Source organism: Rhodococcus sp. 06-235-1A, from assembly GCF_002258785.1.
Taxonomy (GTDB): domain Bacteria; phylum Actinomycetota; class Actinomycetes; order Mycobacteriales; family Mycobacteriaceae; genus Rhodococcoides.
This window is the reverse complement of record NZ_NOYI01000009.1, coordinates 1-56,892: the sequence shown is the minus strand read 5'-3', so window position 1 is coordinate 56,892 and position 56,892 is coordinate 1. Positions and strand designations below refer to the sequence as shown.

Genomic DNA, 56,892 nt, shown 5'->3' with positions numbered 1-56,892 from the left:
TGCTGCCTCCCGTGGCGTGAGGGTCAAGCTGCGAGCCTCGAGGGTCGTTCCGCAGGCTCCACTCCTGGCCTCCATGGTCGTTCCGCAGGCTCCACTCCTGGCCTCCAGGGTCGTTCCGCAGGCTCCACTCCTAGTTGATGACGCGTTCGCAGCCGGAGGTCGGCACGCCTGCGAGGCGCTGCGCGAGCCAATCATATGCGCCGGGACGGCCGTTGGACTGGGCAAGTGTGTGGTCTCCCGGGACCTCTTCGAGATGGACCGAAGCGCCGGCAGCGCACCACTGGTCCTGCACGGCCTCGGCACCTTCCTTGGGAATGAGGAAGTCCTGTAGGCCCTGGTAGATGTACACGGGCGCGTCCGGCTTCTTCTGGCCCATCCGGTTTTCCTCGATGACTGCCTTGGTGATCGGATGCTCGAAGACATCGGGGACGGAGAGGTTTCGCTGGTCCAACAGAAGTAGTCCCGTGTAGGACAACACATCTACGCATTGGTCCTTCTGCGCCAGAGCCAACCGCTTGCCGTTGTCGTTGGCGAGCTGCCGCATCTCGGGGTACTCCCGGGACAGTCCGATCGTCGCCGCAGTGAACAGGCCCGATCCGATCTGACCGTTCAACGAGGTCTGCAGAATCTTGTAGTCGGTCGGCGGGCCACCGAACGCGACGCCTGCGATGTTCAACTCCGGTGCGTATTCGGGAGCCAACTGCGCGGCCCAACCCGAGGCGATGGCGCCACCGGAGTAGCCGGTGATGCCGATCGGAGCGTCCGCACTCACCCCTGTGCTCCGGGAGGCGCGGAGGCCGTCGAGCACGGTGTGTCCGGAGACGAGACCAGCCGAGTAGGCCTGCCGAGGGCCTTGATAGTCGGTGACGACCACGGTGTAGCCGCGATCGAGCAGAATCCGAACCTGATCGATCTCCTTGTTGTTGCCCCGCGGGAGGGTGTACGACGGCGCGCACTTGTTTCCGAGCGAGTCCGTCGCCTCGTTGTACGCGATGACGGGCCGTTCACCGCCTCCGGTCCACGGCGCGTCGGGAGTCAGAACCGTCGTCGACGCCGCGATGGGCTGGTTCTTGGAGTCGGTCGAGCGGAAGAGCAACTGCACCGACGACGCCCCGGGCGTCACTGCGACGTCTCGTCGGTCGAGGACCGCGCCGGGCTGGAGATTCTCGTAGCCGGCAGGCGGATCGAACCATGGATCACCGAGTGAGGTGGGGAGATACGCAGCGGGATCGCTGGGCGGCGAGATGAAGTCCTGGAGTGGATCTGCCTGGGCCGACCCTGCGAACGACAGCATCAGTGCTGCGGCTCCGGCCAGAACGATTGCCTTGCGCATGTATTTCCCACCCTGTAGCTCCGTACGCCCCGACGTCCGGCAGACCACTGACCATCGTGCCACAGGGTTCGGCACTTTCGGCCCTGTGAACTGAGCCGAAGACCAGGTAGGTTGTCTGTTACTCCGAACACTACTCACCAGTAGGGACCCGTCCATGCCAGCACCGTCAGCTGCGACCTTCACCCGGCTCGCCGATCTCATCGCCATTCCCGACGCCGAATCGCGGCCGACCAAGACCATCACCGAGGTGTTCACCGGCAAGGATCTGGCGACCATCCCGGTCGGTACCGCTGCCGATGCGACTGATGCCATCGCCCGCGTACGCGCCGCTCAGGTGGCCTGGGCCAAGCGCCCGGTGTCCGAGCGCGCCGAGATCTTCCACCGCTACCGCGACCTGGTGCTCGCGCACCGCGACGAGCTGATGGACATGGCGCAGGCCGAGACCGGCAAGTCTCGCGCCGCTGCCCTCGAAGAGGTTCTCGACATCTCGATGACCTCACGGCACTACGCGCGGACCGCCGCCAAGCTGCTGGCTCCGAAGAAGGTCACCGGCATGCTGCCCGTGCTGACCAAGACCCGGATCCGGTACCAGCCCAAGGGCGTCGTCGGGATCATCTCCCCGTGGAACTACCCGATGACCCTCGCAGTGTCCGACGCCATCCCTGCGCTGCTGGCGGGCAACGGTGTGGTGCTCAAGCCCGACAGTCAGACTCCGTACTGCGCGCTCGCCTGCGTCGAGCTGCTCTACAAGGCCGGCCTGCCCCGTGACCTGTTCGCCGTGGTGCCCGGCCCGGGGTCGGTGGTGGGAACCGCGATCGTCGAGAACACCGAGTACGTCATGTTCACCGGCTCCACCGCCACCGGTCAGCTGTTGGCCGAGCAGGCCGGGCGTCGACTCATCGGATTCTCCGCAGAGCTCGGCGGCAAGAACGCGATGATCGTGGCCAAGGGTGCCAACCTGCGGGAAGTGTCCGACGCGGCCGTGCGGGCCTGCTTCTCCAACTCCGGTCAGCTCTGCATCTCCATCGAACGGATCTACGTCGAGAAGTCGATCGCCGCGGAGTTCACCGAGAAGTTCGGTCAGCGGGTACGCAACATGACTCTCGGTGCCGATTACGAATTCGGCATCGAGATGGGCAGCCTCATTTCCGAGGACCAGATCAAGACCGTGTCGGCCCACGTCGACGACGCCAAGGTCAAGGGTGCAACCGTGATCGCAGGCGGCAAGGCTCGTCCCGACATCGGCCCCCTGTTCTACGAGCCGACGCTGCTCGCGAACGTCACCGAGGACATGGAGTGTGCCGCAACCGAGACCTTCGGGCCGCTGGTCTCGATCTACCCGGTCACCGACGTCGACGAGGCGATCGAGAAGGCCAACGACACCGAGTACGGACTCAACGCCAGCGTGTGGGCCAAGACCAAGGCGCAGGGCGAAGCCATTGCAGCGCGGCTGCATTCGGGCACCGTCAACGTCGACGAGGGCTACGCGCCGACCTGGGGCACCACCGGCGCACCGATGGGCGGCATGGGTGTCTCCGGCGTCGGACGCAGGCACGGCACAGAGGGGCTGCTCAAGTTCACCGAGCCGCAGACGATCGCGACGACACGCCTGCTCAATCTCGGTGGTCCGCGCGGACTTCCGCCGAAACTGTGGGCAAAGATCATGCCGCCCTTCGTCAAGGCGCTGAAGTACATCCCGGGTCGGTAGAGCGGACCCGCAGCATCGACGACGGGGGATGTTCTACGTAGCTCGTAGGGCCGAGATGCTCAGTGCCCTGGTGTAGATCGAGTCGGTTCCGACTCGATCTACCATCGGCCACGACTGCAGATCGATTCCCTCGTCGTCGAGTGCGGTCGTGGGGATGTCCCACACGACGTTTCCGGTCCTGACGTCGATGCCTCGCAGTACCTCGGGTCCGAAGAGTGTGGCGATGTCACCGTCCAGTGCGCCGACCTCCGCGAAGCTCCCCGCCTCTCGACTCCACAGAATGTTCCCGGTGTCGAGATCGAGGCCGGATTCGGTGGCCGTGTCGTTGTTGCGGAGCAGGGCCACCGAACCCGTGACCGTGCTGGGGTCGGTGCAGTCGGTGCGCGAGACTCGGACCGTGCCGTCGAGCGAAGCGTTGCCGAGCCACTGGAACCGCGGTAGCAGACAACCTGCCCGGCGACGAATTCCTCGCCACGGCCGACGACGCCGTCCGCGGGAACACGCCAGCGCACCACCCCGTCGGCGATGTCGAGACCGACCAGGGTGGCGTCGACGTACTCTCGTCCGTCGAGACGTCCGAGGAGGGTGACGACCGGGGTCTCCGCAGGTGGCGGCGATTTCTCGGCTGCGCACGACACTCATGCAAGGGTTGTTGCCTGTACCACCGCGGCGGCGGACACCTGGAAACGACGTGTCAGGGAAGGTGCTCCCGGGAAAAAGGTGGGCAGTCTGTTCTGCCAGCATAGAGAACGAAAATTCCCCGCACTCCCGATGGGGTGCGGGGAATTGTTCGTCGTGCTGGGCCTAGTTGACGCTGTGGCCGTTCAGTCCGGCGTGCGCGTAGTGATTGCGACTGTCGGGAATGTGACTGTCTCCCAACACCCGAGCGATCTGGTCCTCGCTGAGCCCGAGGCGACGAAGTCGCTCGCACACTGCGTCGAAGTCGATCATCTTCGCGTCGAGTTCCTGTTGCAGTGCAACAACTTCGGCGCGAATGGTCTCGGCCTCGTCGAGTGCAGCCAAGGTGTCCTTGGGCTCGGGTAGCAGCAGCGCGAGCAGTCGATCACGCGCATCGGTGCTCAGGCCCTCGAAGGGACGTTGGCCCGGCTGAGCCTCGTGGCGACCCTCGACACGGCTGCTCTCGAAGCGGCGATCGGCTTCGTACTCGGTCTCGTAGTCGGTCGAGACGTACTCCTGGGTCGCACCGAAGGACGGGATCTCGGCGAGCTGATCCTTCGACTCGTCCACCGGTCCTGTTGCGGGAGTCGACGCGATGTCGATGGTCTGGCGCAGTGGACGATTCGGGATGAAGATCACTGCGATCAACGTGACGATCGCAACGAAGCCGGCGATCATGAAGATGCGTCCGGTCGCATCACCGTAGGCGGTCCGAATGACGCTGACGATCGGTGCGGGCAGTGACGTGAGATCGAGTGATCCACCGCCGCTGGCCGAGCCGTCCACTCCGAGCTGAGCCAGGCCGGCTGCCGACTTCTCGGCGACCCGGGTTGCCAAGAGGGAACCGAGAACCGAGACTCCGATCGCGCCGCCGAAGGTACGGAAGAAAGCAACCGTCGACGATGCTGCACCGACGTTCTGCACACTGACCGTGTTCTGCACTGCGAGAACGAGATTCTGCATCAGCATGCCGGTACCGAGGCCGACGATGGTGATGAAGATTCCGACGGTGACCAGGCTGGTCGCGTGGTCGATGGTGCCCAGGAGCAGGAATCCGACCACCAGCAGGACGGAACCGGTGACGATGAACGGCTTCCACTTACCGAACTTGGTGATGAGCTGACCCGAGCCGACGGAGGCGACGAGCATGCCGAACACCAGTGGGATGGAAAGCAATCCGGCTTCGGTGGGGGTGTAGCCGCGAGCGGTCTGGAAGTACTGGCCGAGGAAGGTGGTGGCTCCGAAGAGGCCGACACCGACGGCGATCGAGGCGATGATGGCCAGGCCGGTGGTGCGCTCGGTGACGATCTTGAGCGGGATGATCGGCGACTTGTGCCGAGCCTCGACGATGACCGTCAGGATGAGCAGCAGAACTCCGCCGCCGACCAGGTAGGCGGTCTCACGGGAGATCCAGTCGTAGTAGTCCGCCTTGCCTGCGAACGAAACCCACACGAGGAGAACGGAAACGCCTGCGGTCAGCAGAAGTGCGCCGAGCCAGTCGATGGAGACGTTGTCCTTGCGGACGGTCTTGATGTGCAGGGTCTTCTGCAGCAGTCCGAGGGCAATAACGGCCAGCGGCACGCAGACGAAGAAGCACCAGCGCCAGCCGAGGGGGCTGTCGACGATGACGCCGCCCAGGATGGGGCCACCGGACATCGACACGGCCATGACGGCACCGGTGTAACCCGAGTATCGGCCACGATCACGCGGGGAGACGATGGTTCCGATGATGGCGATGACCAGTGCCGTCAGACCACCCATGCCGATGCCCTGCACCACGCGTGCGGCGAGCAGTAGCGGAACGTTGTGCGCGAAGCCTGCGATCAGCGAGCCTGCGACGAAGATGAGAATCGCGCTCTGAACCAGAACCTTCTTGTTGAACAGGTCGGCGAGCTTGCCCCAGATGGGCGTCGATGCGGCGTTGGCCAGCAGTGCGGTGGTGATGACCCAGGCGTACGCGGTCTGCGAGCCCTTCAGATCACCGATGATGGTCGGCAGTGCCGTCGAAACGATGGTGGTGCTGAGCAACGCCGTGAACAGCGCGGCCAGCAGTCCGGTGAGGGCTTCGAGGATCTGGCGATGCGACATCGCGTCGGGATCGACGACTGCCTGATTGGGCGGATTTTCCGCTGCTGTTGTCATGTCTTATCTCGCAATCAATTCAATGCGGGCCACGTCCTGGTGCTGGGCGTGGGCGTCTTCGGTGAATGTGTCGTTGAGCTTGCGGATCGAATCGAGCGCATCGAGTGCCTCCGTCTCGCTCCATTCGCTCAACATCTCTGCCAGGCGTCGTGCTCGCCTGTCCCAAATCTGTTTCAGTCGAGCCTGACCTTGGTCCGACACGCAGACCCGGGACGCCCTTCGGTCGTCCGGATCGGGATGCCGATCGATGTAGCCGAGGTCGACGAGGTCCGCGATCTGCCGGCTGAGGGCGGACTGGCTGACGCAGAGCCTGCTGGCGAGGTCGGTCTGTCTGCATTCACCTTCGGTCGCGAGGATGGCCAGAACTCCGGTCAGCGCTTGCGGCAACGGTGAATCCTCGACTCCGGTGGTCACGGCCCGCTTCAGCGTGCGCCCGAAGAGGAAAACCTCTTCGACCAGCGACTCCGCTGTCGTGGATTGAACTGCCATGAGTACTCCAACGATGAGTTCGATTTACTTGCTGTCTGCAACCATATATATACATACATGCGCTAAGCAAATAATATTCCTGTCTGGTGGATCACAGAGTGGGGGACAGGCTGCCGATCTGCGGTCGAGAGCGGCTAGTGCGCGTAGAAGAACGACCGCCGGACGGTCAGGGCGACGGCCTCACCCACCTGGGGACGCGGCCCGCGTACCGAACAGCGGAAGTCCACATCGCCGGAACGCACCAGGACATCGCTGGCGTCGCGGCCGAACAACGAGGACGTCACTGTGCCGCTGATGTCGCCGTCGGACACGATCTCGATATCGGCCGGCAGGATCGCGAGCGTCCCAGGTCCGGTGCCGTCCGAGGCCAGTGTGAGCGCCCCCGACGTGAAGGCACCGTGCGAGGCGGTGCCGTCGACGAGGGTGGCGTCGGACAGGAAACGCGCGACGAACGCCGATTTCGGAGCGCGCACCACGTCCTCGGGTGTACCGATCTGTGCGACGGTGCCCTGATCGAGGACGACCACCCGGTCTGCGAGGGCGAGGGCCTCGGTGCGATCGTGTGTCACATGTACGACAGTCAATCCCGCTGCGCGCGTGAGAGATCGGAGTTCGAGGCGCAGGCGGTCTCGTAGTGGCTCGTCCAACGCCGACAGTGCCTCGTCCAGGAGCAGTGCCCGCGGCGACGAGACCAGAGCGCGAGCGAGCGCAACGCGTTGCCGCTGGCCACCGGAGAGAGTGGCCGGGTCTCTCTTCTCCAGCCCCGGAAGTCCGACGAGTTCGAGAATGTCGGCGACCTTCCTCGTGCGCTCCGCCTTGGATACCTTGGCCAATTCGAGCGGGTAGGAGACGTTTCGACCGACGGTGCGGTGCGGCCACAGTGCATGCTGCTGGAACACCATCCCGAGCCTGCGAGACTCCGGAGGCGTCGAAACGTGTTCGCTTGCCACCACATCCGGGCCGATGGAGATGGAACCGGCGGTCGGCGTCAGGAAGCCGGCGACAGTACGCAGCAGCGTGGTCTTTCCCGAACCCGACGGTCCGACGAGTGCGACGAACTCTCCGTCGGCGATGTCGAGATCGATACCGTCCACACCGACCGTGCCGTCGTGGTACCGGAGGCCGAGATGTTCGATCGTGATGGCAGACATCGGGTTCCTTCTTATCGGCGTCGGACTTGCGGGCGTCCGGCTCGGGTGGAGGCGACCAGGCCCAAGCCGGCGAATCCGACGAGCGCGACGAGTAGGGACAGGGCGGAGGCGGCGTTGTAGTCGCCGGCCTGCTGCAGGTTGAATATGGACACGCCGAGGGTCTGTGTGCCCGGCGCGACGAGCAGCACCGACATGGTCAACTCCCGCACTGCAGTGAGGGCAACGAGCACCGCTCCGGTGACTGCGGCGGGGATCGCCATCTTCCACGGCACGTCCCACAACGACCGAAGATGTGATGCGCCGGAGGATCTTGCGACTTCTTCTAGGGCCGTAGGCGTGGAACTCAGTGGCGCTCGAACGGCTTGGACGACGATCGCAAGGAACGCCATGACGTAGGCGCACAGGATGACCCACTTGGAGTCGAACAGTCCGGTGTAGCGTCCGATGATCAACCAACCGACGGCGATGACCAGGCCGGGAATTGCCTGCGGCAGCATGGCAGCCAGGTCGAGGCCGACGTTGTCGCGGGATCGGGTGCGGGTGGTGAGGACGCCGATGGCCAAGCCGAGAAATCCGCAGACAACTGCGGCCCCGAGCGCCAATGTCACCGAATTCTGAATGCCCACGAGGGTTCCCGGTGCGGTGACGGCACTTTCGATACTCTGCAGCGTGAGGTTTCCCCAGGTGAGCGGTACGCCGGGGGCAGGCAACAATGCCTGAGTTGCCAGCGCCAGGATCGGCAGTACCGTCAGGGCCAGGCCGAGGATCCATGCAGCGACTCCTGCCGGAATTCGACTGCCACCCAGCGGAAGTAACTGTGGGGCCGTGACTGCGCCGTCCAACTGAATCGATCGGCGGCCGAGAATTCGATCGATCGCGACTGCGACCACGGCGAGTGCGAGGAGTCCGATGCCGATGGTCGAGACCACTTCGAGCGGTCGATCGACGGTGCCCGACTGGATGTATCGGTACACCATGGTCGAGAGCGTGACGTAGCGCTCGGGCAAGCCGATCAGGGCAGGAATGCCGAAATCCGCAAGATTGGATACGGCCGTCAACGTCAGCGACGCCAGCAGGGCCGGTCGCAGCAGTGGCAGCGTGACGTCGCGCATGGCTCGGAACGGAGATGCTCCGGCAATACGAGCCGCCTGTTCCAGATCGCCCGGCACTCGTCGCAGCGCTGCCGAGATGATCAGGTACGCAAGCGGATACGAGTGCACGGTCAGCAGGAAGATCACGCCGTCACCGCCGTAGATGTTCCACAGCGGACCGCCGCCGAACGTCTCGTTCCAGAACGAGTTGATTATTCCGCTCGGGCCCAGCAGGCCCGTCCACGCGATCGCGCCGACGAACGGCGGAATCAGCAACGGGCTGAGCAGAATCAGACGTAGCACCGAACGACCGGGCAGATCGGTGCGATCGAGAACGAGCGCCATGACGGTCGCGATCGCCACCGCCGCGGCCGCCGACAGACCTGCAGATACGACGCTGTTGACCGCCGCCGAGGCGATTCCGCCGTCGACCAGCTCCTGAATATGGTTGCCGCCCAAACCGATCGAGACAACGGCGGCCACCGGTGCGCCGATCAGAGCCAGGACGGCCAGCCACAGGCAGGCGCGTACCCAGGTGACGCGGTCAGCCAAGAAGATCGTTGAACGTGGCGACGGCATCGGGCTGCGAGGCGGTGATCGTGTCGAGATCCGGGTTCAGCAGTGCGATGTCGTCGAGAGAGGGCGCGCCCTCGGGCGTACCGACGTCGGACCGGACCGGCAGGTACTGCTGCTCGACGGCGATCTCCTGACCGCGCTTGCTGACCAGGAAGTCCACGTACTTCTGTGCAGCCTCCTGGTTGGCCGAGTCCTTGAAGATGCCGGCCGGCTCGGAGATGTACGGGACACCGTCGGTGGGATACGACGCCGCGATGGGCGAGCCCTTCTCGGCCAGCTCGCGCACCAGGTAGTCGACGACTATCCCGACCGGCTGGGTGCCTGCCGCGACGGCCTGAGCGACGGGGCCGTTGCTCTCGGCGACCACGGGCTCGTTGGCGACGAGGTCGGTGAGCCACGGAAGCCCGAGGTCTTCCTGTCCTAGCCACACCGCGGTGTTGAACGCTGCCGCGCCGGACACGTCGGGATTGGGCAGCGTGATCCGGCCCTTGTACTGCGGATCGGCCAGGTCTTTCCACGACGTCGGAGGCTGCGAGACGGCCCCGGTGTTGTACGCGATGACCGTCGGGATGATGCGGGTGCCCACGTAGTAGCCGTCGGGATCGACGACGTTGGGATCGAGCGCATCGACATCGGCCGGGGTGTACTGCAGCAGGAGGTCGTCGGCCTTGTACTTCTCGAACGTCGGTGCGTCCGCTGCGAGTAGTACGTCGGCACCGATGGAACCTGTCTGCCGTTCGGAGGCGATGCGGGCATTGAGATCGCCGGTTCCCGCGCGGAACACCTGTACGTCGATGCCCGGATTCTCGGCGGTGAACTCGGCGTTGAGGGCATCGATCTTGGCCTGTGGCTCCGAGGTGTACACCGTGAGGGTGCCGCTGGCACCGTCTCCACCGGCCTCGGGGGCCGCAGGCTCGGAGCAGGACGCAAGGGTGAGAGCAGCTGCGAGACCGAGGATTCCACTGGCGGCGACGCGAGAAACGATGTTCACTTCAGACTTCTCCTGAGAAATACCGAGCACGGAAGCTGCTCATGCTTCCGACCGTAACCGACGCGCGGACGTGTGTTGCCCGAACTGCACATGTCGCCGGGGTGAACGAGCAGTCGGGCCGGTGTGGCGGTTGTGGAGAAGGGACGTCCACGCGGGGACGTTTTCGGCTATACAGTCCGAACATGGACGTTGTGCGTGCGATGCCCCTGCTCACGGTCACCGATCTCGAGGCGACGCTGGAGAAGTACGTCCAGGTCACCGGCATGGAGGTCGTCATGGACCACGGTTGGATCGCGACGCTCGCACCGTCCGGGGACAGCTCGGCGCAGCTGAGCCTGATCACCACCGACCCCACCGGACCGGTGAACCCGTCCGCATCGATCGAGGTGGACGACGTGGATGCGGCCTACCGAGCTGCCGTCGATGCGGACCTCGAGATCGTCTACGAGATCACCGACGAGGAATGGGGCGTACGCCGATTCTTCTTCCGAGATGCGGGCGGCAATGTGGTGAACGTTCTCTCGCACATGTGAGATCAGGCGGGGTGCAGGAGGTTTCCGCGCCGAAGGCCGCGAAGGGTGCGGGTGGCGACGGTGACCCAGGCCGTGAGGAGTAGGACGTACAGGGCGACGGTCAGAGCCTGCACCGCGCCGAAGTCCAGCGCATGTCCCAGAGCGGTGGCTCCGGTGACGCAGGTACCGACGGGGAACGTGAACGACCACCACGTCAGGGAGAATCCCAGGTTCCTGCGCGCCGCGTGCACGGTGAGAGCGACGGCGAGCGCGAACAGCAGCACTCCGAAGCCGCCCATGATCAGCCCGTAGCCGATGCCGAAGACATGCAGTCCGACCGCAATCGACGATTGTGCGCCGGTGAACACCAACGATGCATCGGTGCCGAGTAAGTTCGCCGCGGTGATCGACTGGCCGATCAGCCCCAGCGTGATCCACACGGTCGGAGCCGCGTCGACGGGCGGCAGACCGCCGTGCACCAGACGTCCGTAGATCAGAGTCAGCGTGATCATCCCGACGATCAGCGACAGCCCGAACATCGCGTAGCAGGCGCAGAGCAGAGCGAGTCGCCACTGGCCGTCGGGCACGTGGGGGAGAAGCAATGCCCCGGTCGATGCCGAGACCATCGGCGGAACGACGGGCATCAGCCACGCCGGCAGGGCCGCGACGTCGCGGTGATGGGCCGCGGTGATCATCCGATACGGCACGACGACGCTGGTGAGCAGACCGGCGATCGTCCCGGCGATCCACAGCGCAGCGAACAGTGCGGTCGCTGCGGTGGATCCGAGCAGATCCGATCCGAGGAGACCTGCTCCCGCGCCGACGGTGAGCATCGCCATGGGCGGAGCGCCGTAGAACTGCACCATCACCGGATGCCGGGCGTAGGCGACGGCCTGGTCGCGGTGCCCGATCCAATGCATTGCGAATGCTCCACCGATCGCGACCAGCGCTGTAGCTGCGATCACCCACACCGCAACGGCGAAGACGTGGAGAGCAGGAAACTGCACGGGCAACGTGGCCGCTGCGGTAGCCACGATGCCGGTCCCCATCACCACGGCGAACCAGTTGGGGGTGATGTGCTCGAAGGTCCGGCGGTGCGTCTCGGTCCCGGTCGAGATCGGGGCGGGGGCGGTCACGGTCATGTGTTCAGCCTGCGCGGTGGCGTGCCCGCTCGGTAGGTACCGGTTTGTTCACCGGTCATAACGTGGGGTTATGGCTGTCGGTGGGTCTTCGCGGCCACGGTGAGCAGTTCTGCGGCCGGACCGCTCGGCGCGCGGCCGGACGGCCAGATCGCCCTCAATTCGCGGCGCAAGGTCAGTCCTGGGATCGGCACTCGGACCAGGGTCCCGGCGGCCAACTCGGGGGCGACGGCCAGTGAGCTCAGAACAGCGCCGCCGATGCCCGCTCCGACAGCCGATTTGATCGCCGTCGTCGACGAGACCTCGAGGAGCGGCGACATCGGTTGCCCGAGACCCGCTGCAGTCAAGGCACTTTCGTAGGCCGAGCGCGTTCCCGAACCCGCCTCCCGCGTCACCAATGCGGTGGCGACGATCTCGGGCGCGGTGGGTGGGGAACTGACCCACGCGTGCCCCGGCGGCACCACGAGCATCAACTCGTCGGTGGCCACGGTCCGCTGATCCAGACCGGCAGGCACACTGGGGCTTTCGATGAAACCGATGTCTGCGCCACCGGCCAGCACCTTCTCGGCGACTACCGCCGAATTGCCCGAACTCAGCGTCGGGACGATGTGCGGGAGAAGTGTGTGCAGCGTGACCAGCCAGCGTGGCAGAAGATACTCTGCAACAGTCTGACTCGCCGCGATCTGCACATGGCCGATGCGTTCGGCGTGCAACGTCGCGATGGCGGTCGCCAGGTCTTCGGCCGACCTGACGACAGGCGCTGCCCAACTTGCGACGAGCTCGCCGAACTCGGTCAGCACCGTTCCGCGAGCGCCTCGTTTCAGTAATGGCGCGCCGACGCGACGCTCCAGCGCACGGATGCGGGAACTTGCCGCAGGCTGAGACATGCCGTGAGCCCGCCCCGCTCGGCCGATGCTGCCGAGCTCGGCCACCGACAGCAACAGATCGATGCTGGTGAGATCGGCGACGTGAGGGGGAAGCGGCACAGAGCGAGCCTACGTTCGTCAGTATTCGCTGAACAGATCCAGCTCGCCCTCGGGCTCGGCGGTGTCCTCGGCTTCGTCCGGGTCGCTCCGCTCGTGCAGCACCGAGCCCACCAACGCGGTGACGTCGATCGCGGCGGGATCGGGGATGGGGTGCCCCTCGACGAAGGCGAGCCGCTCGGCCGACAGGTACGCCAGGCGCACCGCCTGCACCACGAGGACGCGTCGTAGACCCTCGGAGACTTCACCGCGTTCGCGAGTGACCGCTGCCAAGCGCGAGATCGTCTCGGCGCGGCGAGCGATGCGGATGTCAGGATGGCCGCGCTCGCGGCGGGTCTGCTCGGAGATCAGCGACCGACGTAGCGACGCGGGGAGCGCGATGGGCTCGGAGACCGGCGGGATCTTCTCGTTGAGGATTGCCTTGTGCCGCGATTTGTCGATGGCCTCGAGATACGCCGTGTACTCGTGGGCGTTGAGATCTCGCTCGGCGGCGCGGAAGTGCTCTGCGCCATCGGACTTCTTGAGGTCCTCGTACTGCCACAGTGGCCAGATCTCGATCTCGGCGACCTCGAACACATCGAGCACCCGCATCGCAACGGCGTCGGTCCGCTGGTTCGTCAGATGACGCTGCACCCGGACGCTGAGCTTCTCCTTGGTCTGCCCCACGTAGATCGGCTCGCCGTCGTAATCGTAGAACGCGTACACGCCCCACTTGGCCGCCGACCACACCCGGCCCTGATCGTCCTTCTCGCTCAGCACTTCTCGCAGTGCCGTGCGAAAGGACTGCACGTCGTCCGCGGGAAGAGAGCTCTTGCGGGGCGCGACGGCTGACGACCGCAGCGAGGACTTACCGTGACTGGACATGCGCCGCAGTTGTTTTCGCTGCAGTCGAGTCCAGCGTTCCGGTGACCAGCGGCATCAGGTAGTGCTCGGCGAGCCACGCGACCACGGGAACGCACACGGCATCGCCGAAACCGAAGAGCGCCTGATTGTTTCGCAGGCCGTCCAGTGTGTACTCACCCGCACCCATCAGGCGGGCGTACTCGACCGGCGTCATCCAGCGCACCTGCAAGCGCCCGTTGCCCATCTTGACCACCGCCTGCTTCGACGAGCCACCCCGTGCGGTGCGCAGGCAGCCGGAGATGTCGTCGGGTCGAGCCTCCCACACCGCGACGCCGTTGCGGGTGCGGCGGTAGGCGGTACGGTAGCTGACCTTGCGGGCCTTCCTCAGAATCTCGATGCGCTGCAACTGAATCGGCGACAGTGACTGCACGAACGCCGCAGTACGGGCGGTATCCCACCACCGCTCGTCGCGGTAGTCCATGCGCTCGACCAGATCACTCAGGCCGCTGGTCAACGGGATCGGCGGGCTCGGCAGTGGTGCTCGATGCGTCAGTAACGTCGAATCGCCGTACACCGCCTGCAACCAATCGGGTCGTAGCTCGCTGTTGGGATCGCGTGCGTCCTCGGGGGGATTCTGCGCACCGATCAGGAAGAGGCGTGGACGCGACTGCGGAACGAAGCGTCGAGCGTCGATGGTGAGGACATCCACCGAATAGCCGAGCTCGTTGAGTTCCCGGACCGCTGCGGCCAGATCGTCGCCGCCGTGACTGGTCGCCAGCCCGACGACGTTCTCTAGTGCCACCACCTCGGGTCGAGCATCACCGAGCTCGCTCAACACCCGCGTGAAATGCCGGAACGTCGAGGAGTTCTTACCCGCGAGACCGGCCCGGCCGCCGGCCAACGACAAGTCGGTGCACGGAAACGACGCCCACGCCAACGACAGATCCTCGGGCAGATCCTCTCCCCGGGTGCGGGCAACATCGCCGAGTTGAAAATGGCCGGCATCGTCACCGAAGTGCTGGCGATACATGTGGTGCTTGTCGCGCTCGATGTCGTTGGCCCACGAGACCTCGAAGCCGGCCTGCTCCAAGCCCATTCGCACCAAGCCGATACCGGCGAAGAACTCCGCGACAGTGTGGATCCGACCGAGCGCAGGTGCCGAAGAACCACCCGGCACCACAGTCAACTTCGGCATTCACTCAGGCTAGTACAGACTCCCGACAAGGTTTCGGCTACTGCCGGCTCACGCCGTGGTCGCCAGCGCCGCAGCCGAGCCGAATGCCACCGCCAGCAGGCACACATGCGCGGCCGCTCGGCCCACCGACTGCTCCACAGTGGATCGATGCCCGGACACGGTCGGCAACCACGTCCCACGGATTCGGTGAGCCACGACGACCAGGATCACGGTGATCACAATCTTGGCGAGAACGATTCGGCCGTAACCGGTCTCGACCGTTGCCGCGACGCTGTCCAGCTTCAGGACTGCGTCGAGCACACCGGTGCCTGCGACCCCGACCACGCACCAGAAGGCAATCCTGGAATACACCGGCAGCAGCGTCGCCCAGGCGGACTTGCTCCGCAGACTCAGCGCCATCGCACCGAGAACCCCGAGCCACACCGAGGCGCACACCACATGCATCGCAACGGCAATGGAGCCGAACGCGAACTGCGACATGTGCCCGGTGATCGGTCGCGCCACCAGGGCGAGGGACGCCAACACGATCACCGGAACCGGAGACCAGCTCGCTGCGCCTCGATATCCGGCCACCCCGATCGCGCACAGAGCGAGCGCCAGGATCACCGTCGCCGTTCCGAGTCGGCCGACCGAAATCTCGGTGGCGAATGCTGCGAATGCGCTCGGCGACAACGTCAGCGGCGTACTACCGGAAGAATCTGCAGCGGCAGCCGCGAGCAGAACGAACTCGGCCACCGCCCACAGCCCCGACAGGAATCCGATCGCACGCCACATCACCAGCGGGTCGACTGCGGGGCGTCGGGGTTCGGAATTGGCGTCCATGACGGCGAGAACTCCGAACCCCAACACCACCGAACCCGTCGCCACCGCGATGACTCGCAGCCACGACGACCCGCCGGGAAAGGTGGGATACGCCAGCGCGAACGCTGCCGCGACCCCCACCAACCCCGAGGCTGCGGCGGCGAGCACGAGCCGAACGCTTCTCTCGCCCACCGCAGCCACGTCGGTCCTACTTCAGGGTCTTCGGCTTACGCAGGGCGAATCCCAATGCCCCTGCGAAGGCCAGAACCGCAACCACGATCAACACGATGTGGCCGTAGCCGCCGAGGAACCCGGACTCGGACTCCTCGGCGGTGCCCGAGGCGTCGGCCGGTGCCCCTGGAGTCCCGGATCCTTCCTGAGTCAGCGTGAACGTCGCGGTGCCGCTCACCGGATGGCCGTCGGCCGAGGTGATGCGATACGCAAGGGTGTATTCGCCGATCGGGCCCAGCTCGCCGACATCGACCACCACGCTCTGGCCCTCGATGCGGGCGTCGCCCTTGGACCAGATGTTGCCGTCGGGTCCGACGACGTTGAGCGTGGCGAACTGCGCCTGCGGTACCTCGTTGAACGACACCGATGCCGTCGCCGGAGACGAGTCGAGCGCGGAACCGTCGGCCGGGCTGTAGCCGGTGACCTGCGAATGCGCCGACGCGACGGGTGCCGCGATCACCAGCGCCAGCAGCGCCATCACCGAGACGACCAGTGCTTTCGCGGGAAGGACCAGCGACCTCACGAGCGCCGCGCCCGGATCGTCGCGCCGATGCCGAGACCTGCGCCGACGGCCCCGAGTACGAGTCCGACGCCGGCGATCCAGCGAGCGGTGTTGTCGGTAGACGACGCCTCCGACGATGCCTCGGCGGTCTCGGTCGTCGCCGAGTGGCTTCCGCCGTGAGCCTCGCCGCTGGCTGCGGCGAGAGTCAGAGTGGGCGCGGGCAATTCGGGTTCGCTGCCGTCCTGTGCCATGGGCTCGTTCCACTCGACGACCTCACCGTCGGTGTAGGTCTGGGTGGCCGGGAACGAGACGGTCTCCTCCTCTGGCAGCGGACCCGCCGAGAGCAGGAACTGCTGGAACTGCCCAGGGCCGACCTCGGCACCGGGATTCGCCGTCCACGTCACCAATACCGCGAGATCGGCGGAGTCCTTCTCGACGGTGGACGTCCAACCCGGAATGGGCTGCGTACGAGCGGAATTGAGGCCGGGCAGGGTGACCTTGACCGAATTGGTCGAGGCGGTGTCGGACTCGGTGGGAACGCGGAACGTCAGAACCGAGTAGCCGCCCTGCTCGGCGTCGGGTGCAGAGACGACGACGTGTGCAGACGCTGCGCCTGCGCCGATCAGCAGCGCGCCGACGGTTGCCCCGGAGACGAACAGGGCACGGGAAAGAGAGCTCTTCATGGGTATTGGGTCATTTCTGTGTGGAGAAGTGCGGAAAGGATGTCGGTCAGTACACCGAGATCGGGGGTCCGCGACGAGAAATGGCCCAGTCCAGGGCGGCGCCGTGCACCGAGGGAACCGCAACCGACATGGATACGCGACCGACGGCGGTACCGTCGGGCAGGGGAGTGAGAAGCGCAAGAACGGCGCGGACGATGGAGGTGATCGGGCCGTAGAGGCGTTCGGCGCTGGCGATCATCAGCGCGGCGACCACCGAGGCGGCTGCGTGGAAACCGATCATCGCCGTGCTGGGCAGTAGCGAGTGGCTGTGCAGCATGCCGGTCATGTCGCTCAGGCTCAGCGCGATGTGGGTGAAAAGTTGGCCTGCCATCAGAGCCAGGAGCAACAGAACGGTCGAACGCCGGGGCAGCGCCGTCATGGCACCGATGCCGATGCTGACGACGGCCAGCAGGGCCAGTGCGGAACCGTCGGGATACCCGCCCCCGGCCATGCCGTGTGCGGCCACCGCGAGCGCGGCGGTGACGGTTCCGACAGCTCCGCCGCGAAGCGGTGCGGCAGAAGCGTCGGTCGTCATGTGTTCAGTGGGTTCAGCGCACGCCGAGACGGGCGAGCAGATCGGCCTCGATGCCGTCGAGCTCCGCGGAGATAGCGGCGTGGGCGGTCTTACGGCGAGCGGGCGGCATCTGCTCGGACGCACGCACAGCGGTGGTCAGATCGTCCAGACGCTCGCTGATGGCCGCACCGAAACTCTTGGTCTCGGGATCCGAACGGCGTTCCCCAATGGTGTTCAGCGACTTCTCGGCACCGGCGATGCGGGCACTGAGCCTGCCGCCGTGTCCGGTGTACTCGCTGAGCTGATCCGGAGCGATACCCAGCTGCTGGGCCTTGCGGTTGTCCAGCTGCCCCCGAACGACAGTGGCCGCGCGGTAGGCGATCGGAGCCAGCACCGGCAGCAGCAGTCGAGCGATGCCGAGGTACTTGCGGATCTGCGCCACGCTGAGAGTGCCCTGCGCAGCGGCCTTCTGCTGCGCCCGCAGAGCCGAGACCTGCGCCTTCTCGACGTTCTTCTGCGACTTTGCCTCCACAGCGCTGAGCTTGCGCTGCGCCTTGGCGATCGACTTCAACTGTTTGCGCTCGTTCTTCGCGCCGAGCTTCGCTTCCAACGTGGCCTTGTGCTTGAGGGCCTTGGCCTCTGCCTTGCGAGTGGCACGACCCTTACGCTTGCGGAACAAACCCATCGACAAGGCTCCTGACATGTGCTGCTAGGCGGAAACGGTGCGTTTCACACACCTTATCGGGCGGTGGTGTTCGCAGGCCGACGGGCGGTGATCTGCACCGGCTGTCGGAGGGCTGACCTAATGTCTTGAAGTGTGAACGGTCGACGAGCTCCTGCACCCGTGCTGCTCGACGCCGGATCGTTGACGCGGTGTCGTCATCGGCTCTACCTCGATACCGCCTACGGATCGCTGCTCCGCGGAGAACCGGAGAACCCCGGGGTACGCCAGCGCCGGGAAGCCGCTCAGGCGCATCGTGAGAACGTCCGCGCGCAGTTGGCTGGGCCCGATCCGACGAAGTGGATCGAAATCGACGAACCCACTGCCCATGCCGCCGCCGATGCGACCATCGCTGCCTGCCGGGCCGGAGTCGAGCGCATCTGGAATGCGGTACTGCCTCTGGAACGCGATACCGGTCGACGCGGACGCAGCGAACTGCTGGTGCGCGACGCGGCCGGTGGGTACATCCCGGTGATCGTCGTCAACCACAAGGTCACCGATCCGGGCCGGGGCGCGAGAACCACCCCGCTTGACCGTTGGGCTCCGGGCGTGGACGAGACCCGCAAGGTGCGTAGTCAGCTTCGCGACCAGCTTCGGCTCGCCCACCTGTATCGCATGCTGGCGCACGAGGGATGGGCCACGGCCACACCCGTCGGCGGCGCGGTGGGCTATCGAGGCGAATGCATGTTGGTGCACGACCTGACGACTGTCCTGGCCGAATACGACACCCGCTTCGCCGATCGGCTCGCCGTCGCGCAGGGCAGCGCGTTCACCGTTCCCTCTCAGGTGAGTGAATGTCGTTCGTGTGCGTGGTGGTTCGACTGCAAGCCGCAACTCGAGGCCGTTCGCGACGTCTCGCTGGTCGCCTCCGGCTCCCGCGCGGACGTGCTCCGCAGCGCGGGTGTGCGCACCATCGACGAGTTGGCGCAATGGACCGGTCCGGCTCCCGAGGAGTGGCCGTTCGGGAACTTCGACGACGCGGTGTCCGCGGCGCTGGCCTGGCGAGCCGATGTGCCCTTGCTGCGGCGCTCGGAGACCGTCTCGGTGCACCGCGCCGACGTCGAGGTGGACGTGGACATGGAGAGCTACCAGGAACACGGCGCGTATCTGTGGGGCACTCTGCTCACCGAAGCGGGTGGTCCGCCGCCGACCTACCGGGGCTTCGTCACGTGGGATCCGCTGCCGACCGTCGACGAGGGGCGCTCGTTCGCGGTGTTCTGGAAGTGGCTGATGGACACCAGGGCCGACGCGGCCGCACGCGGCAAAACCTTTGCGGCGTACTGCTATTCGCGTCAGGCCGAGGACAAGTGGTTGCTCGACTCGGCCCGTCGCTTCGCCGATATTCCCGGGGTGCCCACCGAGGCGCAGATCCGCGAGTTCATCGACAGTGAGCAGTGGGTGGACATCTATCAGGCCGTCAGTGATCAGTTCATCTGCCCGAACGGCAAGGGCCTGAAGAAGATTGCGCCGGTGGCAGGATTCGCCTGGCGTGACGACGAGGCAGGCGGCGAGGCGTCGATGGGTTGGTACCGCGAGGCCGTCGGATACGACGCGGAGCCAGACCTCACCCAGCGCGAGCGGCTACTGGTCTACAACGAGGACGACGTACTCGCGACGAAAGTGTTGCGCGAGTGGATGTCCGACCGGGCGGAGAAGGAGATCCCGACGGTGGCGGACCTGCGCGCTCGCGCGTGACCCCGCACCGTTCGGCGGGGCCACGCGGAGTGGTCAGTGGTTAACGCGGAGCCATACGGATTGCGCCGTCCATGCGGATGGTCTCACCGTTGAGATAGTCGTGCTCGGCGATCATCTGGACCAGCTGCGCGTACTCGCTGGGCTGAGCCAGACGCGACGGGAACGGTACCGACGCCTCGAGGCCCTGACGGTATTCCTCGGTGACGCCGGCCAACATCGGGGTGTCGACGATGCCGGGGGCGATGGTGTTGACGCGGATACCGACCTGCGCGAGGTCGCGGGCAGCGGTGATGGTCATCGCGTGCACGCCGCCCTTGGAGGCGGTGTAGGCGATCTGACCGATCTGGCCCTCGAACGCCGCGACCGATGCGGTGTTGATGACGACGCCGCGCTGGCCTGCGTCGTCCACGGTCGACTGCGACTGCATCCGGTTCGCGGCCAGCCGCATCACGTTGAACGTGCCCAGCAGGTTGATGGTGATGACGGTGCGGAACAGCTCGAGATCGTGCGGTCCCTTCTTGGACAGGATGCGGCCCGCCCAGCCCACGCCCGCGCAGTTGACGACGATGCGCAGCGGCACACCGGATTCGACGATGGTGTCCAGTGCGGCCTCGACCTCGGCCTCGCTGGTGACATCTGCGGGCAGCAGAGTCACCCCGGCCGGGACGCTGTCTCCGGCGCGCTCGATCGACTGTGGCAGATCGAGCCCGAACACGGTGACGCCTGCGGCGGCCAGACGTGCGGCCGTTGCGGCACCGAGGCCCGACGCTCCACCGGTGACAAGTGCTGCTGTTCCTGAAATCTCCACGTCGTACGATCCCCTTCGTTCACGGTGGCGGGCCGCGGCACAGGCAGCGGCCTCGTAGTCGCTTGCACCATAACCGGCGGGACACCTCACCCACCCTCAGGCGCCCTGAAGGGGGCCTACTTGATCCCGCTGCGCGCGAATCCGGCGATGAAGTACTTCTGGAAGAACAGGAACAGCAGTGCCATCGGCACGACGTTGATCAGCGCGAACGCCATCGTGGCACCGTAGTCGCTGTTCGCCTGGCCCTGCAGGTACAGCAGTCCGATGGGCAGCGTGAACAGCTCGTTCTCCCGCAGTGCAATCAAGGGCCACGCGAAGTCGTTCCACGATTGCAGCAGGCTCATGAAGGCGAGGACGGCGATCAGCGGTCCCGACAGGGGTAGCACGACGCGCCGGAAGATCTGCCAGTGTCCGGCACCGTCGAGTCGCGCCGCCTCGAGCAGTTCACGCGGAATGCCGAGCATGAACTGGCGTGCGAGGAACAGCCCGAATGCCGACGCCGAACTCGGCAGGATCACCGCCCAGTACGTGCCGTACAGGCCGAGGCCGACGACGATGCGGAACAGCGCCACCATGATCACCTGCACGGGCAGCACCAACGTTGCCAGCGCGATGAAGAACAGTGGCGTCGAAAACCGGAACCTCAAGTGCGCGAAAGCATATCCGGCCAGCAAGCTCGTGACCACGGTGATGATCGTGACGACGACGGCGATGGCGATCGAGTTGCCCAGCCACGTCGCGACCGGGAACGAATCGAAGACGCGGGTGACGTTCTCCCACGTCACCTGCCGTGGCCACAGCCGCAACTCGCCGCCGCCCAGCAACTCCCCTCGAGTCGAGAACGCCACGGCGAGCATCCAATACAGCGGCGCTATGGTGATCAACCCGATGACGGCGATGATCACGGTGCGCAGCACCAGTGCCCGGCGAGCGGACGCGTTCCTCGGCCCGCTCATTCGACCAGGTCCTTCGTTCGGCTCGCGCGCCACTGCGCGGCGGCGAACGTGAGGGCGAACAGGAACAGCACCATGCCGATCGACGCGGCGTAACCCTGGTCGCGGGTGACGAAGCCCGTCTCGTAGGCGTAGGTGACCAGCACCGATGTTGCCCCGCCCGGTCCGCCGCCGGTGAGGACGAAGACCAGATCGAACACCTGGAACGAGTAGATGACGTTGAGTACCAGTAGGAAGAACGACGTCGGACCCAGCAGCGGCACCGTCACGTTGCGGAAGCGTTGAAATGCGTTCGCGCCGTCCAATCGGGCAGCCTCGTACAGATCGGGACCCAGACCTTGAAGGCCGGCCAGGTAGATCAGCATGTTCAGCCCGGTACGCCACCACACGGTGGCGATGACGATCGATGCGAACGCGGGCCCGGGAGAGGACTGCCAGTCGATGGCGGGCAGACCGAGGAAACCGATCAGATTGTTGAGCACACCGGAGTTCTGGTCGAACACCAGAACGCCGATCAGTCCGGTCGCAACGCCCGAGACGGCCATCGGCAGGATCACGAGTGAGCGCCACAGCGGCCGGGCAGGTAACGCGGAATTGAGCAGTACCGCAGCGATCAGACCGAACAGCATCGACAGCGGAGTAACCAGCGCTGTGAACACCAGCGTATTGATCAGTGCCCGCCAGAACAGCGGATCCTCCACCAGCCGTGCGTAATTGGCCGCGCCGACGAACTCGCCGGCCCCGAATCCGTCCGTCTGCTGCAGGCTGACGACGAACGCGGCGACGAGGGGAACGAGCACGAACACGGCCAAGAGGGCATAGCTGGGAGCCAGAAACCCGGCGGCCGCGAATGCTTCTTTCCTCGCGCCGGCGCGCTTGGTCTTGGGTTTCTGCTCGGCCTTGATTTTCTGCTCGGCCTGGGTGATCGGTGTGGCCGTCATGCGCCGGTGACCCCGGCGATGCCGGTCTGCAAGGCGGAGACGGTGGCGGCGGCATCCTGCGAACCCGCGAAGGCGAGATCGAGCTGCTCCTTCAGAACCGGAATGATCGCCGACATCGACGGTGACGCCACCTGAGCTGCATCCTGCGGCTGCACCGTGGTCGCCTGCGCCGCGAAGATCGGGGCCAGCTCCGAGCGGATATCGAACTCGAGGTCGGAGTTGAGCAGGTCGGTGCGCGTCGGCAGCAGCGACGCGGCTCTGCAGAAGTTGCGCATCTGCTCCTGCTGGGTGACGAACTCGAGGAACGACGCCGCCAGCTCCGGCTGTGCGGTCTGCGACGTCGCCACGAGTGCATTGCCGCCGAAGTCGCCGCCGCCCCGGCGATCTCGCGGCGCGTAGGTGGCCGTCCAATCGAAACTGGCCGTGGCATCGGCGTCGGGCAATTGGAACGCACCCGACCACACCATGGCCACCGACTGCGAGAACCAGGCCTCGCTGGCGTAACTCGACGACGCGATGGTGTTGTTGGCCGGCACGTAGCCCTTCGAGAAGAAGGACGACGAGAATTCGACGGCCCGACGAGCCTCGTCGGAGTCGATCAACGGCGTCTTCTGGTCCTCGGCCAGGAAGGATCCGCCGGCCTGGAACAGCAGACTCAGCCAACGGGTGACACCGTTGCCCTGCCAGTTGTAGGCCCACGGATACTTGTCGGCCGGCAGCGAGGAACGTAGTCGATCGCCGATCGACGCCAACTCGTCCCACGTCCAGGCTTCGTCCAGGGTTGTCGGGACCGAGTCGATACCAGCCTGCGACAACAGGTTTCGGTTGACGAGAATTGCCGACGTATCGGTATGGTGCGGCAGGCCATAGGGAATTCCGCCGTTCTGCACCGCGGCCCACGCCGTCGGCGTGAACTGATCACGCGTGTCCGACGCCAACAGCGGCGACAGATCCAGCAGTTGGCCTCGGCCGGCATACGCGCCGAACGTGTAGTACGGAACACGGAAAATGTCGGGCGGATTGCCCGCCTGGAGCTGGGCGTCGATGTTGGTGAACATCTGCTCGTACGGCACTGCGTTGAGGGTGATCGTCGACCCGGGATTGGCCGCCTCGAATGCGCTGATCGAGGCTCGGAAGCCGGCCAACTCGGCGTCGGTTCCCCATGTGGTGAACGTCAGCGTGCCCTCGGCCTGTTGCGACTGGTTGGACTTGACGAAGCCGCACCCCGCCAGCAGCAACGGTACTGCGGCGGCACCGGATCCGATGAGGAAGGATCGACGATCGAGAGGCATTGCGGGGCTCCGTTCACCGGCTGCGGCTGCGCAGACCAACTGGTCCGCCGCAGGGTAACCACGACGGTCTGCGCCCAAACCCGGCCGTCAGCCTCGGTGGTGTCCGGTGTCGTCGTACTCGACTCGCTGCGCGCCGTCGCCGAAGTCGTCGAGCAGAATGGTTGCCGCGACGGGACGGCCGGGAGGTAGCAGCCGGACCGTCACCGAGCCACCGTCGGCCCCGTCGAGTGTGCTCGATGCGGCGGCCACGATGCGCTCACGCACATCGTCGTTCAGCTCGGCCGGGGCTCGGTCGTCGAGCATCATCACCTCGACCCCGCGGGCCCGGGCCGATCGCGCAGCGCGAGCGAGGTCGGGTCGCACCAGACCGCGGGCGCGCAGGGAGTCGCGAAGCTCGGCTTCGAGCAACACGCACGGGAGGATCTCCTCCTCGGTGAGGTCGGGACCGTCGGCGATGCGCTGCAACAGTGGACGGGCCAACGCATCGAGGCTGGCCAGGCGGGCGTCTCGTTCCTCGAGGACGGCGGCCGCTGCAGCCCGAGACGCGATGCGCACCGTCGACTGCTCGCGTAGCTCGAAGATGGCTGCGGCCAACGGCCGAATGGTGAAGGCGAAGAACGTCGACATCAACAGCGGCGCGACGTTGATGGCGCTGAACGACAGCCCGTACAGCACCCCTTGATCCGTCAGCACAGCCCACCCGATGGCAACGGACATGCTCAGCGTCAGTCCGACCCACGCAGCCGGTGTGCGGCCGCGGACGCACATGAAGGTGTAGATCACCACCGACATCCCCAGTGGCCAGGTCTGCAGACTTCCCGTCAGTGGCACCGGCAGCACCGCGAAGACGAACGCCCCCGCCACCGGACCCGATGCGGTCAGCAGGACCGTCGACCGTGTGCTCAGCGGATCGCCCGGAGCGCCGAGCAACAGGGCGACGGCTCCGGCGAACACGAGCACCGCCGCGTACGGCGGCCACACCGAGGACACGCCGTCCAGAGTCGCTGTCGCACAGACCGCGCACGCGAGTACGAAGAACACGGCGACGGCGTACGCGGCCGTCGACTTCATCGACAGCAGGTCGCGGATGTCCTGACCGTTCATCGCTTCCAACCCAACTGCACGGTGGTGCCGGCGGCGGAGGATCGGATGTCGGCCGATCCGCCGTCGAGCTGACGCATCCGGCCTTCGATGCTGACGGCGACGCCGAGCCGGTGCGGCGGTACCGAGCGTCGATCGAAGCCGATGCCGTCGTCCTGCACGACGACCTGCAGGGTCGACGGGGCCAGCCGTACGGTGACCGAGTGGGTCGACGCCTGGGCGTGAATCCGACTGTTGCGCAATGCTTCTGCGAGTGCGGCAGCGACAGCGCGGACGACGTCTGCTGGGTAGTCGTCCGATCGTTCCCGACCTTCTTCTCGGACGACGAACTCGATCGACTCGTCGACCGTCGTTGCGGCAGAACGAAGCTGAGCGAGTGCCTCGTCCGCGGAGAACGTTTCGGAGACGGTGCCGGTGGTCAGGTCGTCCAGATGGGTGAGAGCCGAGCTGGCCTGGCGAGCCAGGCTGGGGGTACGACCGTGACGCGCGACGGCGAGCAGGGACGACATGACCTCGTCGTGGATCAACGCGTCGAACCGTTCCCGTTCGACTTCCCTGGCCGTGGCCGCTGCTGCCCGGGCGGCATCGTCGTGCGCCGAGGAGATGGTGGCATCGAGTATGCGTCCGGTGCGCATCGCGGCGAGTGTCGCCGCCACGAACACCGTGCAGAACATCATCGCGAAGAAGATCTCCGCGATCACATTGCTGCGGGGGAACGGTTCTCGCACAGCCTGATTGATGAGCTGCACGATGACGACGCTGACGGTCATGTGGGCGAATGCCGGGACGGGACCCCACACCGTCGCCGCCGCGAGTGCAGCGAGACCGGGGAACACCGCGAGAAATGTCCCGGCCTGATCGAATGTCACGCCGTCCCAGGCCGCCCACCACAACAGAGCCATGACCGGGAACGTCGACGCCGCGACGGAACCGGCGATCCTGATGACCGTGATACTCGGATGAAAGGTCAAGGCCCCGAACGCGAAACCGCTGCCGAACACGAGTATCACGGTGACAGGAGTCCACCAGCCGGGCACCACTGCGCTGCTGCGCACGATGTCCGGGATCAACAACAGGAGGTAGATGAGATAGCCGGTACCGACGAACCGGCCGAAAATTCTGATCAATCGGTCGGTCGATCGATGCGCGGCATCGGTACCGGCGACCTGCTTCTGGTTGTCCATTCACCCCTCCGGAGGAGGAGTGTAAGCGAAGGTCAGACGTCTTCGGTGGCAGTCTGCCGTTCGGCTTTCTGCGCTGCCCTCGTGCGAGAGTGTCGAACGAACGCAACGACGACGGCCGAGAGCACGACGACCACCCCGGCCGCGATGTACGGGGCGGCGGTGCCCGGCATCAGACCCTCGAAGAAGAGGACCGCACCGAAGACGAAGAACAGTATTGCCGCGCCGTACTGAATGATGCGTTCCGGCAGGTGCTTTCCGAGCACCGCGCCGACCACGATGGCGAGCGCGTCGGCCGCGACCATGCCGACCGTCGAGCCGATCCACACGCCGACCCAGTCGTTGTCGGCAGCGAGAGTGACGGTGGCCAGCATCGTCTTGTCGCCCAGTTCGGCGAGGAAGAACGCCGAGGCGATCGCCAGGAAGGCAGACTTGGTGACGCGGGAGGCTTTCGCGCCCTCGTCGTCGGACAGGGAGTCGCCACGCAGCGTCCAGAGTCCGAAGATGACGAACGCGATGCCGCCGACGATGGAGATCAGCTCGGTGGGGATGGACACGCCGAGGAAGTGGCCGACCGCGACCGAGACCAGGTGCACGACGGTGGTGGCAACGGTGATGCCGCCGATGACGACGTACCACTTGTAGCGCAGGGCGAATGTCATGGCCATGAGCTGGGATTTGTCACCCAGCTCGGCGACGAAAATGACAGCGAAACTCAACAGTAATGCGGACAGCACAGCAGACTCCTCGGTCGTCGAACGGACCGAAGGTCTCGCCCACCGGAACTGGCCGGTTCAGGTGCCGGGTTGCTCTCGAGCAACCAGTATGTCGACACGTTGATTGGGGGCTACTCCCCTTCGCTGCAGACGACTTTAAGAGGATGTTCGCGAAATGTCCAATGCGCCAATAAGTTTGGGTTCCCGAAAATTCGTGTGCGGGGAGCGGTCAGGAGGCGAGGAGCATGGCCAAAACTGCGGTGTCGGGATCGCTGATGGGATCGAGCCCCACTCTGCTGACCATGGAGGTCACGGTTCCGTCGGACTCCGCCTCCACCCAGGCCGCCCGATGGTCGAGACCGAGGTGTGGAAGGCCGGGCAGCAGGACGCAGCCCGACGCCGCACCCGCGCACTCGGGCAGCGTCGGCGTCGTCTCCGACGGCGGATGCAACATAAGCAGTGCGGCCGGCTGATGGGCCGAGAAACGTCCGGGGGCCAAGGCGAAATCACCGATCACCGGCCCCTCGGCGACGACCAATCCCACCGTTCCCGGCTCCGGGTCGTCGGGCAACTCCTCGCGGACCCCGAACACGGTCGACGTCGCCAACAGGCCCGGCATCGAGGCAACTCGCACGGCAAGGGCCAGAAACTGAGCCCATTCCTTGGTGGTGTCCGGCCAACGGCCGGAAATCACGAATCCGCGGAGCAAACCGGCGGCATGAAACGGTGAAACACCGATGAGATCTCGCTCGTTCATCTCGTCATTCCTCCCAGACAGGTACAGGGCGCTAGCCGGGTACACGACGTTGGGTAAAGAAGAGAATGACCCGAAAGCGGCTGGCACACAAGATGGGGAGAGTGCCAGCGAAACGTAGCGCACCTGCCGGGGGCCGCCGCCCGATAGGCTCCCACGGTGAAAATCGAGAGAATCGGCCGGCGAGTCGGTGTCGCAGCACTGCTGTGCGTCGTCGCGGTCGCCGGGTGCAGTCGGGACGCGTCGAGCACCGACGAGAGCAGTGGCGATGTCAGAACCGTGCAGCACGCATTCGGCGACACGAACATTCCGGTGGATCCGCAGCGCGTTGCCGTGCTCGACGGAGACCGCACACTGGAAGCCGTCGTGGCCCTGGACGTGCAGCCCATCGCGGCGGTGAAGCCACCGTTGACGGGTGACTACGCGCCCGTCGTCCGATCCAGGCTCGCCACCGAACCGACCGACATCGGATCTGCCGACGCCGACATCGACGTCGAGGCCCTGACGGCCGTCGAACCGGACCTGATCGTCATGCGCACCACGGGGGAGGACAACCGAGCGCTGTACGAACAGGTCCGCTCGATCGCCCCGACCGTCGTCGTGGAGTACACCCCGGCCTCGTGGCAGAACACTCTGGAGCAGGTGGGGGACATCTTCGACCGGCGGGAGAGCGCTGACGGCTTGTTGGCGGATTATCGCCGAGCGGTCGACGAATCCGCGGCGCGCGCACCTCGCGACGACAGCACGTTGACCGTCGCGCGCGTGCGAGCCGACTCGTTGCGATACATGACCCAGGACGGATCGTTTCCGTACTCGGTTCTGGCGGACCTGGGCTACCGCGCCCCCGCGCAGCAGGATCGCGGTTCGGACGCCGTGCAGACCGTCGACGTCAGTCCGGAATTGATCGATGTACTGGCGGCCGACGACATCCTTCTGCTGACCGACGCCGGGACGGAGGATGCCGCGGCACAGCTACGACAGAACCCGCTCTTCACCGGACTCGGCGCCCGAGTGACCGAACTGCCGTCGAAGGACTACCTGTTCGGCAACGTACTGACTGCGCAGGCCCTGGTGGAGACGGCGGCCGGAATCGGTGGCTGACATGCCTGCATCCGAACGGTGGGGCGGGTGCGCCGCCGTGGCCCGCGAGAGCGACGAGTCTCTCCGCGGCACGGCTGCCAGGGCCGACGGCTGGCTGCTGATCGAGCACCGAGGGCCGTGGGGCACAGAACCGTGGGGATCGGACGGTCCGCTGGGCCGAATCGGCGTCGAACTGGCGCGTCGTTGCAAGGCCGCAGGGGTGCGCCCTCAGCTCGTGCGTGACGCTCGCAGCAGGCGCGAGTCCACCGATACGCGCCAGGTGTTTCTGGTTCATTCGGGTCGGCGCGGTCCATGGCTGGAGCGATACACGATCGACACTCTCGAGGAGGTGCTTCGACTACCGCTCGAAGCCGCCGCCGAGAGCACTCCACCCGGCACCGGGACTAGCGTCGACCAGCCGCTGTACCTGGTGTGCACGCACGGGAAGAAGGATCCCTGCTGCGCGGTGTTCGGTCGTCCCGTGGCGACCGCTCTGAGTCGGCCCGACGGACGGGTGTGGGCATCGACGCACCTCGGTGGCGACCGGTTCGCAGCCGGAATGGTGGCACTGCCGGAGGGCAGCTACTACGGCAACCTCACGCCGGCGAATGCTGGGGCCGTGGTGGATCGCCACGACCGAGGACAGCTGACGCTGCAGCACTACCGGGGCCGATGCACCGACGACACGGCAGCTCAGATAGCCGAACACTCCGTGCGCACCGAGTACGGCCTCACCGGAATCCACGACGTACGCCCGACCGACGTCACGTGGTCCGGTCGGGTGGCCGACGTCGTCGTGGCGACGGCATCGGGATCGTTGCGGGTGCAGGTGACTCCGAATCCCGAGCCCCCGCGCAGAACGACCTGCCGCTCCGAGGCGTTCGCGACGCCCGACCACGGCCGCACCTCGATCCGGTCGATACCTGCAGCCGACGGGGCATGACTTCGAAACGAGACAGGGCCACCGCATCCGTTGCGGTGGCCCTGTCTGCGATTGCGCGACGTCCGGCAATCTCTTCCGGTTACGGGAAGATCAGACCGGGGGTCTTGGAGGTAGCGGCCTCGAAACGAGCCTGGACGTCGGCCCAGTTCACGACGTTCCAGAACGCCTTCACGTAATCGGCCTTGACGTTCTTGTACTGCAGGTAGAAGGCGTGCTCCCACATGTCGACCTGGAGCAGCGGAATGATGCCGAGCGGTACGTTGGCCTGCTGATCGTAGAGCTGGAACGTGAGCAGCTTCTTGCCCAGCGAGTCGTAGCCCAGAACGGCCCAGCCGGAGCCCTGCAGACCGTTGGCGGCAGCGGTGAACTGTGCGCGGAACTTGTCGAACGAACCGAACTGATCGTCGATCGCGGCACCGAGCTCGCCCTCGGGCTTGTCGCCACCGTTGGGCGAGAGGTTCTTCCACCAGATGGAGTGGTTGACGTGGCCACCGAGGTGGAACGCGAGGTTCTTCTCGTGCAGGAAGATGGCTGCGTGGTCGTCGTTGTCGCGCGCTGCGGCGAGCTTCTCGAGTGCGGTGTTCGCGCCTGCGACGTAGGTGGCGTGGTGCTTGGAATGATGAAGCTCGTTGATCTCGCCCGAGATGTGCGGCTCGAGGGCGGAGTAATCGAAATCAAGGTCGGGCAAGGTGTACTCGGACACGTGGTTCCCTTCTCTAACGACGCCGTACCCATCGTGTGATGCGGGCACGTTCGTCCTACTGCGGATCTTTCGTAGGGTTCAACCCAATCTCATTCCTACCCCCAGTGCAACAGTTGTAACCGAGATGCTTTTCTCGGAATAAATTCGTGTGAACGTCGCAGTCGAATTGTCAGGCTGAGAATCTGCTCCGAATATCACGAAACAGTTGCGGAGCGGCTCCGGATTGGTCCGAAAGATGAACGGAACCTAAACTCGCGGGTGTGAGTGGGGACCGGCCGGGCCAGAACACGGTCGACGAGTCCGTCACCGAACAGCCGGTCGCCGCGCCCCGAGTCCAGATGGACGGTGCCGACCTCCTCCGCGTCATTGCCGTTTTCGCGGTCTTGTACTCACACATTTCTTTCTATCTGATCGACGACATCGGCGGCGGCTGGTGGATGATCGACCTGGTCAACGCAGTACTCATCGAGGACGCGGGACTGAACCTCCACCTGTCCTTCGTCGGCGTCAGTATGTTCATGCTGCTCACCGGCCTGCTGATCACCCGATCGGCCATGCGGAACTCACGTCGGGACTTCATGGTCGCGCGTCTGGCCCGCCTCGTCCCTGCACTCTGGTTCGCCGTCGCGATGGCCGTCATTCTCGTCAAGCTCGGCCTCAACGGGATGTTCAGCGGTCAACCCGGAATATCGAACGGCGAAGCGCTGCTCAGCTTCTTCCTCGGCGGATTCTTCCTCCGCCCCGAAGTCGCCGTCCTGGGAGTCACCTGGACGCTCGTCGTACAGATCGTGTTCTACCTCTATTGCATTTCGATGCGCGGGGCACTGCGCAGCAGGCCGATCGCTGTACCGCTGATCGGCGCAGCACTGTGCGCACTGGTCATCGTCTACAACCTCTACCTGCCGCAGCCCTACACGATTCCATTCCTGACGAAAGTCGCCGGCGTACTGCCGACGCTGTTCCTCGGCCAGATCATCTACCTCGGATGGGCCAAACTGGTCACCTGGCGCTGGGTCGTCGTGGGCGTCATCGCCCAGATCGAAGTGATCCGACTCGCCATCGAGGTACACACCTTCTGGATGGGCGACACCTACCTCTGGACCCTGCTGGTCATCACCGGAACCGTCCTGATCCTCGCCCGATACGACGGACCCATCACCCGCTGGCCCGTCATCCGATGGATCGGAACACGCAGCTACGCGATCTACCTCATCCACACCCTGGTGCTCTACCGCATCTACGCCACCGTCGAACCGCACCTGGGCCCCAGCGCCGCCGTCCTCGCCTTCCTGGCGGGTACCGCGTTTCTCGCCGAAATCATGTACCGCTGGATCGAACTGCCCGCAGCACGACACATCAGCGCGACGTACTCACGCCTGCGCGCCCGATCCGCCGCCTGACCCGAGGCCCCCTGGGTACTCAATGTGACGTTCAGTGGCCTTTTCGGGGGTCGATGTCACGTTGAGTGGACTCGGGCGGGCGGGGTTCGGTGGGATCAGAGCTGCGGGAGAACCTCGGACGCGACGAGTTCGAGGTGATCGAGATCGGTGAGATCCATGGTCTGCAGGTAGACGCGGGTGGCTCCGACGGCTCCGAAGCTACCGATTTTGTCGACCAGTTCGGCTGGGCTGCCCGCGGCACCGTTCTCGCGTAGTTCGGCCACCTCGCGGCCGATCGCGGCGGCGCGTCGAGCGATGTCTTCTTCCGTGCGGCCGCAGCACAGGACGAGGGCATTGGAGTAGACGAGGGAGTCGGGATCGCGGTCGGCGGCAGTGCAGGCAGCGCGGACGCGACCGAACTGGGTCTCGGTATCGGCCAGCGAGGCGAAGGGGATGTTGAACTCGTCGGCGTATTTCGCAGCGAGCGCCGGGGTGCGCTTCTTACCGCCGCCGCCGATGACGATGGGCGGGTGTGGGGTCTGCACCGGCTTGGGGAGCGCGGGGGAGTCGGTGACGGGGTAGTGCGTACCGGCGTACGAGAAGGTGTCGCCGACCGGTGTGTCCCAGAGTCCGGTGATGACGGCCAGTTGCTCTTCGAGTCGGTCGAAGCGCTCGCCGAGCGGCGGGAACGGGATGCCGTACGCCTTGTGCTCGTCCTCGAACCAGCCGGCACCGAGGCCGAGGTCCACGCGACCACCGCTCATGGCGTCGACCTGCGCGACGCTGATGGCGAGCGGTCCCGGGTAGCGGAAGGTGGCCGAGGTGACCAGTGTGCCCAGCCGAATGGTCGAGGTCTCGCGAGCGATGCCCGCGAGGGTGATCCACGCGTCGGTGGGGCCGGGGCCGCCATCGCCGCTCATCGCCAGGTAGTGATCGGATCGGAAGAATGCGCCGTAGCCGAATTCCTCGGCAGCTTTCGCCACATGGAGTAGATCGTCGTACGTGGCGCCCTGTTGCGGTTCGGTGAAGACGCGTAGCTCGATGGAAGTCATGTTCGTCAGCGTAAACAGCGGATTCGACCGACCGCAGACGGCGGCTGTGTCAAATCACCATCGATCCACAGCCTGGGTTGGTACTCGATACACCGCGAGACGAACTCGATGCCCTGACCTGTGGATAGAAACCGGCACGGGCCCCGATTCTGTGCATCAACCTGTGGATATTGTGGATAACTTCTGTGGCGAGAGTGACGTAGGGCATAGCAGCGTGTCGCGTCGGTCGTCGGGACACGGGTGGCAGCCCCGCGCGACACCGTGACAAGATCGAGGTGTGTCTCACCCCGAGCAGTCGCCCGCCGTCACCGTCGACCGACTCCCGGTGCCGTTTCCCGAGACGGCACTGCTTCTCGACGTACGCGAGGACGACGAGTGGCAGGCAGGGCACGCACCCGAGGCCGTGCACATCCCGATGGGCGACATTCCGTCCCGCGCAGGCGAGATCGACAACCAATCCGAGGTCTACGTCGTCTGCAAAGCCGGTGGTCGCTCGGCTCGCGTCGTCGAGTACCTCAACCGCGTTGGCTACGAAGCCATCAACGTCGACGGTGGGATGCTCGCCTGGCAGGCCGCGGGTCGTCCGATCCAGCGCGACGACGACTCCCACGAAGCGAGAATCATCTAGATGTCGGCACCGCAGGGACGCGCGCAGGCGTTCCAGGTCTGTGCGCGCTGCGGCACCCGCTGGGCGGTCGGCGCACGGCCGGGTACCTGGTGCCCCCGCTGCCACGGCGTCCTACTGTCGCCGGTGTCCACTCGGGCACCCGCTCAGGGCCGCCGAAACTTCCGTTGGGTCGCACGCCCGGCGACGTCGCGCTCGACATCCGCTCGTGCGACTCGAACGGCAGCCCCGACTCCGACGCCGCACTACGAGTCGCCGCCCACCTGGGGCCTACGTGACATCCCGCGCGATCCGGCCGCGAATCGCCCCGTGGGTCGCGTCGAGCAGTACGCCGCACATGCTCCGCTGCTCGTCACCGTGACCGCGATGTTGCTGCTGCTCGCCGTGTTCGCCGAGGTGTTCCGCTACGCGATATTGCTGTACAACCGCACCCGGCTGGTCTCACCGATCACGCTGGCCGCATCCGATGCGCTGGTCTACTTCGCCCAGGTCGGTGGGCTCGTCGTCGGTCTGTTTGCCCTGATCGCCTCCGCGTGCTGGCTGATCGAGCAACGCCGGCTCGCCTTCGCCGCGGTCGGCACTACCGACCCGCGGTCGGTGCGATGGATGCTGCTGCTGTCGATGCTTCCTCTGGTGCGCATCGTCATGCCGGGGGTGTATCTCACCGAGGTGGTCCGTCTTCGAGGCGATTCCGGGGCCGACGTGCATCGTGAACGGTCGCTGATGGGTATCTGGTGGGGTACCTGGGCCGCGAGCAATGCGCTGGTGATCGTCCAACTGCTGTGGAATCTGCAGAACACCCTGCAAGCTCGGGCGGACGGAGTTCTGCTGTCGGCATTCGTGGCCGCAGTGGCTGCGGGTTCTGCCGTGCTGACCCTGACGGTGATGCGCCGCTTCGAGGGCCGCACACTGCGCGGATCGACCGTGGCGCGGCCCACCCGCTGGGTCATGGCTACCGGAAACAAGGCCACCGGCAGCGAGACCACCGGCTCCGATCGCACCCCGATGGACCGGCCCGCAGAGCAGGAACCCGAGGCGGTGACGGCGTCGTGAGTGCCGATCGCCGGGGGCCACTCGTCGTCGCACACCGAGGTGCCTCGGCGGCCAAGAAGGAACACACCCTCGCGGCCTACGACCTCGCTCTGCGCGAGGGGGCGGACGGGGTGGAGTGCGACGTCCGGCTCACCAGGGACGGCCACATCGTGTGCGTGCACGATCGCCGCGTCGATCGAACCTCGAACGGCACCGGCATCGTCAGCGAGATGGACTTCGCCGAACTCGCCGCGCTGAACTACGGCGACGAGGACGAACCTGCCGAACTCCTGACGCTGCACGACCTCATCTCCCTGGTACTGGACTGGAACAGCAAGCCGGTCAAGCTCTTCATCGAGACCAAGCATCCGGTCCGCTACGGCTCGTTGATCGAGAGCAGCGTGCTCGCCGAGCTGCACAAGTTCGGCATCGGCGCGCCCGCCTCGGCGGACCATTCCCGCGCGGTCATCATGTCGTTCGCACCGTCGGCAGTATGGCGCGTACGCCGCTCGGCACCGATGCTCCCGACCGTCCTACTGGGCGACAGCTCGCATTACCTCGGCGGGGGAGCGGCAACGACCGTCGGGGCCACCGCCGTCGGTCCGTCGATCCGAGCGCTGCGCGAGCACCCGGCCATCATCGACCGAGCTGCTGCGTCGGGTCGGGCGAGTTACGTGTGGACCGTCGACGAGAAGGAGGACGTGGACCTGTGCCGCGAGCTCGGCGTCGGGTGGATCGCAACCAATCACCCCGGCCGAACGCGAGCCTGGCTCGAATCGAAGAACGTGTAGGTTTTCGGGCGTGGGTAAGAGCAAAAGAAACAGTGGACCGAAGCAGGACAGCAACCGAGCAGCGAAGCTGGCGCAGCGAGAAGCAGAACGCGCGAGCATCGAATCGTCGTCGGCTCGCCCGTTCGAAGGCCTCGCTGCCGAATGCGACCTGGTAGCGCTGCGTGAGTTCGTTCCGTCGGCGACGGCCACCGCGCCGATCACCGTGGACGGTCGCACGATCACGCTGGCAACGGTGCTGCCCGGTGCCGTCGCGGCGCTGGTGCGCGAAGACGCGGGCTCCGTCGAGGGATTCGTCGGCCTCCAGGTGCAGACGCAGTCGAAAGACGTTGCAGCGGATATCAGTAGCGCACTCGGCTGGGTGTCGACCGCCCCTGCAGGCGAGTCCCTCGAAGCCGCGAAAATCACCGACAGCACCCCCGCGCTGACCGAGGTGCTCGACACCTCTGCGCTGCTCGACATCACCGTCCATCAGGATTTCAACTGGTGGATTCCCGAAAGTGCAACTCCCGCAGCCGATGTGGCCGCCACTGTGGAACGAGCGAACCAGGCGATCATGCCCTCGGCGCGGATCGAGGCCGATGGCGTCGTCGCGGCATGGTGGGTGGATGCCGGCGACAAGGCACACATTCGGTGGGTTCGCCCCGAGAGCGAGGACGACGTGATGCTCGCTCTCGCACGCCTGCACGCTGCGGGCGATCTGCACTTGGGAGAGGGTTCACGCTACGCCGGTTCGTTCCGTACGCATGGAGTGCTGGTGCCGGTGTTCGATCTCGATCCCGAGATGCATCCCACCGAATGGGCTGCGCCCACAAAGGAATTCGGAGACAAGCTCGGCGAGGCGCTGGCGGTCGACGGTCCCCTGACCGCGGCGCAGCTGCGTTCGCGCGACGGCCTGCGCGCCCGTCAGGTCACCCTGCGCTAGAACGCGAGCCGGGTGACCATCCGAACAAGGGCTGCTTGTTCGGATGGCCACCCGTATGAGCGCGAGAGTCTTCGCGCGTTACTCGTGGGATGTTGCGGTGCGAATCAGAGCGATCCGCCGGCAACGGTGGGTGCGCCCGAGTCGGCGACCACGCTGGTGTTCATCTCGCGGGCAACGAACTGCTCGAGGTCGAACAGGTTGTGGCCCGCGCGATCGGCGATGTTGAGCAGCGTCTTCATGCTGGCAACTTCCTCGACCTGCTCCTTGAGGAACCACTGCATGAACTGCTCGCCGAGGTAGTCGCCCTCCTCGCGTGCGGTGCTCGCCAGAGCGATGATCTGCTCGGTGACGGTCTCTTCCTGCGCGAGCGCCAGGGCGATGGCCTCACGCGGGTCGGTGAAGACGGACTTCGAGGCGTCGACGCCGGTCAGCTCGACAGTGATGTCGCGATCGAGGAAGTACTGCACGATCATCATCGCGTGGTTGCGCTCTTCGACCGACTGCGCGTAGAAGTGCTTGGCCAGCTGCGGCAGATCGACATTCGCGAAGTAGACGGCGGTGGCGATGTACTGCTGCGAAGCGTTGAACTCGTTGCGAATCTGGTCGCGGAGAAGTGCGTGGAACTTGGTGTGGCTGGTTTCCTTGATGTCTGCGCTCATGCAGAGGACGATATGCCTGGTCAGAGGGCATTGTCATCCAAGTCGAACCTTATTGAGGCGAACGTGGCCTAATACAGTGGATCCTAAATGTCCGCTCTGAGCTGGGCGCACGTTAAGCGCGACCCGCCTCTTTCGGGGCATTGGTGGCGCGGATCACCGAGGAGCCGATTTCGCGAGCGACGTACTGTTCGATGTCGAACAGGTTGGATCCGGCCCGCCGGACGATGTTGAGCAGACTCTGCATCGCCGCCACCTCCTCGACCTGCTCGGTGAGGAACCAGTGGGTGAACTGCTCACCGATGTAGTCGCCTTCGGCCCTGGCAGCGCGCGCCAGCGCGGTGATCTGCTCGGTCACCGTCGTCTCCTGCGCCAGCGCCAATTCCACCGGTTCGACCACCGACTCGAATGCCGTCACCACGTTGTCGATGCCCGACGCGTCGACATCGAGTCGATTGTCGATAAGGAAGCGGATCATCATCATGGCGTGCCGACGTTCTTCGGCGGACTGGGCGTAGAAGCGCGTGGCCAGCTGCGGCAGATCGTTGCGGTCGAACCACACCGCGATCGCGACGTACTGCTGCGATGCGGTGAACTCGTGCCGCACCTGAGCGCGCAGGAGATCGTGGAACGACGGACCGGGTGTTGCGGCAGGCTGGGCAGACGGCGATGTCATGGTCCACAATCTACAACCCAGGGTAGTTCCGCAGGCTCCTCTCCCGGCTACCGCTCATGCCTGCCGATCAGGGGCCGCCGGTCAGCAGTTCCGGAGGTATCTCGCGATCCTGCGCGATGGCGTCGAAGAATGCCGGAGCGCGAGTGTCGTCCCACAGCAGTACGTTTCCGACGTCGGAGTCCTGGAATCCGCCCACGGGAACCGTCGTGGTCACCGGACCTCCGCGCATGGCCCAGGCCAACGCGGCGAGATTCCAGATGTGATCTCCCTCGTCGACGCTCAGTGACGACGCGGTATCGGACACCAGCGGCCACAGCTTCAGTGGGTTGAGGAAAGTCGATGCACTGGTGGCCTTTTCGAGGAGCGCAGACATGAATGCGCGCTGATTGTTCATCCGGTCGAGATCGGCCAACGCCGTCGCGCGGGACCGCACGAACCCGAGTGCCTCGGACCCGGTGAGATCCTGGCAGCCGGCAGGAATGTTGATGCCCGCCAACGGATCGTCGATCGCATTCTGCACGCAGACGTTGACCCCACCGACCGCATCGACGATCCCGGCGAAGCCGCCGAAGCCGATCTCGGCGTAGTGATCGATGTGCACCCCGGTTGCACCCTCGACGGTCTGCACCAGCAGCGACGGACCGCCGAACGCGAACGACGCGTTGAGTTTGTCCTGACCGTTGCCCGGAATCGACACGTACGAATCGCGCGGCAGGCTGACCATCGTGGTGGCGCCGCCGCCGTCGGGGATGTGGATCAGAATGATCGTGTCGGTGCGGCTCGGGCCCACCTCGCCACCGGTCGCCAACGCGGCTTCCTGTTCGGGAGTCAGACCGGCTCGCGAATCCGACCCGACGAGAAGCCAATTGGTGCCCGGAGTGTCTCCGATGCGGCCGGGATACGAGGCGAGCGCGTCGACCCGCGTCAACGAGCTGTCGACGTAGTAGACGGCACCGCCGATCCCCAGCAGGAGGACGAGCAGCACGAGGAGGAAACGGCGACCCCAACGTCTGCGCTTACGCGGCTTCGCAACCTTGGGGGGACGCGAATCACGTTGTGGTCGAGCGGGTTCGGGGCGGCGCAGAGCTCGTTGCGCAGGTGCTGCCGGTTGCCTGCGCTCCTCGGTGAACGGTTCCGGCTGCTGGCGCGGGGCGTACCCGGTTCGACCCTGCTGCTCGTCCGTGGGTCGTGAGTACTGACGCGTCGAATTGGGTGCATCGGGTGTACTCGACTGGGGCGTACGAGACTGTGCCGAACCGGGTTCCGGAGCCTGCGACCACGCCTGCTGGCCCGCGGCCGGGCGGGGCGGTCCGGCGACTGGCCGACCGTCGCGCCGAATGAACTCGGTGCCTTCCGGGACGTGGCCCGGTGGGATGGGTAGGCCACGCGCCGGACGCTCGGGCGGCGGTCCCGGACGCTGTGACATCGGTCCCGGACGATGGGGAGGCTCGGGGTTGTACTGGCGCGGCCCACGCTCGGGTGGCGGCTGACCGGGGCGATACCCGCGAGGAGGCGGCGGCGGTTGGGCGGACGGCTGTCGGGAGGGCCGTTGGGCAGGTGGCTGCTTGCCGGGGGAATGTTGGCCGGGGGAATGTTGGCCGGGCCGCGGCTGAGCGGGCGGTTGCTGGGCAGGAGGCTGCCGGCGAGGTGGCTGCTGCGGTGGTGGATGGCCCCCGGCCTGGCCGGGTCGGGGCGCTGGATCCGGTCGGCCGTGGCGGCTGGGCATCGATCGGTCCGGTGGCGTGCGGTTCGGTGGCGGCGTTCGACCGGGAGGCGGCGTGCGCCGGTCGGGCGCGCCGTGCCGTCCGTACCGATCGTCGTCGTCGTTCACGGGTCGACTGTAACCGTCGCCACGGAAACAACCAGGTTCCTCGAGCGCCGATTCACGGGAGCCACGCCAGATGTTCGCGGAGGAGGGCGTAGCCGACGAAGGCGACGATGTCGATCAGCGCATGCGCGATCAGCAGCGGCCAGAGTCTGCCGGTGCGCTGCCAGTAGCGGCCGAAGACGAGTCCCATCAGGAAGTTTCCTACGCCTCCGCCCACGCCCTGATAAAGGTGGTAGCTCCCGCGTAGCAGCGATGACCACAGCAGTGACGCGTTCTCACCGAGCCCGAGCCTGCGTAGCCGAGAGATCAGGTACGCCACGACGATGATCTCCTCGGCGCCGGAATTGGCCAGCGCGTACAGAATCAGCGCCGGGACGCGCCACCAGTGGTCGTCGAGGGCGCTGGGAACGACGTTCAGATTGAACCCGAGAGCGTTGCCCACTAGATACAGCGCCAGGCCGGGCAGCCCGATCAGTGCGGCAAGGCCGACGCCGTGCCCGAGGTCGATCTTCAGTCGCGGCCTCGCCAGTCCAATCGCGCGGGGAGCCAGATCCGCTCGCCACAGCAGGTACAACCCCAGCCCGCCCCAGGCGCACAGACGCAGAATGCTCAGCAGTTGGAACAGTAGATCGATGAGACTGAAACTCGACCGCGACGAGTTCAGTGCCACGGTCTGATCGGACAGGGCGGCGGTCTGCAGTGCGTCCTCGACGAGCGAGAGGACGCTGCTCATGCCGCTGAGGCCGAACGTCACCAGCAGCACGATCGCAATCTCGACCTTGATGGTCGTACGTTCGCGGGCGTCGGGCAGGGGAGCCGTGCGCTCCGGCGGCGGTGGCGTCAACCAGCTCTTGAAGTCGATCACCGCACGAGTCTGCCCTGTTTCGTGAAATGTCGGTCAGCCGCGGGCGCGCAGGCCGTTCAGGAACGGGCAGCCGGCGAGTACTCGCAGAGCGCGACCGAGCGAGAGGACGTCGTCGACGGGCTCGGCGAAACCCAGGCGAACGTCGTTGTCACCGCAGTCGCCCTCGATGCGCAACCGGATTCCGTAGCGATCGATACCCAACGGACGGATTCGACCCTGCCGCAGGGACGGCGGGAGGCGTCGGGACAGTTGGGCGAGTAGGTCGGGATGATCGGAATCGAGGTGCTCCAGCCAGCTGGTCTCCATCTCCCAGAACGGATCGGGTTCGGCCGCCAGTAGCGTGTCGATGTCGACCGGCTCCGCGCCGGTACTGTCTGCGACCACTGCGGAACCGACGATCAGCCGCATCAGCGACGTGGTGTGACCGACGTCGAGCAGGGCCGGATGCGGGTGCTCGGCGGCTACGGCTCCCGCCATGGGACGCATCAGCGAGTCCGGGACCGGACGCAGGTCGCCGCGAAGCCACACCAGCGAACGCACCGGCTCACGCAGTGCGAGCGGTGCGTGATCGGTGAGTTCGAGGACGGCGGGAATGCCGGCACGGGACGACTGCCAGGTATTCGCGTCGTCGAGAGAGTCGGTGGGGACGGCCAGGATCATCTCGCCGTTGGGCCGCAGGTGGTGCAGGGTTGTGACCACAGGGTCGCTGCCGTCGATGGCCAGGGCGGCACCATCGGCGCGCATGCAGGCACTGCGTACGCGTTCGGCAGTGGACGGTCCGGTGGTGGTGGTTGCGCCGAGCATGGGCTCCTCCGATGCGTTCGGTACAGGTGTTGTCCAGTAGGTGAGGCATACCTAAGTAATGTGTCCCTAAGTTATACCGGTGTGGCGAGGATCGCAAGACCATCGCGGGACTACCGTGAGGAGGTGCCGATTCCGTTGACCCTCGGTGTGCCACACCGACCCGACCCGAACGCGCTCGTCCACGGACTGCTGCAGCCGGTGTGTGCCGACGCCCCATCACTGGCCGCAGCCCCGCGTGGAGCCGAGTACGGCCCGCCCGTCGTCCGGGCATCGAGCCTGCTCGGCACCGCTGAATCGGACGATCTCGGACGCGTCGTGGTGCACCTCGACATCGACCCCGACGAGCTTCGAGCGGGTCGCACGTGCGGCTACGAGGCCGTCCGGTTCCATGTGGATGCCTCCGCCGCACATCTCGCCGACGCGCTCGCGCTGCGGCTGCCCTCACCCCTGGTCGTCTTCCCGGTGTTCGACGCCATCGATGTGGCCGAGACGGCAGAGGCCGTCGTCTTCGCTCATCGGACCCCGGGCATCGGCGTCGCCGACACCCCGCGCCGCATCGCCGACGTGCTCGCTGTCGTCTCGCACGCCGATGTCGGTCTTGTCGCCCGTGCCGACGACGGCGACGAGGTGCTCTCGATCCTCGCGGCGACGGTGGCGTCACTGCGTGGGGACGACATCGCAGCCGCACTGGCTCACCCGAACGTTGCCGCTCTGAGGGCACTGATTCCCGAGGCCGCCGAGGCGGTGCGCGAGGTGCTGCTCGGGATCGAGATCGCCGACGCCGTCACTGCTCGCGCCCGGCTCGTCGAGGTCGGTTTGATCGCCGAGTCGGGCGCGGCAACGTAGCCTTCAGGGCGTGCCTCGCATCGCTTATTTCGGCCCATCGGGAACGTTCACCGAGATGGCGCTGGCGCAGTTCGAAAAGCTCGGAACCATCGCCGCCGTCGGGCTCGACGGTGCCGTGGAGAGGGTGTCGGCTTCGAGCCCGCCCGCCGCGCTCGAGGCCGTGCGCTCGGGCGCTGCCGATGCCGCTGTGGTCCCCATCGAGAGCTCCATCGAGGGGGCGGTTCCACCGACTCTCGACGCGTTGTCCGAGGGTCGCCGGTTGCAGATCGTTGCCGAGACGGAGATCGAGGTTGCGTTCACCATCCTCGGTGGTCCCGGTGTCACCCTCGACTCGGCCCGCACGATCAGCGCTTACCCCATCGCTCTCAATCAGGTGCGACAGTGGTTGCAGGCCGCCATGCCCGGCGCGGCGGTGCAGTCGGCGTCGTCGAATGCCGGTGCGGCAGAGGATGTTGCCGCCGGAATTGTGGACGCGGCGGTATCGACCCGGTTGGCCGGTGAGCGACTGTCTCTGCCGACGTTGGCCGACGGCATCATCGACGTGGACGGTGCCCGGACCCGTTTCGTGCTGGTGACGCCGCCGCGGGCGGTGGCCCCTCGCACCGGTGCGGACCGCACTGCTGTGGTGCTCGAACCGCCGAACGATCCCGGTACCCTGCCTGCGGCGTTGGCCGAGTTCGGGATTCGCAACATCGACCTGACCTTCATCGAATCGCGGCCTACCCGTTCACAATTCGGTACCTACAGATTCTTCATCGATTGCGCGGGCCACATCGACGACCCGCTGGTGGCCGAGGCGATGACGGCATTTCATCGCAAGATGCCACTCCGCTTCCTCGGGTCGTGGCCCATCGCGACAGGAACGGGCGGATCGGTGCCGCCGCCGATCGACGAACACGTGCAGTGGCTCAGCGATATTCGCACCGGACGCGGTAATCTGTGATGGGCAAGTTGATCCTCGTGCGACACGGCCAGACGACAGCCAACGTCGCGAAGGTGCTCGATACTGCGCCACCCGGTGCCGAGCTGACCGAACTGGGCCACCAGCAGGCCGAGGCGTATGCGCAGACCTGGGTGGGACACCCGCCCGCAGTCCTGGTGTCCTCGGTTGCGTTGCGCGCCAAGCAGACTGCCGGTTACATCGAGCGCGCAACCGGTGTTCCCCTGGTGGTGGCCGAGGGAATTCAGGAGACGTTCGCGGGAGATCTGGAGGACCGCGACGATCCGGATGCGCACCGCGAGTTCACCGAGATATTCAGTCGCTGGCACGCCGGAGATCTGGCGGCGACCGTGCCCGGAGGCGACAGCGGACACTCGGTCCTGGAGCGCTACGTCCCGGTGCTCGACGCTCTCCGTGCGCAATACCTGGGCGATGACACAGCGGGCGACGTCGTCGTCGTGAGCCACGGTGCTGCAATCAGATTGGTGTCGGCAGTACTGGCCAGCGTCGACGGTACGTTCGCGGCCGACAACCACCTCGACAACACCCACACCGTCGAGTTGCTTCCGCTGCCCGACGGGGGTTGGGCCTGCGCGAGGTGGGGCACATTCCTGCCGCCGTTCGAGGGCAAGGGCAGCGAAAAGGCCGACAATCCGATCAGCTAGCGAGCAGGCCCTGCGCCGACGCGATCAGTTCGGTCAGGGCCGCCGTCACCTTACGGTCGGTTGCGCCGGTCATCGAGGTCCAGGACGTGCCGTCGGCCGCGAGGGTCGAGGTGGCAACGATGCGTCCGGCTCGGGTGTCGAACAGGCCGACGGGCCGTCCGGCCACGTGCCGCGTGCCGTGTCTGCGCGCCACGGCCGTGATTTCGGTTCTGCCTGCGCAGGTGGCCATCGCCGACGCGAGGGCCTCGGCGCGGTCGGCCGGTGTTCCGATACGGCGTAGGCGAGCCGCGGTTGCTCCGACATCGCTCGGTGCCGCATCGAGGGCTTCGGCCAGCAGGTCGGTGGGTGCGTTGACGCCGCCCGGGTGGAACGGCGCGGCCGGGCCGATCGTCGAAACCAGGTCTCGGGCCGGGTCGCCGTGGACCACCCGAATGGTGATGACGTCGTCTCGCCGCACTGCCGACACCGTGATCCGGTCGTCGGACGCGACGCAGATCCTGGTGGTAGGACCGGGCACGTCGTTGTCGACCTCGAACACGCGGGCCGAGACGTACCAGTGCGGTTGTTCGAGGACCCGCAGCCACTGCTGAAGATCCTCGTGGACACGCCCGCTGATCAGCAGACCGGCGGTGCCCAGTGCACTGCGGCCACGTCCGAGGGCACCATCGTGGGCAGTGGCGTCGTCGAAGCGCGGGAACACGTGGAGGACCACAGGCAGTTCGGATATCGCCAGCTCGTCGACCAGGAAGTCCATCTCGTCGACACCGAGGGTGGCGTTCGGAAGTGTGTGGCCCACCGGCACGGTTCCCAAGTCGATCAACGGCCGTTCCTGTTGGTAGCGGACGCAGGAAGGGTGGTGTCGGGCAACACAGGATCAGCGCCGATGACGGACGGTGCGACGGTGCGACCGTCCGCGAAGTGCTCGAACTGCTTGAGGTAGTCGGGGGTCTCGTGTTCGTCGTCCTCGTCCTGCCCTCGCGTGCCCGAGGCGGGAGCGCCCGCCGCGCCCGTTCCACGCTGAGCGAGTCCACCATCGGTCCCGGCGGATGCGCCGAATGCGGTGGTGGGACTGCTCTGGCCTGTGCCGGCCAGCGTCGACCCGCCCGCAGAACCCAATGCCGAACCCGGCATGCCGACACCGCTGAGACCGCCGAGCCCGCCGCTCGCCCCCGCACCCGACCCGAACGACACCGGACGGGTGGACGCCGGACCGACGGCAGGAGATGTCGAACCACCGGGCGCGAAGCCGTGTCCGCCGGTTCCGGACAGCGCCGTCGACCCGAGGTTCGATGCGGCAGTGGCCACGGTGGACACGCCGGTGCCGGCGATGGACGTGGCAGCGCTGCCGATCTGGCCTGCGGCCGCGGCCACACCGGGGTTCTGGGTCGCGGCCATCAAGCCGCCCATCGCGGCCTGTACCGGGGATGTCATCAGTGCGCCGTTGGCGAATTTGCCGAGGCCGCTGCCGGAATCGGAGACGATAGCGGGCGGATGATCGAACGTGGTCTTGACGATGCGGTGCGAGGAGACCAGTTCGAAACCCTCCATCACCATGGCGGCGCGGATATCGAGCAATCGGTCGGCCACCTCGGCTGCCTCGTAGCTGCCGTTCAGCACGCCACCCGTCGAGGCGGCGGTGACCTTGGCGGCCTGCACGGCTCCGATCTCGACGAGCGAGGGCATGGTCGCCAGCGCGACTCCGTACGAGGTGCCGGCAGCCGGGGCTTCGACCGAGAGCGCCGCCGCCTTGACTGCGGTGGCCGCGGTCCAGGTCGCGAACCGGCCGAGCGCAGCCTGAGCGAGTAGCGCCGACTCGCCCTCCCAGCCGGCGGTCAGCGCGGCGGTGATGGCGGCGATGCTCGCCGACGCCTCGGTGAACGCCGCGGCAACCGAACCCCACGCGCCGCCGGCGACGTGCAACGGCACCGGGCCCGGCCCGAGCAATCGCGTCGAATTTCCCGTTGCCGTGCGTGGCAGCCACACCACACCTGTCACTCCGAGCGTCATCCTCTAGCCCCCATGATGTTCGAGCCCTGAATTTTCTTGTGGTGCGGTCGAGTTCGGTGCGTCAGATGCCAGGCAGGCCGGGCAGGCCACCGGCCGTGTCGTCGTCGGTGGCCACGTAGTCGGCGGCCTGCTTCCGCAACTCCTCGGCTGCCCGGTGCAACTCCGAAATACCCTGTGTTGCAGCGGGTCCGAAGGTATCGGCGGCCGTGCCGAAGAATCGTTCGGTGAGCAGTGAGACCTCGTCGGTGCCCGGCGGTAGTGGCCGCACCGGGATTGCTGTCGCAGTGACAGCTGCCTGCAAGCGAGCGGCGACCGCATCCAGTTCCGAGGCAGCGAGCTGCAGCGCCGCCGGATCCACCTTGATGACGGTCATGAGGCACGCTCCTGGATCGAAGAACTTCCGCTGTCGGTAGGTAGGACGCCGCCGTCCGCGGTTCGGTTCCCCTCGACGCGAGAAAAGTTCAGATCGACTTCTCGGCCACCGAACCGATCGTCCACGCGCCGCCTCGGCGGCTGACCGATGTGCGCGTGAGTGGGGAAACGTCGACCCGCCAGAACGAGCGAATCGGAGCTCCCAACAACAGCACCACCACGGCCCGCACGACAGCGGGTGAAGTCACCGCCAGCGTGCGCCCGGGCATCGAACCGACCGTACTCAGCCACGTCTCCACGCGCGAGAACAGCGAGTCCAGAGACTCGCCGCCCGGCGGAACGAACGCCGGATCGCTCAGCCAGGCCATCGCGTCGGCATCGGGCAGATCGGTCATCTCGAGACCGGACCACCGGCCGTAGTCGATGTCGGCCAACGCGGGCTCGACCGAGATGTCCGATCCGAAGATGCTCGCCGTGGAGATCGACCGGATTTCCGGGCCGGACAGGATGCAGTCGACGCGCGGAAGATCGGTGACCGCGGCGAGATCGCGATGCCCCGCGTCGTCGAGTGGTTCGTCGCCGGGAAACCGGCCGGTGCGCATCGCGGCGGTTCTGGCGTGGCTCACCAGCATCAGTCGGATCACGGGCGCAGACACCGTGTCATTGTGGCGCAGACACCGTGTGATTGTGGCGCAGACACCGTGTGATTGTGGCGCAGACACCGTGTCGCTGTGGCGCAGACACCCGTGTCACTGTGGCACCGAGCTGCGGGAGGTCAGGACAGCGATTGACACAGCGTCGCGTTCGGTGCCACAGTTCGCAGGTTGGACGCGATGTATGCAGGTAATCCGGTGAGAATCCGGAACGGTTGCGCCACTGTGATCGACGTCGGGCACATGTCCGAAGTCGAGAGCCAGAAAACTCGTACATCGCATGGCCGTCTCTTCTTTTCGGAAGGGACTACGGGACGCATATCCCAGGAGGACACCATGGCAATCATTCACGCACCCAGTAATACGACGGAGTCGGCTGCCCTTGCCGTCATCGTCGCCGCAACGATCCTGCTCGCTCTCGTCGTGCTCTATCTCGTCGGTTTCGATCAGGGCGCGATCTCCCGCAGTGGCATGTACATGCACGAACTGATGCACGACGGCCGCCACCTGCTGGGTCTGCCATGCCACTGACCGACACCACACATCGCCCGACGCTTCAGGGCACATTCGTTCAACTGCTGGTGCGAGGTCTGCTCGCCGGACTCGTCGCCGGCCTGCTCGCCGGAGCCGTTGCCTTCGTCGTCGGTGAGCCGCACGTCGATTCGGCCATCGCCATCGAAGAGGCAGCCGGTGCCGGCGAGGAAGCTCAGCACTCCGGCAGCGATCACACCGAGGCCGCGCCTGCCGCGCACTCGCACGGCGAAGAGGCGCTCGTCAGTCGCGACGGACAACGCGTCGGACTGTTCCTCGCCACCGGACTCGCAGGCCTGGCACTCGGCGCGATCTTCGCATCGGCACTGCACTATGCCCGACGCTTCAGCTCCCTGTCGGGCTCGATCCTCGCGCTCGTCGGGGCCGGTGCCGGGTGGTTGGCCATCGAAGCGGTGCCGTTCTTCAAGTACCCGGCCAATCCGCCTGCCGTCGGAGATCCGGAGACCATCACCCAGCGCACGTGGCTGTGGTTGGCGTCGGTGATTCTGGGTCTGCTGGCCGTCGGAGCCGGAATTTACGTGGCGAAGATCGTGGCGTCGCAGCATTCGGTGGCAGCCCGCGTCGGCGCATCGATCGTGGCGTTCCTGGTGATCATCGGCATCGGCTACGCGCTGCTGCCCGGTGTGAACGAGGTGGGCTCGGACTTCCCGGCAACCCTGCTGTGGGAATTCCGACTGTCGTCACTTGCCACCCAGGCAACGCTGTGGCTGGCCCTGGGATTGGGATTCGCGTTCCTCACCGATCGCGCGGTGCGACCTGTTCGCCAGGAGCCCGTCGCGGCGTAGCCCGGCGTCCGCGTCAATGGACCACTGCACCGCCGAGACGTATGCAAAGTGCCATTGACGCAGTGTGGCCGGCCCGGGTCGGCCCGGGTGGATGGACCATTGCATCGCTCAGACGTATGCGATGGTCCATTCACGCGTTCGGGGGTGTGTGGTCGAGAGGAGCGGGCGATGAGCGAGTGAGCTCAGCCGAATCCGAGTTGGTGCAGTCGCTCGTCGTCGATGCCGAAGTGATGTCCGATTTCGTGGGCCACGGTGATGGCGATTTCGCGTCGTGCCTCGGTTTCGTCGTCGACCATCTCGAGGATCGGTTTGCGGTAGATGGTGATGACGTCCGGTAGGTGGCCGCTGTACTCGTAGCGTTCGGTGAGCGCGATGCCCTCGTACAACCCGAGGATGTCCTCGGTTGGGTGTTCCTCCTCGACGAGAACGACCACGTTGTTCATGAAGTCGGTGAGTTCGCGCGGCAGGGTGTCGAGCGCGTCGGACACGGCTTCCTCGAAGTCGACGCGGGTCATCTGGGTGGGGATGTCAGCCTCCGGTGGTGATCGGAGCAGCACCGGGCAGCGGCGTCGGCAGAGCGCGACCGTCGGGAGCCGACGGCGGCGGAACAGGCGCTGCACCGTTGATGAGAATGTCGCCCTTGGCGGTACCGACGATGGTCGCGAACCCGCCGGAATCGAGTTCCTTGCCCACCGAGCACGTCACCTGCCGGCTACCGGCGAGCCAGCTCGCGACATCGATGGTGTCCCAGAACAGGGTCAGCGTCTTGTCGCGCAGTGCGGTGTCCGAGCCGAGATAGCCGTTGACGGCGTCGGTGCACGTGCCTTCCAGGTATGCGTCCTGATCTCCCTCCGACGGGTGGCCGCCGGGGAACTGCTGCGTCAGGTTGATCACCGAGGCCACCTCGAACGCGTGCGGTGCCGAGCAATCCACCGGATCGGCGGGCACGTTCTGATTGATGCCGATGCAGGTGCCCGTCGGCCAGACCTTGGACTGGTCCTGGTCGAGGATCGAACCGGTCATCTCCTGGAGTGAGCCGGTGTTCGACGGCATCTGCACCCCGCACCGCAGGGTCCGCTCGCCCTTGGCCCAGCCGGCCTGACTGGGGAACATGAGTCCGACGCCGAAGCGTCCGTTCGGATCGAATTTCGCGCCGACGTAGTCGTCGACGGCAGCTGTGCAGTGCTCGTCGCGTAGCTCGCTGAACCGGATCGAGCCGGGGTACTGCGAGCCGGGACCGAATTCGACGCCGGGGTAGACGCTCATGTCGATGTCGCGAGCCACCTCGAAGCGGTGGGGATCGGCGCACGACACTTCGGTGAGATCCTGGCGGTCCGTCTCCGGGTCGTCGGTGGGCGTCCATTGCAGGCACGCGCCCGGATCGGCCGCACCGAACGACTTCGCCGACACCGGACCGTCCGTCACGGGGCCACTGGTCGCCGAATGAGTGGTGATCTTCTCCGGCGTCGAGAATCCTCCGGAGAGAAACACCGTTGCGCCCGCAGCCAGCACTGCGCCGACCGCAACCATGGCTAGGCCACGTCGAGCGGTGGTTGCAGACAGTGTTCGTCGAGTTCTCTCGCTCGTCGGGGGCTCTGGTTCGTATCCGGACATCACCTCCATCATGCCCGAGTATGTTCGGTGTTCATGAACGACCCGACAGGTGACGACGACCTCAGCGAGCTGGCAGGCCGACTGTTCGCGATGGCGCGGACCGGTGATGCGGCCTCGTTGGAGAGCTACCTCGACGCAGGTGTTCCGGTGAATCTGCACAACGAATCGGGCGACACGCTGGTCATGCTGGCCGCGTATCACGGGCATGCCGATGCGGTGCGCGCGCTGGTCGATCGCGGTGCCGATGTGAACAGGCCCAACGACAAGGGGCAGACCCCTCTCGCAGGCGCGGTTTTCAAGGGCGAGGACGACGTGGTGCGGGTGCTCGTCGACGGTGGAGCCGATCCGCACGGCGGTCACCCGTCGGCCATCGATGCCGCCACGATGTTCGGACGCGAGGACTACCTGGGGTTGCTCGGCAAGTAAGGTTTCCTCTCGTGATCGACCTGAAATTCCTGCGCGAAAACCCCGACGCCGTCCGCGCCTCGCAGCGCACCCGAGGCGAGGACCCCGCTCTCGTCGACGCACTTCTCGACGCCGACGCCTCCCGCCGCGCTGCGGTGCTGGCGGGCGATCAGCTGCGCGCCGAGCAGAAGGCTCTGGGAAAGCAGGTAGGCAAGGCCTCCGCCGAGGACCGTCCCGCGCTGCTCGCCGGGGCATCGGAACTGGCTGCGAAGGTCAAGGCCGCGCAAGCCGCAGAAGCCGAGGCCGACGCGGCGCTCGACACGGCCCACCGTGCGATCTCCAACATCGTCCAGGACGGCACCCCCGCAGGCGGCGAAGACGACTTCGTGCTGCTCGAGACCGTCGGCGACCTCCCGGAGTTCGACTTCGAGCCGAAAGATCACCTCGAGCTCGGTGAGTCGCTGAACCTGATCGACATGGAACGCGGTGCCAAGGTCTCGGGCTCACGGTTCTACTTCATGACCGGCTACGGTGCGCTGCTCCAACAGGGATTGCTGCAGCTGGCCGCGCAGAAGGCCGTCAAGAACGGCTTCACGATGATGATCCCGCCGGTGCTGGTGCGCCCGGAGATCATGTCGGGAACCGGCTTCCTCGGTGCCCACGCCGACGAGATCTACCGCCTCGAAGCCGACGACCTCTATCTCGTCGGAACCTCCGAGGTTGCTCTCGCGGGGTACCACTCGGGCGAGATCATCGACCTCGCCGACGGGCCCAAGCGCTACGCCGGTTGGTCGTCGTGCTTCCGTCGCGAAGCGGGCAGCTACGGCAAGGACACGCGCGGCATCATTCGAGTCCATCAGTTCGACAAGATCGAGATGTTCTCGTACATCAAGCCCGAGGACGCGGCGGCCGAGCACCAGAAGCTGCTGGAGTACGAGAAGGAAATGCTCGCCGCCGTCGAGGTGCCCTACCGCGTCATCGACACTGCGGGCGGTGACCTCGGCTCCTCGGCAGCCCGCAAATTCGACTGCGAGGCCTGGGTTCCCACCCAGAAGGCCTACCGCGAGCTGACCTCGACCTCGAACTGCACGACGTTCCAGGCCCGACGCCTCGGCGTTCGGTACCGCGACGAGAACGGCAAACCGCAGACCGCGGCGACGCTCAACGGCACCCTCGCCACCACCCGCTGGATAGTCGCGATCCTGGAGAACCACCAGCAAGCCGACGGCACCGTCCGCGTCCCCGAGGCCCTCGTGCCCTTCGTCGGGACCGACGTCCTGAAGTAGTAGCGCAGGCTCAGGCGATATCGCCGATGCAGTAGCCCTCGCCGCCGACAGCCAGGACGAACGTGCGGTTCTGATACGCCCCCGAGGCATCGATGATGTCGGCGTTGACCTGCGTGTAGATGCCGTTCTGAGCCGTGACGAACACGCTGTCGGGATCGAACGAGGTGATGCTGGGCAAGATCTCGGGGGTCTCCACCAACGGCGGAGCCGTGGGAGCGCCGGTTCCGAGGGCATCCCATGTCTGTCGGGCGTCGCAGACCAGCGGGTAGTTGTCCTCGACATCGTCCCGGTTGACCGGAATGCCGGCGATGCGTCCCAGATAGCGATCGACGGTATGGACCGCGTCTGCGGCGTCGAACACGGGGGCGGTGCCGGTGGGGTAGACGGTCGGACACGAGTAGCCCGACGCGATCTCGCTGCGCTTGACGCTGACCGTGGCGATGGGCCCGGTCCACGTGACGGCGTACTGGCCGTCGACGCCGGGGGCAGCAACGGCGGACAGGATCGCGGCGGTGTCGACGTACATCGACGGAATCTCGGTGGGTGGAACCGTCCAGCATCGCGCGGTGACGACGCCGATCCCGCCTCCGGTGAGGTCGTTGACGAAGGGTCGCAGCGCCATTGCAGCGTCCGGATTGCCAGGGACCTCGCCGACGGGTGGCCCCGGTGGGATGGGCGGGGGTGTCGGGGTGGTGGCCGTGGTCGACGCCGATTCCTGGGTGGTCGATCGGTCGGCTGTGGACTCGACTGTGTTGCTCGGCGAGGCGGCCTGATCGGATGGGATCCCGACCGCGGAATCGCAGGCACCGACCAGCGCGATCGTGGCGATCAGCGGCAGCGCGGTTCGGCCGACTCGGCTGCGCCGCGCTGGTGCCGCTCTGTTCTTCACGTGTTTCTCTCCCCCATAGATCTTCTACCGAACTGCGCACGACCCGACCGCACTCTGCCGCACCTTTCTCCGGCCTCGTCCACCGACTACGCTAACCGACTGTGGAACCCGTCTACCGATCAGTCATCGGCATCGCTCGTGCAGTGTTCGCGTTCGAGGGCCTGAAGTTCGAGGTCGAGGGCGAGGAACACATCCCTGCCACCGGTGGTGCCGTCATCGCGGTCAACCACACCGGGTACATGGACTTCACCTACGCCGGGCTGCCTCCGCGGCGGGTGAAGCGCTACATCCGATTCATGGCCAAGAAGGAAGTCTTCGACAACAAGATCTCCGGCCCGATCATGCGTGCGCTGCGGCATATCCCCGTCGATCGTGGTGCCGGCGCGGAGTCGTACAAGTCGGCGGTTCAGAGCCTGCGCAACGGCGAACTCGTGGGTGTATATCCCGAGGCGACCATCAGCCGCAGCTTCGAGATCAAGGAATTCAAGTCCGGTGCAGCGCGCATGGCCATCGAGGCAGGCGTGCCGATCATCCCGACGGTCATCTGGGGCGCGCAGCGCGTGTGGACCAAGGGCTACCCGAAGCGATTGGGCCGCACCAATACTCCGATCTCCATTGCCGTGGGTGAGCCGTTGCCGCCGGTCGGTCCACCGAACGAGCTGACCGACAGGCTGCGCACGGTGATGCAGACGATGCTGCTCGAACTGCAGGAGAACTACCACCACGAGCCGGGGGCCTACTGGGTTCCGGCGCGACTGGGCGGAAGCGCCCCGACCCTCGAGGAAGCCGACAAGCTCGACGCCAAGGACCTCGCGGCGCGTGCCGCCAAGCGGGCCGAGTAGACCACCGCGATGAACCTCCGCGGTGAACGGGTGGTGTTGCGGCCCGTCACCGCCGAGGACGTGCCGGAGTTACGTCGAATACTGCACACACCGGAGGTACATGCGCGGTGGGGTGACGAGGATGCCGACGAGAACTGGCCGTTCGACAACCCGGACGAGCACCGCTTGGTGATCGAATTGGACCGTGCAACAGCAGGATTGATCCAGTACGGCGAAGAGACGGATCCGATGTACCGGCACGCCTCGATAGACATCTTCCTCGATCCGGCGGTGCACGGTCGCGGCATCGGAAAAGATGCAGTGGGGACGCTCGTGCGTTACCTGACAGTCGATCTGGGGCACCACCGCCTGGTGATCGATCCGGCTGCCGACAACGCGGTAGCGATAGCGTGTTACAGCGCAGTGGGTTTCGAGCCGGTCGGGATCATGCGCAAGTACGAGAAGGGCCCCGCCGGCTGGCACGACAGTCTGCTGATGGACCTGATCGTCGAGTAGCTATCGGTGATTCGCCGGAGTGGAGCCCGCGGAACGACCGGTAAGGCCAGGCAGTGTCAGTCGGAATCGTGCGCCCGTAGGTCCTGCGGCACAGACCAGTTCACCGTTGTGGGCGCGAGCGAGCGTCCGCGCGATCGAGAGTCCGAGCCCCACGCCACCGGAGGAGCGATCGCGCGCGGAGTTGAGTCGAACGAGCCGCTCGAAGACTCGCTCACGGTCGGCCTCTGGAACGCCGGGCCCTTCGTCGTCGACGGTGACGACCGCCTCGTTGCCCACTGAATGCACGGCGACAGTGATCCTGCCGCCACTGGGCGTGAAACGACTGGCGTTGTCGAGCACGTTCGACAGGATCTGTTCGATGCGCCCGACGTCTACTCGAACCGGAACTGGTTGCGCCGCAGCGATATCGAACCGAATCTGAGGGGCGAGCAGAGCTGCTCTCTCCACCGTCCGTCGGGCGACGTCGGCGAGGTCCGCGTCGGTCGGCTCCAGGTCCGAAGTATTCTCTGCACGAACGGAATCGAGCATATCGGATACCAGACGCGAGGCCCTGGCGGATTCGCCGACCAGCAACTCGCTCCAGCGTGCGACTCGGTCGGGTCGTTGTTCGGCGTCGCGCTGCAACGACTGCGCCAGCGCCGAGATCCCGGCAACCGGCGTACGCAGTTCGTGTGCGGCATCGGCGAGGAATCGGCGCATGTCCTCCTCTGCTCGACGTGCCGTCTGCGCGGCCGCAGCCTCCTTGCGCTCGGCGTCCTCCAGAGCGTCGAGCATCTCGTCGACAGCCGAGGCAGTGCGGCCGAGGTCTGTCTTCGGCTTCGACGGCAGCAATCGTTTTCCTCTGTCGCCGTTGGTAATTCGTCTGGCGACGGACGTCATGGAGTCCAGGGGAGACAGTGCTCGCCGCACTGCGTAGGTGAGAGCGGCCGCGGCCAACAGGAGCGTCACGGCTCCGGCGACCACCATCAGAATTCGGAGCTGCTGCCTGACATCGGCGATGGCCGTGGTGTCGCCCAGCAGTGACAGCGTCGACCCGTCGGGTAGCGGCTTCGTGATCTCCAACGAATCCGACGGCGGGGCAGGCGGGTTGGGAGGACCCGGGGGAGTGGGTGCGTTCGATGGGCCAGCGGGCGGAGTAGGTGCTGCGGGCCGATCGGCCTGAGTGGGAGGACCGTCGCGGAATTCCCCACCGGGCGCACCGTAGACCGTGCCGTCGGCGGTGGTGACGCGAACTCGGATGGCGTCGCCCTGCAGCGCCTGCACCAGGTCCTCCGGCCCGACGCCACTGTCGACCAGTTCGGCCGCGCGATCTGCCCGGTCGGTCAACCGGGCATCCAGATCACGCCGGAGTTGCTGCCCCAGAACGACATCGACGGATGCGCCGACCACAAGTAGTAGCACCGCGAACAAGACGACAACGGTGGCGACCACCCGCGTACGCAACGACGGGGTCGGCGTGCGGTTCACTGTGGAGCCCGCAATGCATAACCGAGGCCCCGGACGGTATGGATCAACCGCGGCCCATGGGCCTCCATCTTGCGACGCAACGCACTGATGTGAACTTCCACCAGGTTGCCGTCGTACGCGCCGTACCCCCAAACCGATTCGAGGATGGACGTTTTGGAGACGGTGCGTCCGCGCTGTGCGACGAGGAACGTGGCCAGGCGAAGCTCGGTGGCCGTCAGGTCGAGGACATGACCGGCGCGAGTGACGATTCCGGCGGATTCGTCGACCAGCAGATCACCCACCTGGATCGCATCGGACGATCGGCCACGTCGGCGCAGCACCGATCGCGCCCTCGCGACCACCTCGTCGAGCTGAAATGGTTTGACCACGTAGTCGTCTGCGCCGTCCCCCAGTCCGCGCAGGCGGTCTTCCAGCCGGTCCTTGGCGGTGACCATGATGATCCCCGCGTCACTGCCCTGGCGCACCACGTCGATGAGCGCGAACCCGTCCCGTGAGCCGGGCAGCATGACATCGAGAATCACTACATCGGGGCGGAAGCCTGCCATCGTCGTCTCGAAGTCGACTCCATCAGGCAAGGACGCGACGGTGAAGCCGGCGTCCTCGAAGGACGCCACCAGAGCTTCCCGGATGGGCAGTGAGTCCTCCACCACCATCACTCGGGGAGCGGAACTGTATGTCATGCCTCGATTGTCACCCACCGGCTGAAGTGATCCTGAAGATACGCGCGGCTTCAGGATCACTTCAGGTACCAGCGGCAGTGTCGGTGACAGAACGAAACGAACGAAGCAGATCCGAACAAGGAGTGAACGTGAACGATCAGACCCAACCGATCCCCGCCGCATCGAACCCGGGACCGGAATCGAACGTGGAGGCCGTGGCACCGCAGCAGAACAAGCAGAAGCGGTGGAAGGGACGTGTGCCACTGGTAGCAACGGCAGCAGCGGGACTAGCAGTGGGAGCCCTTGTCGCATCGGCGGTCTTCGCGGCCACCGGGCCGGACGCATCGCCAGAGGTGTCCACCGTTGCATCGTCGTCCACCCTCGGTCAGCGCACCGACGGCGGTGGAGGGTCCGATGCGCCCAACGCCCCGGCAGCTCCGGAGTCCGGCGACGGGTCGACCGCTCCCGCACCGGCAGACGGTGCAACCCCGCCGGCCCCGGGTGATGGGGCAACTCCGCCCGCTCCTCCCGCTGGTGGTCCGGGTAAAGGTGGTCCAGGCGCAGGTGGACCGGGTGCAGGTGGCCCGGGTGGTGCTGTGTGCGCACCGGAAGACGGTGCGACTCCGCCTGCACCGCCGGCTCCGGCTGATGGTGCGACTCCGCCTGCACCGCCGGCCCCCGCTGATGGCTCAACTCCGCCTGCACCGCCGGCTCCGGCTGACGGCGCTACCCCTCCCGCACCGCCGGCGGCTACCTCGGGTTCCTGAGTCCAACCTCGTCCGGCCCCGCACCGTGTTCTCGGTGCGGGGCTGGAGTCGTCTGCCCAGTGCCAGATGTGGTGGCCTTCGGTCCAGGCGGCGGGTTTGCCGCAGCCGGGGAAGGCGCAGCCGTGATCGCGGGCGGTGAGGGCTTTGCGTTGTGTGGCGGTGACGGTGCGTGCGGTGCGGGCAAGGTTGATCGGGTTACCGTTCTCGTCCATCACGATGGCAGTGAGGACACAATCACACGCCAACTGGCGGGAAGTATGGCGGGAGAGCGGTCCCATCCAGGGCAGCCACCCGACCGAAGTGCCGTCGCCGAACAAGTCGCGATACGCGCCACGCTCAGCGGCAGGTGGTTCATCGGATTCGGCTGCAGTGCGGGTGTTCTCGTCGTCGGTGATGTCGTCGGTGATGTCGTCGGTGTCGGCGCTGCCCTGGAGGTCGGTGAGATCGCGCAGGCCGATGTGCAGGTTCAGGTGCGGGCGTTCGCCGCCTTCGATGGGGCGGTTACTGGAGGCGAGGTATTGGTCGAGGA

Annotated in this window: 60 protein-coding genes; 19 read left to right on the top strand and 41 right to left on the bottom strand. The window is 66.1% G+C overall.

Annotated elements, in window-relative coordinates; all coding sequences use genetic code 11:
- Positions 1–130: 130 nt before the first annotated feature.
- Positions 131–1,333 carry a lipase family protein gene (locus CH275_RS07020; RefSeq protein WP_094676547.1) on the bottom strand — a complete coding sequence of 401 codons (1,203 nt, stop codon included), beginning with the start codon at positions 1,331–1,333 and terminating at the stop codon, positions 131–133.
- A 154-nt stretch (positions 1,334–1,487) separates the two neighbouring features.
- Here CH275_RS07020 and CH275_RS07015 point away from each other — a divergent pair, with 154 nt between their 5' ends.
- Positions 1,488–3,041, top strand: coding sequence for a succinic semialdehyde dehydrogenase (locus CH275_RS07015; RefSeq protein WP_094676545.1), 1,554 nt, complete (start codon positions 1,488–1,490; stop codon positions 3,039–3,041).
- Between the two features lie 33 nt (positions 3,042–3,074).
- Here the strand turns inward: CH275_RS07015 and CH275_RS07010 are convergent, their stop codons facing one another.
- From CH275_RS07010 to CH275_RS06985, 6 genes are all read right to left on the bottom strand, one after another.
- Positions 3,075–3,386: a hypothetical protein gene (locus tag CH275_RS07010; protein WP_094676543.1), complete on the bottom strand. Its 312-nt coding sequence runs from the start codon at positions 3,384–3,386 to the stop codon at positions 3,075–3,077.
- A 459-nt stretch (positions 3,387–3,845) separates the two neighbouring features.
- Positions 3,846–5,861: an MDR family MFS transporter gene (locus CH275_RS07005; RefSeq protein WP_256990899.1), complete on the bottom strand. Its 2,016-nt coding sequence runs from the start codon at positions 5,859–5,861 to the stop codon at positions 3,846–3,848.
- Between the two features lie 3 nt (positions 5,862–5,864).
- The gene (locus CH275_RS07000) at positions 5,865–6,350 is read right to left on the bottom strand and encodes a MarR family winged helix-turn-helix transcriptional regulator (RefSeq protein WP_094676541.1); all 486 of its coding nucleotides are present in this window, start codon (positions 6,348–6,350) and stop codon (positions 5,865–5,867) included.
- A gap of 134 nt (positions 6,351–6,484) precedes the next feature.
- Complete coding sequence (locus CH275_RS06995; protein WP_094676539.1) at positions 6,485–7,501, bottom strand: ABC transporter ATP-binding protein; 1,017 nt, start codon at positions 7,499–7,501, stop codon at positions 6,485–6,487.
- A gap of 11 nt (positions 7,502–7,512) precedes the next feature.
- Positions 7,513–9,171 (bottom strand): ABC transporter permease, encoded by a 1,659-nt coding sequence (locus CH275_RS06990; protein ID WP_094676537.1) that lies wholly within the window; start codon positions 9,169–9,171, stop codon positions 7,513–7,515.
- The gene (locus CH275_RS06985; RefSeq protein ID WP_094676535.1) at positions 9,137–10,159 is read right to left on the bottom strand and encodes an ABC transporter substrate-binding protein; all 1,023 of its coding nucleotides are present in this window, start codon (positions 10,157–10,159) and stop codon (positions 9,137–9,139) included. Before CH275_RS06985 ends, CH275_RS06990 begins: the two co-directional genes overlap by 35 nt.
- Positions 10,160–10,341: 182 nt before the next feature.
- On the opposite strand from CH275_RS06985, the gene CH275_RS06980 reads away from it, so the two are divergent.
- On the top strand, positions 10,342–10,692 hold the full coding sequence (locus tag CH275_RS06980) for a VOC family protein (RefSeq protein WP_179276026.1): 351 nt from the start codon (positions 10,342–10,344) through the stop codon (positions 10,690–10,692).
- 2 nt (positions 10,693–10,694) lie between these two features.
- Here the strand turns inward: CH275_RS06980 and CH275_RS06975 are convergent, their stop codons facing one another.
- The 9 genes from CH275_RS06975 to CH275_RS06935 all read right to left on the bottom strand — a co-directional run bounded on the left by CH275_RS06975 (position 10,695) and on the right by CH275_RS06935 (position 18,286).
- Positions 10,695–11,813, bottom strand: coding sequence for a TDT family transporter (locus tag CH275_RS06975; RefSeq protein WP_094676533.1), 1,119 nt, complete (start codon positions 11,811–11,813; stop codon positions 10,695–10,697).
- Between the two features lie 68 nt (positions 11,814–11,881).
- Entirely contained in the window at positions 11,882–12,796 is a 915-nt protein-coding gene (locus CH275_RS06970; protein WP_094676531.1) for a LysR family transcriptional regulator, read from the bottom strand.
- Between the two features lie 18 nt (positions 12,797–12,814).
- On the bottom strand, positions 12,815–13,657 hold the full coding sequence (locus CH275_RS06965) for a GIY-YIG nuclease family protein (protein ID WP_094676529.1): 843 nt from the start codon (positions 13,655–13,657) through the stop codon (positions 12,815–12,817).
- The gene (locus CH275_RS06960; RefSeq protein ID WP_256990897.1) at positions 13,641–14,831 is read right to left on the bottom strand and encodes a DNA cytosine methyltransferase; all 1,191 of its coding nucleotides are present in this window, start codon (positions 14,829–14,831) and stop codon (positions 13,641–13,643) included. Before CH275_RS06960 ends, CH275_RS06965 begins: the two co-directional genes overlap by 17 nt.
- Positions 14,832–14,879: 48 nt before the next feature.
- Positions 14,880–15,833 carry a CopD family protein gene (locus CH275_RS06955; RefSeq protein ID WP_256990896.1) on the bottom strand — a complete coding sequence of 318 codons (954 nt, stop codon included), beginning with the start codon at positions 15,831–15,833 and terminating at the stop codon, positions 14,880–14,882.
- A 7-nt stretch (positions 15,834–15,840) separates the two neighbouring features.
- Positions 15,841–16,341 carry an MprA protease, GlyGly-CTERM protein-sorting domain-containing form gene (gene mprA, locus CH275_RS06950; protein WP_094677243.1) on the bottom strand — a complete coding sequence of 167 codons (501 nt, stop codon included), beginning with the start codon at positions 16,339–16,341 and terminating at the stop codon, positions 15,841–15,843.
- A gap of 41 nt (positions 16,342–16,382) precedes the next feature.
- Positions 16,383–17,048 (bottom strand): YcnI family copper-binding membrane protein, encoded by a 666-nt coding sequence (locus CH275_RS06945; RefSeq protein WP_094676527.1) that lies wholly within the window; start codon positions 17,046–17,048, stop codon positions 16,383–16,385.
- Between the two features lie 46 nt (positions 17,049–17,094).
- Positions 17,095–17,622, bottom strand: coding sequence for a hypothetical protein (locus tag CH275_RS06940; protein WP_094676525.1), 528 nt, complete (start codon positions 17,620–17,622; stop codon positions 17,095–17,097).
- 13 nt (positions 17,623–17,635) lie between these two features.
- Complete coding sequence (locus CH275_RS06935) at positions 17,636–18,286, bottom strand: DUF6474 family protein (protein WP_094676523.1); 651 nt, start codon at positions 18,284–18,286, stop codon at positions 17,636–17,638.
- A 162-nt stretch (positions 18,287–18,448) separates the two neighbouring features.
- On the opposite strand from CH275_RS06935, the gene CH275_RS06930 reads away from it, so the two are divergent.
- Entirely contained in the window at positions 18,449–20,017 is a 1,569-nt protein-coding gene (locus CH275_RS06930; RefSeq protein ID WP_094677241.1) for a TM0106 family RecB-like putative nuclease, read from the top strand.
- Positions 20,018–20,057: 40 nt separating this feature from the next.
- On the opposite strand, the gene CH275_RS06925 is transcribed toward CH275_RS06930, so the two are convergent.
- The 8 genes from CH275_RS06925 to CH275_RS06890 form a co-directional block, all read right to left on the bottom strand.
- Positions 20,058–20,825 carry an SDR family NAD(P)-dependent oxidoreductase gene (locus tag CH275_RS06925; protein ID WP_032380920.1) on the bottom strand — a complete coding sequence of 256 codons (768 nt, stop codon included), beginning with the start codon at positions 20,823–20,825 and terminating at the stop codon, positions 20,058–20,060.
- Positions 20,826–20,941: 116 nt separating this feature from the next.
- On the bottom strand, positions 20,942–21,781 hold the full coding sequence (locus CH275_RS06920; protein ID WP_094676521.1) for a carbohydrate ABC transporter permease: 840 nt from the start codon (positions 21,779–21,781) through the stop codon (positions 20,942–20,944).
- Entirely contained in the window at positions 21,778–22,719 is a 942-nt protein-coding gene (locus CH275_RS06915; RefSeq protein ID WP_094676519.1) for a carbohydrate ABC transporter permease, read from the bottom strand. Before CH275_RS06915 ends, CH275_RS06920 begins: the two co-directional genes overlap by 4 nt.
- Positions 22,716–24,011 (bottom strand): ABC transporter substrate-binding protein, encoded by a 1,296-nt coding sequence (locus CH275_RS06910; RefSeq protein ID WP_094676517.1) that lies wholly within the window; start codon positions 24,009–24,011, stop codon positions 22,716–22,718. Before CH275_RS06910 ends, CH275_RS06915 begins: the two co-directional genes overlap by 4 nt.
- A gap of 87 nt (positions 24,012–24,098) precedes the next feature.
- Positions 24,099–25,115 carry a hypothetical protein gene (locus CH275_RS06905; RefSeq protein ID WP_094676515.1) on the bottom strand — a complete coding sequence of 339 codons (1,017 nt, stop codon included), beginning with the start codon at positions 25,113–25,115 and terminating at the stop codon, positions 24,099–24,101.
- Entirely contained in the window at positions 25,112–26,296 is a 1,185-nt protein-coding gene (locus CH275_RS06900; RefSeq protein ID WP_094676513.1) for a hypothetical protein, read from the bottom strand. The genes CH275_RS06905 and CH275_RS06900 overlap by 4 nt, the downstream gene beginning before the upstream one ends.
- A gap of 32 nt (positions 26,297–26,328) precedes the next feature.
- Positions 26,329–27,030 (bottom strand): TMEM165/GDT1 family protein, encoded by a 702-nt coding sequence (locus CH275_RS06895; protein WP_094676511.1) that lies wholly within the window; start codon positions 27,028–27,030, stop codon positions 26,329–26,331.
- 208 nt (positions 27,031–27,238) lie between these two features.
- Positions 27,239–27,766, bottom strand: a complete 528-nt coding sequence (locus CH275_RS06890; protein ID WP_094676509.1) for a peptidase — start codon at positions 27,764–27,766, stop codon at positions 27,239–27,241.
- 156 nt (positions 27,767–27,922) lie between these two features.
- On the opposite strand from CH275_RS06890, the gene CH275_RS06885 reads away from it, so the two are divergent.
- On the top strand, positions 27,923–28,864 hold the full coding sequence (locus CH275_RS06885) for an ABC transporter substrate-binding protein (RefSeq protein ID WP_094676507.1): 942 nt from the start codon (positions 27,923–27,925) through the stop codon (positions 28,862–28,864).
- 1 nt (position 28,865) lies between these two features.
- On the top strand, positions 28,866–29,786 hold the full coding sequence (locus CH275_RS06880) for a sucrase ferredoxin (RefSeq protein WP_094676505.1): 921 nt from the start codon (positions 28,866–28,868) through the stop codon (positions 29,784–29,786).
- Between the two features lie 79 nt (positions 29,787–29,865).
- Here CH275_RS06880 and CH275_RS06875 read toward each other — a convergent pair whose 3' ends face one another.
- Positions 29,866–30,489: a superoxide dismutase gene (locus CH275_RS06875; RefSeq protein WP_094676503.1), complete on the bottom strand. Its 624-nt coding sequence runs from the start codon at positions 30,487–30,489 to the stop codon at positions 29,866–29,868.
- 338 nt (positions 30,490–30,827) lie between these two features.
- Between CH275_RS06875 and CH275_RS06870 the strand changes: the two genes are divergently transcribed.
- A complete protein-coding gene (locus CH275_RS06870; protein WP_094677239.1) occupies positions 30,828–31,889 on the top strand; it encodes an acyltransferase family protein in 1,062 nt (353 codons plus the stop codon).
- A gap of 95 nt (positions 31,890–31,984) precedes the next feature.
- Here CH275_RS06870 and CH275_RS06865 read toward each other — a convergent pair whose 3' ends face one another.
- On the bottom strand, positions 31,985–32,911 hold the full coding sequence (locus tag CH275_RS06865; RefSeq protein ID WP_179276057.1) for an LLM class F420-dependent oxidoreductase: 927 nt from the start codon (positions 32,909–32,911) through the stop codon (positions 31,985–31,987).
- Between the two features lie 286 nt (positions 32,912–33,197).
- Between CH275_RS06865 and CH275_RS06860 the strand changes: the two genes are divergently transcribed.
- From CH275_RS06860 to CH275_RS06845, 4 genes are read left to right on the top strand one after another with little or no spacing between them, the layout of a single operon-like run.
- Positions 33,198–33,548, top strand: a complete 351-nt coding sequence (locus tag CH275_RS06860) for a rhodanese-like domain-containing protein (protein ID WP_094676499.1) — start codon at positions 33,198–33,200, stop codon at positions 33,546–33,548.
- Positions 33,549–34,598, top strand: a complete 1,050-nt coding sequence (locus tag CH275_RS06855; RefSeq protein WP_094676497.1) for a DUF4328 domain-containing protein — start codon at positions 33,549–33,551, stop codon at positions 34,596–34,598.
- The gene (locus CH275_RS06850; RefSeq protein ID WP_094676495.1) at positions 34,595–35,368 is read left to right on the top strand and encodes a glycerophosphodiester phosphodiesterase; all 774 of its coding nucleotides are present in this window, start codon (positions 34,595–34,597) and stop codon (positions 35,366–35,368) included. The genes CH275_RS06855 and CH275_RS06850 overlap by 4 nt, the downstream gene beginning before the upstream one ends.
- A 10-nt stretch (positions 35,369–35,378) precedes the next feature.
- On the top strand, positions 35,379–36,290 hold the full coding sequence (locus tag CH275_RS06845) for a DUF5926 family protein (protein ID WP_094676493.1): 912 nt from the start codon (positions 35,379–35,381) through the stop codon (positions 36,288–36,290).
- A gap of 104 nt (positions 36,291–36,394) precedes the next feature.
- On the opposite strand, the gene CH275_RS06840 is transcribed toward CH275_RS06845, so the two are convergent.
- From CH275_RS06840 to CH275_RS06820, 5 genes are all read right to left on the bottom strand, one after another.
- On the bottom strand, positions 36,395–36,949 hold the full coding sequence (locus tag CH275_RS06840) for a ferritin (RefSeq protein WP_037186588.1): 555 nt from the start codon (positions 36,947–36,949) through the stop codon (positions 36,395–36,397).
- 112 nt (positions 36,950–37,061) lie between these two features.
- The gene (locus tag CH275_RS06835; protein WP_094676491.1) at positions 37,062–37,622 is read right to left on the bottom strand and encodes a ferritin; all 561 of its coding nucleotides are present in this window, start codon (positions 37,620–37,622) and stop codon (positions 37,062–37,064) included.
- A 67-nt stretch (positions 37,623–37,689) separates the two neighbouring features.
- Complete coding sequence (locus CH275_RS06830; RefSeq protein ID WP_256990895.1) at positions 37,690–39,048, bottom strand: LCP family protein; 1,359 nt, start codon at positions 39,046–39,048, stop codon at positions 37,690–37,692.
- 457 nt (positions 39,049–39,505) lie between these two features.
- Complete coding sequence (locus CH275_RS06825; protein ID WP_373453685.1) at positions 39,506–40,315, bottom strand: CPBP family intramembrane glutamic endopeptidase; 810 nt, start codon at positions 40,313–40,315, stop codon at positions 39,506–39,508.
- Between the two features lie 33 nt (positions 40,316–40,348).
- Positions 40,349–41,119: a DUF2470 domain-containing protein gene (locus CH275_RS06820; protein WP_094676489.1), complete on the bottom strand. Its 771-nt coding sequence runs from the start codon at positions 41,117–41,119 to the stop codon at positions 40,349–40,351.
- 123 nt (positions 41,120–41,242) lie between these two features.
- On the opposite strand from CH275_RS06820, the gene CH275_RS06815 reads away from it, so the two are divergent.
- Genes CH275_RS06815 through CH275_RS06805 form a run of 3 tightly spaced genes read left to right on the top strand, consistent with a single transcriptional unit; the run spans position 41,243 to position 43,570 of the window.
- A complete protein-coding gene (locus CH275_RS06815; RefSeq protein WP_256990894.1) occupies positions 41,243–41,965 on the top strand; it encodes a hypothetical protein in 723 nt (240 codons plus the stop codon).
- A gap of 10 nt (positions 41,966–41,975) precedes the next feature.
- Positions 41,976–42,908, top strand: a complete 933-nt coding sequence (pheA, locus tag CH275_RS06810) for a prephenate dehydratase (RefSeq protein ID WP_094676487.1) — start codon at positions 41,976–41,978, stop codon at positions 42,906–42,908.
- Positions 42,905–43,570 carry a histidine phosphatase family protein gene (locus CH275_RS06805; protein ID WP_094676485.1) on the top strand — a complete coding sequence of 222 codons (666 nt, stop codon included), beginning with the start codon at positions 42,905–42,907 and terminating at the stop codon, positions 43,568–43,570. Before pheA ends, CH275_RS06805 begins: the two co-directional genes overlap by 4 nt.
- Here the strand turns inward: CH275_RS06805 and CH275_RS06800 are convergent.
- The 4 genes from CH275_RS06800 to CH275_RS06785 form a co-directional block, all read right to left on the bottom strand.
- Complete coding sequence (locus CH275_RS06800; RefSeq protein WP_143546702.1) at positions 43,563–44,390, bottom strand: ESX secretion-associated protein EspG; 828 nt, start codon at positions 44,388–44,390, stop codon at positions 43,563–43,565. The genes CH275_RS06805 and CH275_RS06800 overlap by 8 nt on opposite strands.
- Positions 44,387–45,577 (bottom strand): PPE family protein, encoded by a 1,191-nt coding sequence (locus CH275_RS06795; RefSeq protein ID WP_256990893.1) that lies wholly within the window; start codon positions 45,575–45,577, stop codon positions 44,387–44,389. Before CH275_RS06795 ends, CH275_RS06800 begins: the two co-directional genes overlap by 4 nt.
- A 61-nt stretch (positions 45,578–45,638) precedes the next feature.
- Entirely contained in the window at positions 45,639–45,950 is a 312-nt protein-coding gene (locus CH275_RS06790) for a PE family protein (protein ID WP_094676481.1), read from the bottom strand.
- 88 nt (positions 45,951–46,038) lie between these two features.
- Positions 46,039–46,605: a histidine phosphatase family protein gene (locus tag CH275_RS06785; RefSeq protein ID WP_094676479.1), complete on the bottom strand. Its 567-nt coding sequence runs from the start codon at positions 46,603–46,605 to the stop codon at positions 46,039–46,041.
- Positions 46,606–46,938: 333 nt separating this feature from the next.
- On the opposite strand from CH275_RS06785, the gene CH275_RS06780 reads away from it, so the two are divergent.
- Together CH275_RS06780 and CH275_RS06775 are read left to right on the top strand one after the other, a co-directional pair.
- Entirely contained in the window at positions 46,939–47,133 is a 195-nt protein-coding gene (locus CH275_RS06780; protein ID WP_094676477.1) for a CbtB domain-containing protein, read from the top strand.
- A complete protein-coding gene (locus tag CH275_RS06775) occupies positions 47,124–47,939 on the top strand; it encodes a CbtA family protein (protein ID WP_094676475.1) in 816 nt (271 codons plus the stop codon). The genes CH275_RS06780 and CH275_RS06775 overlap by 10 nt, the downstream gene beginning before the upstream one ends.
- Positions 47,940–48,121: 182 nt before the next feature.
- Here the strand turns inward: CH275_RS06775 and CH275_RS06770 are convergent, their stop codons facing one another.
- Positions 48,122–48,454: a metallopeptidase family protein gene (locus CH275_RS06770; RefSeq protein WP_080734486.1), complete on the bottom strand. Its 333-nt coding sequence runs from the start codon at positions 48,452–48,454 to the stop codon at positions 48,122–48,124.
- Positions 48,455–48,467: 13 nt separating this feature from the next.
- On the bottom strand, positions 48,468–49,565 hold the full coding sequence (locus CH275_RS06765) for a septum formation family protein (RefSeq protein ID WP_373453684.1): 1,098 nt from the start codon (positions 49,563–49,565) through the stop codon (positions 48,468–48,470).
- Between the two features lie 21 nt (positions 49,566–49,586).
- On the opposite strand from CH275_RS06765, the gene CH275_RS06760 reads away from it, so the two are divergent.
- Both CH275_RS06760 and serS read left to right on the top strand, forming a co-directional pair.
- Positions 49,587–49,979 carry an ankyrin repeat domain-containing protein gene (locus CH275_RS06760; RefSeq protein ID WP_094676473.1) on the top strand — a complete coding sequence of 131 codons (393 nt, stop codon included), beginning with the start codon at positions 49,587–49,589 and terminating at the stop codon, positions 49,977–49,979.
- Positions 49,980–49,990: 11 nt separating this feature from the next.
- Positions 49,991–51,244, top strand: a complete 1,254-nt coding sequence (gene serS, locus CH275_RS06755) for a serine--tRNA ligase (RefSeq protein ID WP_094676471.1) — start codon at positions 49,991–49,993, stop codon at positions 51,242–51,244.
- A gap of 10 nt (positions 51,245–51,254) precedes the next feature.
- Here the strand turns inward: serS and CH275_RS06750 are convergent, their stop codons facing one another.
- On the bottom strand, positions 51,255–52,133 hold the full coding sequence (locus tag CH275_RS06750; RefSeq protein WP_094676469.1) for a hypothetical protein: 879 nt from the start codon (positions 52,131–52,133) through the stop codon (positions 51,255–51,257).
- A 101-nt stretch (positions 52,134–52,234) separates the two neighbouring features.
- Here CH275_RS06750 and CH275_RS06745 point away from each other — a divergent pair, with 101 nt between their 5' ends.
- Positions 52,235–52,975, top strand: a complete 741-nt coding sequence (locus tag CH275_RS06745; RefSeq protein ID WP_094676467.1) for a lysophospholipid acyltransferase family protein — start codon at positions 52,235–52,237, stop codon at positions 52,973–52,975.
- A gap of 9 nt (positions 52,976–52,984) precedes the next feature.
- Positions 52,985–53,470, top strand: a complete 486-nt coding sequence (locus CH275_RS06740; RefSeq protein WP_094676465.1) for a GNAT family N-acetyltransferase — start codon at positions 52,985–52,987, stop codon at positions 53,468–53,470.
- Here CH275_RS06740 and CH275_RS06735 read toward each other — a convergent pair whose 3' ends face one another.
- The 3 genes from CH275_RS06735 to CH275_RS29865 form a co-directional block, all read right to left on the bottom strand.
- Positions 53,471–54,937 (bottom strand): sensor histidine kinase, encoded by a 1,467-nt coding sequence (locus CH275_RS06735; protein ID WP_256990892.1) that lies wholly within the window; start codon positions 54,935–54,937, stop codon positions 53,471–53,473.
- Complete coding sequence (locus CH275_RS06730; protein WP_094676463.1) at positions 54,934–55,617, bottom strand: response regulator transcription factor; 684 nt, start codon at positions 55,615–55,617, stop codon at positions 54,934–54,936. Before CH275_RS06730 ends, CH275_RS06735 begins: the two co-directional genes overlap by 4 nt.
- Positions 55,618–55,981: 364 nt before the next feature.
- Positions 55,982–56,892, bottom strand: a 911-nt coding sequence (locus CH275_RS29865) for an HNH endonuclease signature motif containing protein (RefSeq protein ID WP_256990891.1), incomplete at its 5' end; no start/stop codon positions are given.

Coding starts and splice junctions, on each gene's coding strand:
- CH275_RS06940 (WP_094676525.1), bottom strand. CDS start 17,622: ATGACGACCGACGCTTCTGCCGCACCGCTTCGCGGCGGAGCTGTCGGA.
- CH275_RS06760 (WP_094676473.1), top strand. CDS start 49,587: ATGAACGACCCGACAGGTGACGACGACCTCAGCGAGCTGGCAGGCCGA.
- CH275_RS06840 (WP_037186588.1), bottom strand. CDS start 36,949: ATGAGCGCAGACATCAAGGAAACCAGCCACACCAAGTTCCACGCACTT.
- CH275_RS06870 (WP_094677239.1), top strand. CDS start 30,828: ATGGACGGTGCCGACCTCCTCCGCGTCATTGCCGTTTTCGCGGTCTTG.
- CH275_RS06890 (WP_094676509.1), bottom strand. CDS start 27,766: ATGAACGAGCGAGATCTCATCGGTGTTTCACCGTTTCATGCCGCCGGT.
- CH275_RS06795 (WP_256990893.1), bottom strand. CDS start 45,577: ATGACGCTCGGAGTGACAGGTGTGGTGTGGCTGCCACGCACGGCAACG.
- CH275_RS06935 (WP_094676523.1), bottom strand. CDS start 18,286: ATGGGTTTGTTCCGCAAGCGTAAGGGTCGTGCCACTCGCAAGGCAGAG.
- CH275_RS06995 (WP_094676539.1), bottom strand. CDS start 7,501: ATGTCTGCCATCACGATCGAACATCTCGGCCTCCGGTACCACGACGGC.
- CH275_RS06835 (WP_094676491.1), bottom strand. CDS start 37,622: ATGACATCGCCGTCTGCCCAGCCTGCCGCAACACCCGGTCCGTCGTTC.
- CH275_RS06920 (WP_094676521.1), bottom strand. CDS start 21,781: ATGAGCGGGCCGAGGAACGCGTCCGCTCGCCGGGCACTGGTGCTGCGC.
- CH275_RS06770 (WP_080734486.1), bottom strand. CDS start 48,454: ATGACCCGCGTCGACTTCGAGGAAGCCGTGTCCGACGCGCTCGACACC.
- CH275_RS06730 (WP_094676463.1), bottom strand. CDS start 55,617: ATGACATACAGTTCCGCTCCCCGAGTGATGGTGGTGGAGGACTCACTG.
- CH275_RS06965 (WP_094676529.1), bottom strand. CDS start 13,657: ATGTCCAGTCACGGTAAGTCCTCGCTGCGGTCGTCAGCCGTCGCGCCC.
- CH275_RS06790 (WP_094676481.1), bottom strand. CDS start 45,950: ATGACCGTCATCAAGGTGGATCCGGCGGCGCTGCAGCTCGCTGCCTCG.
- CH275_RS06775 (WP_094676475.1), top strand. CDS start 47,124: ATGCCACTGACCGACACCACACATCGCCCGACGCTTCAGGGCACATTC.
- CH275_RS06905 (WP_094676515.1), bottom strand. CDS start 25,115: ATGAACGGTCAGGACATCCGCGACCTGCTGTCGATGAAGTCGACGGCC.
- CH275_RS06880 (WP_094676505.1), top strand. CDS start 28,866: ATGCCTGCATCCGAACGGTGGGGCGGGTGCGCCGCCGTGGCCCGCGAG.
- CH275_RS06915 (WP_094676519.1), bottom strand. CDS start 22,719: ATGACGGCCACACCGATCACCCAGGCCGAGCAGAAAATCAAGGCCGAG.
- CH275_RS06910 (WP_094676517.1), bottom strand. CDS start 24,011: ATGCCTCTCGATCGTCGATCCTTCCTCATCGGATCCGGTGCCGCCGCA.
- CH275_RS06830 (WP_256990895.1), bottom strand. CDS start 39,048: ATGTCACAGCGTCCGGGACCGCCGCCCGAGCGTCCGGCGCGTGGCCTA.
- CH275_RS06765 (WP_373453684.1), bottom strand. CDS start 49,565: ATGATGGAGGTGATGTCCGGATACGAACCAGAGCCCCCGACGAGCGAG.
- CH275_RS06900 (WP_094676513.1), bottom strand. CDS start 26,296: ATGGACAACCAGAAGCAGGTCGCCGGTACCGATGCCGCGCATCGATCG.
- CH275_RS06975 (WP_094676533.1), bottom strand. CDS start 11,813: ATGACCGTGACCGCCCCCGCCCCGATCTCGACCGGGACCGAGACGCAC.
- CH275_RS06960 (WP_256990897.1), bottom strand. CDS start 14,831: ATGCCGAAGTTGACTGTGGTGCCGGGTGGTTCTTCGGCACCTGCGCTC.
- CH275_RS06980 (WP_179276026.1), top strand. CDS start 10,342: ATGGACGTTGTGCGTGCGATGCCCCTGCTCACGGTCACCGATCTCGAG.
- CH275_RS06740 (WP_094676465.1), top strand. CDS start 52,985: ATGAACCTCCGCGGTGAACGGGTGGTGTTGCGGCCCGTCACCGCCGAG.
- CH275_RS06945 (WP_094676527.1), bottom strand. CDS start 17,048: ATGAAGAGCTCTCTTTCCCGTGCCCTGTTCGTCTCCGGGGCAACCGTC.
- CH275_RS06855 (WP_094676497.1), top strand. CDS start 33,549: ATGTCGGCACCGCAGGGACGCGCGCAGGCGTTCCAGGTCTGTGCGCGC.
- mprA (WP_094677243.1), bottom strand. CDS start 16,341: ATGGCGCTGCTGGCGCTGGTGATCGCGGCACCCGTCGCGTCGGCGCAT.
- CH275_RS06820 (WP_094676489.1), bottom strand. CDS start 41,119: ATGCTCGGCGCAACCACCACCACCGGACCGTCCACTGCCGAACGCGTA.
- CH275_RS06780 (WP_094676477.1), top strand. CDS start 46,939: ATGGCAATCATTCACGCACCCAGTAATACGACGGAGTCGGCTGCCCTT.
- CH275_RS07020 (WP_094676547.1), bottom strand. CDS start 1,333: ATGCGCAAGGCAATCGTTCTGGCCGGAGCCGCAGCACTGATGCTGTCG.
- CH275_RS06990 (WP_094676537.1), bottom strand. CDS start 9,171: ATGCCGTCGCCACGTTCAACGATCTTCTTGGCTGACCGCGTCACCTGG.
- CH275_RS07000 (WP_094676541.1), bottom strand. CDS start 6,350: ATGGCAGTTCAATCCACGACAGCGGAGTCGCTGGTCGAAGAGGTTTTC.
- CH275_RS07005 (WP_256990899.1), bottom strand. CDS start 5,861: ATGACAACAGCAGCGGAAAATCCGCCCAATCAGGCAGTCGTCGATCCC.
- CH275_RS07015 (WP_094676545.1), top strand. CDS start 1,488: ATGCCAGCACCGTCAGCTGCGACCTTCACCCGGCTCGCCGATCTCATC.